The sequence below is a fragment of the Acidipila rosea genome (assembly GCF_004339725.1).
Classification (GTDB): Bacteria; Acidobacteriota; Terriglobia; order Terriglobales; family Acidobacteriaceae; genus Acidipila; species Acidipila rosea.
In genome coordinates this window covers 230,687-288,357 of record NZ_SMGK01000005.1, presented here as the reverse complement: position 1 = coordinate 288,357, position 57,671 = coordinate 230,687, and the positions used below count along the sequence as shown (strand labels likewise).

At 60.8% G+C, this 57,671-nt stretch carries 41 protein-coding genes (2 of these 41 running past the window's edge); 23 read left to right on the top strand and 18 right to left on the bottom strand.

Translation table 11 applies throughout. From position 1 onward, the window contains the following. Positions 1–1,622, top strand: partial view of an aconitate hydratase gene (gene acnA, locus C7378_RS14915; RefSeq protein WP_165876829.1) — the 3' portion only. Its footprint begins 1,201 nt before the window's first position; the window shows 1,622 of its 2,823 coding nt (coding positions 1,202–2,823); its start codon lies beyond the left edge, outside the window; its stop codon occupies positions 1,620–1,622. A gap of 82 nt (positions 1,623–1,704) precedes the next feature. Next, positions 1,705–1,935 carry a glutaredoxin family protein gene (locus C7378_RS14910; RefSeq protein ID WP_131998531.1) on the top strand — a complete coding sequence of 77 codons (231 nt, stop codon included), beginning with the start codon at positions 1,705–1,707 and terminating at the stop codon, positions 1,933–1,935. Positions 1,936–2,047: 112 nt separating this feature from the next. Here the strand turns inward: C7378_RS14910 and C7378_RS14905 are convergent, their stop codons facing one another. After that, positions 2,048–2,455, bottom strand: coding sequence for a hypothetical protein (locus tag C7378_RS14905; RefSeq protein WP_131998529.1), 408 nt, complete (start codon positions 2,453–2,455; stop codon positions 2,048–2,050). A gap of 161 nt (positions 2,456–2,616) precedes the next feature. Between C7378_RS14905 and treZ the strand changes: the two genes are divergently transcribed. From treZ to C7378_RS14890, 3 genes are read left to right on the top strand one after another with little or no spacing between them, the layout of a single operon-like run. Further along, positions 2,617–4,368: a malto-oligosyltrehalose trehalohydrolase gene (gene treZ, locus C7378_RS14900; protein ID WP_131998527.1), complete on the top strand. Its 1,752-nt coding sequence runs from the start codon at positions 2,617–2,619 to the stop codon at positions 4,366–4,368. Between the two features lie 12 nt (positions 4,369–4,380). Next, positions 4,381–5,214: a sulfite exporter TauE/SafE family protein gene (locus tag C7378_RS14895; protein WP_131998524.1), complete on the top strand. Its 834-nt coding sequence runs from the start codon at positions 4,381–4,383 to the stop codon at positions 5,212–5,214. Between the two features lie 3 nt (positions 5,215–5,217). Next, positions 5,218–5,592: a DUF1634 domain-containing protein gene (locus C7378_RS14890; RefSeq protein WP_131998521.1), complete on the top strand. Its 375-nt coding sequence runs from the start codon at positions 5,218–5,220 to the stop codon at positions 5,590–5,592. A gap of 58 nt (positions 5,593–5,650) precedes the next feature. Here the strand turns inward: C7378_RS14890 and C7378_RS14885 are convergent, their stop codons facing one another. Beyond that, entirely contained in the window at positions 5,651–5,920 is a 270-nt protein-coding gene (locus tag C7378_RS14885; RefSeq protein ID WP_131998518.1) for a hypothetical protein, read from the bottom strand. A gap of 316 nt (positions 5,921–6,236) precedes the next feature. Between C7378_RS14885 and C7378_RS14880 the strand changes: the two genes are divergently transcribed. Further along, on the top strand, positions 6,237–7,163 hold the full coding sequence (locus C7378_RS14880; protein ID WP_131998515.1) for a proline dehydrogenase family protein: 927 nt from the start codon (positions 6,237–6,239) through the stop codon (positions 7,161–7,163). Between the two features lie 25 nt (positions 7,164–7,188). On the opposite strand, the gene C7378_RS14875 is transcribed toward C7378_RS14880, so the two are convergent. After that, the gene (locus C7378_RS14875; RefSeq protein ID WP_131998512.1) at positions 7,189–8,370 is read right to left on the bottom strand and encodes an acyltransferase family protein; all 1,182 of its coding nucleotides are present in this window, start codon (positions 8,368–8,370) and stop codon (positions 7,189–7,191) included. 286 nt (positions 8,371–8,656) lie between these two features. Between C7378_RS14875 and C7378_RS14870 the strand changes: the two genes are divergently transcribed. Together C7378_RS14870 and C7378_RS14865 are read left to right on the top strand one after the other, a co-directional pair. Next, on the top strand, positions 8,657–10,417 hold the full coding sequence (locus C7378_RS14870; protein ID WP_131998509.1) for a proline--tRNA ligase: 1,761 nt from the start codon (positions 8,657–8,659) through the stop codon (positions 10,415–10,417). 193 nt (positions 10,418–10,610) lie between these two features. Continuing rightward, the gene (locus C7378_RS14865; protein ID WP_243648279.1) at positions 10,611–13,259 is read left to right on the top strand and encodes a transglycosylase domain-containing protein; all 2,649 of its coding nucleotides are present in this window, start codon (positions 10,611–10,613) and stop codon (positions 13,257–13,259) included. Between the two features lie 62 nt (positions 13,260–13,321). Here C7378_RS14865 and C7378_RS14860 read toward each other — a convergent pair whose 3' ends face one another. Further along, the gene (locus C7378_RS14860) at positions 13,322–14,476 is read right to left on the bottom strand and encodes a glycosyltransferase (RefSeq protein WP_165876828.1); all 1,155 of its coding nucleotides are present in this window, start codon (positions 14,474–14,476) and stop codon (positions 13,322–13,324) included. Positions 14,477–14,481: 5 nt separating this feature from the next. Beyond that, positions 14,482–15,771 (bottom strand): ATP-binding protein, encoded by a 1,290-nt coding sequence (locus C7378_RS14855; protein WP_131998503.1) that lies wholly within the window; start codon positions 15,769–15,771, stop codon positions 14,482–14,484. Between the two features lie 172 nt (positions 15,772–15,943). On the opposite strand from C7378_RS14855, the gene C7378_RS14850 reads away from it, so the two are divergent. Further along, a complete protein-coding gene (locus tag C7378_RS14850) occupies positions 15,944–17,212 on the top strand; it encodes an NAD(P)-binding domain-containing protein (RefSeq protein ID WP_131998500.1) in 1,269 nt (422 codons plus the stop codon). Positions 17,213–17,313: 101 nt separating this feature from the next. On the opposite strand, the gene C7378_RS14845 is transcribed toward C7378_RS14850, so the two are convergent. Further along, entirely contained in the window at positions 17,314–20,721 is a 3,408-nt protein-coding gene (locus C7378_RS14845; protein WP_131998497.1) for a TonB-dependent receptor, read from the bottom strand. 278 nt (positions 20,722–20,999) lie between these two features. Here C7378_RS14845 and C7378_RS14840 point away from each other — a divergent pair, with 278 nt between their 5' ends. After that, positions 21,000–21,752, top strand: coding sequence for an SDR family NAD(P)-dependent oxidoreductase (locus C7378_RS14840; protein ID WP_131998494.1), 753 nt, complete (start codon positions 21,000–21,002; stop codon positions 21,750–21,752). 7 nt (positions 21,753–21,759) lie between these two features. On the opposite strand, the gene C7378_RS14835 is transcribed toward C7378_RS14840, so the two are convergent. Together C7378_RS14835 and C7378_RS14830 are read right to left on the bottom strand one after the other, a co-directional pair. Then, complete coding sequence (locus C7378_RS14835; protein WP_165876827.1) at positions 21,760–22,956, bottom strand: enolase C-terminal domain-like protein; 1,197 nt, start codon at positions 22,954–22,956, stop codon at positions 21,760–21,762. 74 nt (positions 22,957–23,030) lie between these two features. Further along, positions 23,031–23,996 carry an amidohydrolase family protein gene (locus C7378_RS14830; protein ID WP_131998488.1) on the bottom strand — a complete coding sequence of 322 codons (966 nt, stop codon included), beginning with the start codon at positions 23,994–23,996 and terminating at the stop codon, positions 23,031–23,033. Between the two features lie 435 nt (positions 23,997–24,431). On the opposite strand from C7378_RS14830, the gene C7378_RS14825 reads away from it, so the two are divergent. Together C7378_RS14825 and C7378_RS14820 are read left to right on the top strand one after the other, a co-directional pair. Then, on the top strand, positions 24,432–27,833 hold the full coding sequence (locus C7378_RS14825; RefSeq protein WP_131998485.1) for a glycosyl hydrolase: 3,402 nt from the start codon (positions 24,432–24,434) through the stop codon (positions 27,831–27,833). A 1-nt stretch (position 27,834) separates the two neighbouring features. Next, a complete protein-coding gene (locus C7378_RS14820) occupies positions 27,835–29,136 on the top strand; it encodes an MFS transporter (protein WP_207901449.1) in 1,302 nt (433 codons plus the stop codon). A 23-nt stretch (positions 29,137–29,159) separates the two neighbouring features. On the opposite strand, the gene C7378_RS14815 is transcribed toward C7378_RS14820, so the two are convergent. From C7378_RS14815 to C7378_RS14805, 3 genes are read right to left on the bottom strand one after another with little or no spacing between them, the layout of a single operon-like run. Continuing rightward, positions 29,160–32,978: a glycosyl hydrolase gene (locus C7378_RS14815; protein WP_131998479.1), complete on the bottom strand. Its 3,819-nt coding sequence runs from the start codon at positions 32,976–32,978 to the stop codon at positions 29,160–29,162. Positions 32,979–33,034: 56 nt separating this feature from the next. Next, entirely contained in the window at positions 33,035–33,898 is an 864-nt protein-coding gene (locus C7378_RS14810; protein WP_131998476.1) for a sugar phosphate isomerase/epimerase family protein, read from the bottom strand. A 2-nt stretch (positions 33,899–33,900) separates the two neighbouring features. Further along, a complete protein-coding gene (locus tag C7378_RS14805; protein ID WP_131998473.1) occupies positions 33,901–34,821 on the bottom strand; it encodes a phytanoyl-CoA dioxygenase family protein in 921 nt (306 codons plus the stop codon). Between the two features lie 118 nt (positions 34,822–34,939). Here C7378_RS14805 and C7378_RS14800 point away from each other — a divergent pair, with 118 nt between their 5' ends. Next, entirely contained in the window at positions 34,940–35,860 is a 921-nt protein-coding gene (locus tag C7378_RS14800) for an AraC family transcriptional regulator (protein ID WP_131998470.1), read from the top strand. A 9-nt stretch (positions 35,861–35,869) separates the two neighbouring features. Here the strand turns inward: C7378_RS14800 and C7378_RS14795 are convergent, their stop codons facing one another. Next, positions 35,870–36,889, bottom strand: a complete 1,020-nt coding sequence (locus tag C7378_RS14795; protein ID WP_131998467.1) for a hypothetical protein — start codon at positions 36,887–36,889, stop codon at positions 35,870–35,872. 82 nt (positions 36,890–36,971) lie between these two features. Here C7378_RS14795 and C7378_RS14790 point away from each other — a divergent pair, with 82 nt between their 5' ends. From C7378_RS14790 to C7378_RS14775, 4 genes are all read left to right on the top strand, one after another. Next, the gene (locus tag C7378_RS14790; protein WP_131998464.1) at positions 36,972–37,277 is read left to right on the top strand and encodes a hypothetical protein; all 306 of its coding nucleotides are present in this window, start codon (positions 36,972–36,974) and stop codon (positions 37,275–37,277) included. A 50-nt stretch (positions 37,278–37,327) separates the two neighbouring features. Continuing rightward, the gene (locus C7378_RS14785) at positions 37,328–39,949 is read left to right on the top strand and encodes a TonB-dependent receptor (RefSeq protein WP_131998461.1); all 2,622 of its coding nucleotides are present in this window, start codon (positions 37,328–37,330) and stop codon (positions 39,947–39,949) included. A gap of 24 nt (positions 39,950–39,973) precedes the next feature. After that, on the top strand, positions 39,974–40,294 hold the full coding sequence (locus tag C7378_RS14780; RefSeq protein ID WP_131998458.1) for a hypothetical protein: 321 nt from the start codon (positions 39,974–39,976) through the stop codon (positions 40,292–40,294). Between the two features lie 95 nt (positions 40,295–40,389). After that, positions 40,390–43,188: a TonB-dependent receptor gene (locus tag C7378_RS14775; RefSeq protein ID WP_131998455.1), complete on the top strand. Its 2,799-nt coding sequence runs from the start codon at positions 40,390–40,392 to the stop codon at positions 43,186–43,188. 4 nt (positions 43,189–43,192) lie between these two features. On the opposite strand, the gene C7378_RS14770 is transcribed toward C7378_RS14775, so the two are convergent. Then, complete coding sequence (locus tag C7378_RS14770) at positions 43,193–43,579, bottom strand: YybH family protein (RefSeq protein ID WP_243648278.1); 387 nt, start codon at positions 43,577–43,579, stop codon at positions 43,193–43,195. Between C7378_RS14770 and C7378_RS14765 the strand changes: the two genes are divergently transcribed. Next, on the top strand, positions 43,487–45,850 hold the full coding sequence (locus tag C7378_RS14765; protein WP_341539156.1) for a molybdopterin-containing oxidoreductase family protein: 2,364 nt from the start codon (positions 43,487–43,489) through the stop codon (positions 45,848–45,850). The genes C7378_RS14770 and C7378_RS14765 overlap by 93 nt on opposite strands. Positions 45,851–45,855: 5 nt before the next feature. Here the strand turns inward: C7378_RS14765 and fucP are convergent, their stop codons facing one another. Then, on the bottom strand, positions 45,856–47,160 hold the full coding sequence (gene fucP / locus C7378_RS14760; RefSeq protein WP_131998449.1) for an L-fucose:H+ symporter permease: 1,305 nt from the start codon (positions 47,158–47,160) through the stop codon (positions 45,856–45,858). Between the two features lie 144 nt (positions 47,161–47,304). On the opposite strand from fucP, the gene C7378_RS14755 reads away from it, so the two are divergent. Further along, positions 47,305–48,330: a hypothetical protein gene (locus C7378_RS14755; RefSeq protein ID WP_131998446.1), complete on the top strand. Its 1,026-nt coding sequence runs from the start codon at positions 47,305–47,307 to the stop codon at positions 48,328–48,330. Between the two features lie 9 nt (positions 48,331–48,339). On the opposite strand, the gene C7378_RS14750 is transcribed toward C7378_RS14755, so the two are convergent. Beyond that, complete coding sequence (locus C7378_RS14750) at positions 48,340–49,347, bottom strand: zinc-binding alcohol dehydrogenase family protein (protein ID WP_131998443.1); 1,008 nt, start codon at positions 49,345–49,347, stop codon at positions 48,340–48,342. After that, positions 49,344–50,174: an amidohydrolase family protein gene (locus tag C7378_RS14745; protein WP_131998440.1), complete on the bottom strand. Its 831-nt coding sequence runs from the start codon at positions 50,172–50,174 to the stop codon at positions 49,344–49,346. Before C7378_RS14745 ends, C7378_RS14750 begins: the two co-directional genes overlap by 4 nt. A gap of 141 nt (positions 50,175–50,315) precedes the next feature. On the opposite strand from C7378_RS14745, the gene accC reads away from it, so the two are divergent. The 4 genes from accC to C7378_RS17865 all read left to right on the top strand — a co-directional run bounded on the left by accC (position 50,316) and on the right by C7378_RS17865 (position 54,872). Continuing rightward, positions 50,316–51,824, top strand: a complete 1,509-nt coding sequence (gene accC, locus C7378_RS14740; RefSeq protein ID WP_131998437.1) for an acetyl-CoA carboxylase biotin carboxylase subunit — start codon at positions 50,316–50,318, stop codon at positions 51,822–51,824. Then, positions 51,821–52,321 carry an acyl-CoA carboxylase biotin carboxyl carrier protein subunit gene (locus tag C7378_RS14735; RefSeq protein ID WP_131998434.1) on the top strand — a complete coding sequence of 167 codons (501 nt, stop codon included), beginning with the start codon at positions 51,821–51,823 and terminating at the stop codon, positions 52,319–52,321. The genes accC and C7378_RS14735 overlap by 4 nt, the downstream gene beginning before the upstream one ends. 5 nt (positions 52,322–52,326) lie before the next feature. Beyond that, entirely contained in the window at positions 52,327–53,142 is an 816-nt protein-coding gene (locus tag C7378_RS14730) for a DNA-formamidopyrimidine glycosylase (RefSeq protein WP_131998431.1), read from the top strand. 839 nt (positions 53,143–53,981) lie between these two features. Next, positions 53,982–54,872 (top strand): response regulator, encoded by an 891-nt coding sequence (locus tag C7378_RS17865; RefSeq protein ID WP_207901448.1) that lies wholly within the window; start codon positions 53,982–53,984, stop codon positions 54,870–54,872. Between the two features lie 67 nt (positions 54,873–54,939). Here C7378_RS17865 and C7378_RS14720 read toward each other — a convergent pair whose 3' ends face one another. Both C7378_RS14720 and bamA read right to left on the bottom strand, forming a co-directional pair. Then, the gene (locus tag C7378_RS14720) at positions 54,940–55,554 is read right to left on the bottom strand and encodes a hypothetical protein (protein WP_131998428.1); all 615 of its coding nucleotides are present in this window, start codon (positions 55,552–55,554) and stop codon (positions 54,940–54,942) included. A 168-nt stretch (positions 55,555–55,722) separates the two neighbouring features. Further along, on the bottom strand, positions 55,723–57,671 hold the 3' portion of the coding sequence (gene bamA, locus C7378_RS14715) for an outer membrane protein assembly factor BamA (protein WP_341539155.1). It continues 958 nt past the right edge of the window; 1,949 of the gene's 2,907 nt are visible here — the last part of the coding sequence; the start codon falls outside the window, past its right edge; its stop codon occupies positions 55,723–55,725.

The following is a 57,671-nucleotide window of genomic DNA, read 5'->3' as shown; positions in this document are numbered from 1 at the left end:
CCAACGCCGGCAAGCTTGGCGAGCGCCAGGCAGTTCGCTGGGAGGGCGAGGGCGGCCATGCCTCCGTCAATGGAAACGTCCAGTCCACTCACGGCACGCCGGAACCCGGCTCCGCGCACGGGCTGCAACCTATCCCCGAGCACGCCACCGTCAAGGAGCGCTTCGGCGTTGAAGTTGATCCCTACCTCGATCACGGCTCGATCGTCATTGCCGCCATCACCAGCTGTACCAATACGTCAAACCCGTCCGTAATGATGGCCGCAGGACTCCTCGCAAAGAAGGCTGTCGAAAAGGGACTCAGCGTGCCGCCGTGGGTCAAGACCTCCCTCGCGCCCGGCTCGCGCGTCGTCAGCGACTACTACAACAAGGCTGGCCTCATGTCCTACCTTGACCAGCTGCGCTTTAACGTAGTCGGCTACGGCTGCACCACCTGCATCGGCAACTCCGGCCCGCTGCCCGGCGATGTCTCCAAGGCCATTGAGGATCACGGCCTCGTCGCCGTCTCCGTCCTCAGCGGCAATCGCAACTTTGAGGGCCGCATCAACTCCGATGTCCGCGCCAACTACCTCATGTCGCCGCCGCTGGTGGTCGCCTACGCGCTCGCCGGCCGAATCGATCACGACTTCGACAACGAGCCGCTCGGCAAGGACAAGGCAGGCCAGCCCGTCTACCTCAAGGACATCTGGCCCACCCAGCAGGAGGTGGCCGACACCGTCGCCTCAGCGCTCACCTCGGAGAGCTTCCGCAAGGAATACTCCACCGTCACCCTTGGCGATACCAACTGGCAGGGACTCCGCTTCCCCACCGGCGACGTCTATCAGTGGGAGCCGGATTCCACCTACATCCGCAAGGCGCCCTACTTCGACGGCATGGCCGCCACGCCTGCGCCGGTCACTGACATTACCAGCGCCCGCGTGCTGGCTGTCCTCGGCGACTCCGTAACCACTGACCACATCTCCCCGGCTGGGTCCATCAAGCAGAACGGCCCGGCAGGCAAGTACCTCACCGACCACGGCGTCAAGCCCGCGGATTTCAACTCCTACGGCTCGCGGCGCGGCAACCATGAAGTCATGGTCCGCGGCACTTTCGCCAACGTTCGCCTGCGCAACAAGCTTGCGCCGGGAACCGAAGGCGGCGTCACGCGCCTGCTGCCTGAGGGCGAACAGATGAGCATCTTCGACGCTTCGGTCAAGTACGCCGAGCGCGGAGTTCCGCTGGTCATTCTCGCCGGCAAGGAATACGGCTCCGGCTCCTCGCGCGACTGGGCGGCAAAGGGGCCGAAGCTTCTCGGCGTCCGCGCCGTCATTGCTGAGAGCTACGAGCGCATCCACCGGTCAAACCTCGTCGGCATGGGCATTCTGCCCCTGCAGTTTGCTGAGGGACAGGACGTTGCAAGCCTCGGCCTCACCGGCGAAGAGGTCTTCGACTTCCCCGGCCTCAAGGCGCTGCTTGACACCAAGCTGGCCAACGGCAGAACGCTGAAAGTCAAGGCAACAGCCCCTGATGGCAAGACGAAGGAGTTCGAGGCCAAGGTGCGAATCGACACTCCGCAGGAGATTCTCTACTACGAGAATGGTGGCATTCTCCAGTACGTCCTCCGGCAGCTCGCAGCCAGGGCCTGACCCTCAAACCGAAGCCCCGCGCTCTCCCATGGGCGCGGGGCTTCACTGTCTCTGGCGATTGCCTTTCCAGTAAACTGGTTCCATGAAGCGAATCATCCTCTACAGCCAGCCCGGCTGCCCGCCCTGTTTTGCGGCGAAGCACTTCCTCAAGGAGCACGGCGCCGGCTTCGAATACAAAGACGTCTCGACCGACCCCGTCGCGATGCGCGAACTTATGGATCTGGGCAGCCGCTCAACTCCGACCATCGTCGTCGACAGTGAAGTCATGATTGGCTTCGATCCCGAGCGCCTCGAACAACTCCTCAACGCCTGACGCGACGCCCAGGGCATATATTTTCGTATCTGCAACGCTTCGCCCCATCCCCGCCGAAGCGCATTCTCGCCCCGCAGATGCAGCAGCTCGCCGCGAGAGACGAGCACCGTCTTCACCAGCGAATCCCCATCTGGTAGAGCCGCAGCAGACCACCGCAAAGCACCGCCACCGGAGGCAGGGCGGTCAGCGCCAGCAGGTAGGAGAGCGGCTGCCTGCCCCGCAGCTGCAGCGCAGAGAAGGCGCCCAGCAGCAGGATCGCCAGGGCCAGCATCAGCGCATGGATGATTGGATTGGCCAGCCCTGCGGCCAGCGCCGTCACATATCCGCCCGCCACGCCGCACACCAGCGCAATGCCGATATTCACGCTCATCGCAAAGAGATCCGCCGGCACATCCTCCCGGCTCAGCTGCGGGGCATATCGCCGCAGCAGCAGCGTAGCCAGGGCGATCAGCACCACCACGGTGACGAAACCCGCCAGGATGGCCAGAAATGAATGAAGCGTGCCGCCTGCGCTCTGCATATCGTGTGTCTACCTCGCCGCCCGCCCTTGCTCTGTCCGGGACCAAGCCCATGCGGATGAAGAACAAAAGAAAATAAGCATGCTGAAACGTCTGTCTCTTGCTGGCAGTCTAAATCCCTGCATCCAAACGTATAGAAATTCAGAGAACGAGAGAATAAGCAATGCACAAATTCCAAGTTTGGGCGCCGGGGAAGAACACTGTCAGCGTGGTCATCGCCGACCGGCAATACCCGCTGCAGGCCGGTCCCAATGGCTGGTGGAGCGCCTCTGTCCCCGAAGCAGGCCCCGGCACGGACTATGCCTTCACCATCGACGGGGGCGACCTCGCCGTTCCGGATCCCCGCTCGCAGTGGCAGCCCCAGGGCGTCCACGGCCCATCGCGCCTCGTCGATCACAAATCCTTCACCTGGCACGACCAGGACTGGCAGCCGCCCGCATTCCCCAGCGCCATCGTCTATGAGCTTCACCCCGGCACATTCACGTCGGAGGGCACCCTCGACGCCGCCCGGGCCAGGCTGCCTTTCCTCAAAGACCTCGGCACCACTCACGTCGAGCTGCTGCCGGTTGCGGCCTTTCCCGGCAGGCACGGCTGGGGCTACGACGGCGTCTCGCTCTTCGCCGTCCATGAACCCTACGGCGGCCCGGAGGCACTCAAGCGCTTCGTCGACGCCTGCCACTCCCACGGCCTCGCCGTCATTCTCGATGTTGTCTACAACCACCTCGGGCCTTCGGGAAATTACCTGGCCATGTTCGCGCCCTACTTCACCCATCTCCACAACACGCCATGGGGCGATGCGGTCAATCTTGAAGACGCAGGCAGCCACGAGGTCCGCCGCTTCTTCTGCGACAACGCGCTCATGTGGCTGCGCGAGTATCACTTCGACGGCCTCCGTCTCGACGCCGTGCATGCCTATATGGACCGCTCCGCCATCAACTTCATGGAGCAGCTCTCGCACGAGGTACGCTCCCTGGAGGCCCAGACCGGCCGCCACTACACCGTCATCGCCGAGAGCGACCTCAATGACCCGCGCCTCGTCACCTCGCCCGAGTCCGGCGGCTACGGCATGGACGCGCAGTGGAGCGACGACTTCCACCATGCGCTGGTCACCGTCCTCACCGGCAATCGTGAAGGTTACTACTCCGACTTCGGCAGCCTAGCCGATCTTGCCAAGTCGCTCCGCTCCGTCTTCGTCTACGATGGCATCTTCTCGCCCTATCGCGACCGTGTGCATGGCCGGCCGGTGAAGGGCCTTCCCGGCTGGCGCTTCCTCGGCTACTCGCAGAACCACGATCAGGTCGGCAACCGCGCCCGGGGCGAGCGGCTGGTGCACCTCGCCGGCGCCGCACGGGCAAAGATTGCCGCCGCCCTCGAACTCACCTCGCCCTTCATCCCCATGCTCTTCCAGGGCGAGGAATGGGGCGCATCCTCACCCTTCCAGTACTTCACCGATCATGAAGACAAGGAACTGGGCCGCCTCGTCTCCGAAGGCCGCAAAAAGGAATTCGCCGCCTTCGGCTGGGATCCCGACATCATCCCGGACCCCCAGGCCCCTGAGACTTTTCAGAGCTCCATCCTGCACTGGGACGAAATCAGCAAAGCTCCCCACGCCGAGATGCTCGCCTGGTACAAACAGCTCATCCAGCTGCGCCGCAGCCGGCCCGAGCTCACCAGCGGCGCGCTTGAGGAGGTCCACGTCCGCTTCAACGAAGAGCAGCAATGGATCGCCATGCAGCGCGGCAGGCTGCTGGTCATCGCCAATCTCGGCAAAGGCAGCTACACCCCGGCTATCGACCCAGGAGCCGCTCTTCTGCTCGCCTCCAGCCCTGAGGTGCAGTTTCAAAATGGAGAACTGACCCTGCCGAAAGATACAATTGCCATGCTGGAACTGGCACAGGAGCCGCACGCGTCTTAAGCTGATAAGCACATGAATGCAACGGAGTTTTCAGGAATCCTCTTTAGCAGTTCGCTGCTCGCAGGGCTGCTGGGCGCCATGACCGGGCTCGGTGGCGGCGTGGTGATCGTTCCGCTGTTGACTCTGGCCTTCCATGTCGATATCCGTTACGCCATCGGAGCATCGCTGGTCTCCGTCATCGCCACCTCCTCGGGCGCGGCAGCAGCCTACGTGCGCGAGGGTTTTTCCAATGTACGCATCGGCATGTTCCTGGAGATAGCTACCACCCTCGGCGCCCTGCTGGGCGCCTATCTCACCGCCAAGGTCTCCACCCAGGCCATCGGCATCATCTTTGGCGTCGTCCTGCTCTACTCCGCTTACGCATCGATCAAGAAAAAGGCCGAGGAGCACACCTCCGCACCCGATCCCCTGGCCCTCAAGCTTAATCTGCAGGGCACCTTCCCTACCGCCAGTGGCCCTGAGGAGTATGTAGCGCAGCGAGTGCCCGCGGGCTTCGGGCTCATGTTCACTGCCGGCACGCTCTCCGGGCTGCTGGGCATCGGTTCCGGCGCAGTCAAGGTGCTTGCCATGGATCAGGCCATGCGCCTGCCCTTCAAGGTCTCGACCACCACCAGCAACTTCATGATCGGCGTAACCGCTGCCGCCAGCGCCGGCGTCTACCTCAGCCGGGGCTATATCGCCCCAGCCCTGGCCATGCCGGTCATGCTGGGCGTTCTGGGCGGCTCCCTCATCGGGTCCCGGCTGCTGGTGAAGGTTCACGTGAAGACCCTCCGCTGGGTCTTCGCAGCCGTCATTGTCGCCCTTGGCGTGGAGATGATCTACAACAGCATCGCGGGGAAGCTGTAAATCATGAGCAAAATGACCGATTTAAAGATGGAGATTGCCATCGGCTACATGCTGCGCATCGGCGTGCTGACCGCGGCTGCCGTCGTCTTCACCGGTGGCGTTCTCTACCTCGCTCACGCGCACGGCCCCATGCCTGACTACAAGGTGTTTCACGGCGTCGCCGCCCAGCTCAAATCCCCCAAGGGGATCATCGAGGGGCTGGCCTCCGGTGACAGTCACAGCATCATCCAGTTCGGGCTGCTCCTGCTCATCGCCACCCCCATTGGCCGTGTCCTGTTTGCCGCTGTCGCCTTCGCTATGGAAAAGGACAAGATGTACACCATCGTCAGCCTCATCGTCTTTGCCGTGCTGATGTACAGCCTTTTCCACGGTCAATGAAGCAAGAAAAAAGCCCCACCCTCAGGGTGGAGCTTTTCAGCCTTAGCCATGTTGAATCTCAGGCAAGCGCTGACGTCGTAATCGTCACGCCCTGCCGTATCTGGATCACAGGCTTAGCAATAATCTGAATGCCAGTCTCACCGGCTTGCACCAATGACATGGTCTGGCTACACGTTCCACACAACCAGTAGTGTTCAAGCCGCCGTTTCATCTTGCCGTCGGGCCCGGCAGCCACCCGTCCATCCATTACATCGAACACGAATATCCGCCCCTCGCGCAGATAGTGCAGAGGCTTGGAGCATTTCGGATTTGCGCAGTTATTCACCATAGGGGTCTCTCCGTGGCAGACCTGCTTCCGATCTCTCAGGCATTGCCACTTCGTTGTCTTTTGCTATGCCTTGCGCCGGTCATAAGGGGAACCCGATCAGAGTTCTCTATTTCCCGGTATCTGACGTTTACCGTGATGAGATGCACTGGGAGAATCCAAAAGTTTTCTCCGTTATTACTTAAAGACGCCTGAATTTGGTGTCCGCTGAAGTATTTTTTCGTTGATCGCACATAAGCAGTCCGCCTTCCATTCCGCGTCTGATCGGGACCGTGCGACAATAGGGAGTTTCCCTCAATTCGAGATCGCTCATCCACTTATGCCCGTACTCCGCTCCGCCTTCATCGCCCTGTCCCGCAACGCCGGCCTGAGACGCTTTTCCGAGCGCTCGTCCCTCGGCCGCCGCATGTCTTCTCGCTTTGTTGCCGGCATGGAGCCAGCCGAGGTCATCGCCGCCTGCGAGGCGCTCAACCGGCAGGGCATCGCCGCCACCCTCGACAGCCTGGGCGAAAACGTCACCACCCCCGCCGAGGCGCAGACCTCCGCGGCAATCTATCACCGCCTTCTTGATGAGATCGAGCGCCGGAAACTCAACGCCAATGTCAGCGTCAAGCTGACCCAGATGGGCATGGACCTCGGCTCCGGCCTGGCCGAAGAAATCGTCGCCGGCCTGGTCGATCACGCCATCGCCGCAAACAGCTTTGTCCGGGTCGATATGGAGGGCACGGAATACACCGACGCCACCATCGAGCTCGTCCGCCGCATTCACGCCCGGCCCGGCAGCCGGGGCCACGTCGGCATCGTCATCCAGGCCTATCTCTACCGCAGCGAGCAGGACATTCAGACCCTGCTCGGCGACGGCATCCGCATCCGGCTCTGCAAGGGCGCCTACAAGGAACCGCCCGACAAGGCCTTTCCCGCGAAGGCCGACGTCGATGCCAATTTCGTCAAGCTGGCCGGCCTGCTACTCAGGAGCGGCATTTATCACGGCATCGCCACCCATGACGAAAAGATGATCTCCGCCACCAGGCAATTCGTTCGCGAGCATGGCATTGACCCGGCCAGTTTCGAATTCCAGATGCTCTACGGAGTGCGCCGTGATCTGCAGACGGCGCTGGTGAAGGAGGGTTTCGGGATGCGGGTCTATGTCCCCTTCGGCCATGAATGGTACCCCTATTTCATGCGTCGCCTCGCCGAGCGCCCCGCCAACGTACTCTTCATCGCGAGAAACATGCTGCGGAAGTAGGGGCCAGCGCCTCGATCCGCAGCCTTCACACCGCGCGCGACCGGATAAACATGAAGCGCTCCTTCACTTTCAGAAATGGCGTCTCCAGGTAGCGGTAGGAGAAGCTGGCGAACACAATCGTGAAGAGCAGGGCAAGCACCGCCCGGACCCCAATGGCCGTGTAGTGCATTGTCTGCAACGGAGTAATGCGCTCCACCAGCGCGGCGGCAAGGCCATTTCCCAGCAGCTGCAACACGTAGAGCCCAAACGAGATTTTCCCCAGGTAAACCAGCGGGGTCGCCCATCCCGGCAGCTCCGCGCCCAGAAATGCCAGGAAGATCCCGACGCATCCGAGATTGGCACACAGGTAGCCGGGAATCAGCATCGTGGCCAGCGCAGGCGCATTGAGGGTGTGGATATGAAAGATGAGGTCCGCCGACCAGCAGAGAAGTCCCCCGCTCAGGAGCAAGGACAGGCGAATATACCGCTTCATCTTCGGCACTGAGCCTCGCAGGGCGAGAGCCAGCAGCCCACCCATCGCAAACGACTGAAACTGAACGAAGGTGTTCGTCCAGATGACAGTAGTGATGTCCACACCCGGCCGGCAAAGAACAGCAATAGCAACCGCCGATCCAGCCATGACGAGAAGACTCGTCCCTAGAACCGCTCTGCGGCCTCCCAGCAGTACGAGCAGCGGCCAGAGCAGGTAGAACTGCTCCTCGACTGAAATGCTCCACAGCGGCGTCGTAAAGTTATGCGGGTAGCCGTGCCATCCGGCATACCAGTTCCCCCACATGGTCAGGTAAGCGATTACGTTTCCCTTGCTGATGGCGAACAGCGGGCCTGCCCAGCTAAAGCTGACCGCCAGCAGAATCGCTGCCAGGTAGAGCGGCCATATCCGCAGGATTCGGCGCACATAAAAAGCGCGCAGGTGAATATTGCCGGTCTTTTCCCTCTCTCGAAACAGCAGCTCGGTGATCAGGTAGGAACTCAACATGAAGAACAGGCACACACCCAGCGCACCGGCATCGTGCATCGTGTCCATCATGGTAGTGAGGGTTGAGCGGCAAGCCATTCCCGGCACAACATGCAGGCAGAAGACTCCCAGGAACGCCATGAACCGCAGCGCATCCAGCTCCGGCCGATAAAAGCCCCGAGCCTTGGGAGCAGCAGCGGCGGCGATCCTTTCCCGATTGATCGCTGCGGGAGTGCTTTGGGCAACTGACACGTCGTTTTCCCTTGGGTGAGGATTGGTTACGCCGAAGCGGGCCCAGTTCTTCCTCGAAAACGATCCGGAGAAAGTAATTCAGTCAGGCAGATGCCGGAGGGTATGAGTATCTGTTCTTCCATCAAAGTACCATGGGCTTCTTGGTATGACAGGCGCAGGTGACGTGAGCCGCAGCGGCCTGCGCCTGGTTCGGCAGCCGGGGATTTAGAATGGGTATCTAACTTCAGCTTCAAGGCAGCGAGCCCCTGAAAAATGCGGGACGCTCCGGAAAAGAATCCAGATAGACATGCACCGCTGGTCAAAACTCTTCGTACCCACGCTTCGCGAAGTTCCCTCCGACGCCGAAGTCGCAAGCCACAAGTTCCTGCTCCGCGCCGGCTATGTCCGCCAGCTCGGCGCAGGCATCTACTCCTACCTCTTTCTCGGCCAGCGTTCGGTCAATAAGATCATCGCCATCGTCCGTGAAGAGATGGACCTCATCGGTCAGGAGTTTCTGCTGCCCGCCCTCAATCCCGCGGAGATATGGCAGGAGAGCGGCCGCTGGACCGGCATGGGTCAGAATATGTTCCGCCTGCAGGACCGCAAAGGCGCATGGCTGGCCCTCGGTATGACCCACGAAGAGGTCATGACCGACATCGCCCGCAAGGAGCTGCGCAGCTATAAGCAGCTGCCCCAGATCTGGTACCAGATTCAGACCAAGTTCCGCGACGAACCGCGCCCCAAATCCGGCCTCCTGCGCGTGCGCCAGTTCCTCATGAAGGACAGCTACAGCTTCGACATCGACGCTGCCGGCCTCGACCGGAGCTTCGACCTGCACGACCAGGTGTACCGGAAGATCTTCACCCGCTGCGGTCTCAGTTTTGTCGCCGTCGAGGCAGACTCAGGCGCCATGGGCGGCTCGCAGTCCCAGGAGTTCATGGTCTACACCGAAGCAGGCGAGGACCTCATCGCCAGCTGCGCCTGCTGCGGCTACGCGGCCAACATGGAGAAGGCTGTCTCGCGCCTAGCGCCTCTTCAAGACCTTGCACCCACCGGCGACGGCCAGCCCGAGCTGGTTTTCACCCCCGGCAAAGGCGCCATCGCCGACGTTGCCGAGTTCTTCCATATCTCCCCGGCGCAGGACGTCAAGACCGTCGCCTACATGGTCGAGACCAAGTCCGCCAAGGGCGAATCCGTATGGCATCCCGTCGCGGCCTTCCTGCGCGGCGACCACTTCGTAAACGAGACGAAGCTGCTCGGCCTGCTCGGCGGCAGCGATCTGCGCACCATGCAGGCCGAGGAACTGGAAACCTGGTTCCGCGGACCCGCTGGTTATCTCGGACCCATCGGACTTGCCCCTGCAGCCTCCCTGCTCGACGGCAAGCTTAACGTCATCGTCGATGCCGCCCTTGAGGGCCGCACGAACATGGTCTGCGGCGCCAACAAGCTTGACTACCACTTCCGCAACGTAACCCCGGGCCGCGACTTCAGCTGGACCATCGCCGCCGACATCCGCAACGTCGCGGAGGGCGAGGGCTGCCCCACCTGCGGCGCTCCGCTCAAGGTCGCCAAAGCGGTTGAGGTCGGCCACATCTTCAAGCTCGGCTACAAATACACCGAGAGCATGGGCGCGCGCGTTCTTGACCCCAACGGCAAGGAAGTTACGCCCATCATGGGCAGCTACGGCATCGGCATCGAGCGCATCCTCACCGCAGCCATTGAGCAGGGCAACGATCCCAACGGCTTCTGGCTGCCGCCCTCGATTGCCCCCTTCGACGTCGTCGTCACCATCACCAACGTCTCTGACGCGGCGCTGCTCGCCGCCGGGGAAAAGGTGGCTGCCGATCTCGAAGCAGCCGGCTTTGACGTTCTGCTCGACGACCGCAACGAGCGCGCCGGCGTTAAGTTCAAGGACGCCGACCTCATCGGCATCCCCTACCGCGTCAACATCGGCAAGAAGGTCGCCGAGGGCAAGGTGGAGCTCGTGCGCCGCGCCTCTGCCGCCAGCGAAGATGTCGAAATGGCAGGGATAGCCCTCGCCCTCAGCAACGCCGCGCTCCCGGCCTGAGCACATGCGGATTGTGGTTCCTGAGCAGGGGCAGCGGTGCCGGACAAGCCCGCTGCCTCCGCCCTCAAAGGGCTAAAATATAGGAGATGCAGCCCAATGAAACCATTTCCGCATCAGAGCGTCAGCAACGATAAGAGCCGCGCCCCTGGCTGGGCCAAGGCCCAAGAACAATGAAAAAGGTGGTGTTCCCCGCGTGGCTCTAAAAATCAAGCTACCCCGTCCCCGTTCTGCATCCGGCAAAAGGCAGCCTGTCAGTCGTAAAGTCTGGCAGATCGCGGGGATCGCAGCCGCCTTCGTCCTGCTGTTCTTTTTCGCAATCTTCGGCTTCTATTACCACCGCTACAAGAACATCGTCGATGAGCGCATGAACAAGCCGCTCTTCGAGAACACGGCCAAGATTTATGCCGCCCCCCGCGAGGTGCGCCCCGGCCAGAAGCTGACCGTCGCCTTCCTCGCCGAGGAGCTGCACGAGGCTGGATACAGCGTAGAGGGCCGCAGCCCCGCCAGCCCCATGGGCACCTATTCGCTTACCGATAACAGCATCACCGTCCACCCCGGCCCCCAGTCTTACCATGAGGAGAACGGCGACAGCGCCACCATCCTCGTGAGCCGCGGCTCCGTCAAGGAGATTGACGGCGACAACAAGCAGCAGCTCGACGCCTATGAGATGGAGCCGCTGCTCATCACCGCGCTCTCCGATCAGAACCGCGCCAAACGCCGTCTCGTCACCTACGGCGAGCTCCCTAAATATCTCGTCCCCGCGGTCACTTCCATTGAGGATCGCCGCTTCTTCCAGCACGGCGGCGTCGATTATGTGCGCCTCGCCGGGGCCATGCTTGCCGACCTGCGTTCACGCCGCTATCGTGAAGGCGGCTCCACGCTCACCATGCAGCTCGCGCGCGGCTTTTTCCTCACGCCGCAGAAGCACGTCAAGCGGAAGCTGATCGAAGTTCTCATCACCTTTCAGCTCGAACACCGCTTCACCAAGCAGCAGATCTTCCAGATGTACGCCAACGAGATCCCGCTCGGCCAGCGCGGCAGCTTTGCCATCAACGGCTTCGGCGAGGCAGCCCGCGCCTACTTCGACAAGGACATCAGCCAGCTCAATCTCCCCGAGTGCGCGCTGCTCGCAGGCATGATCCAGAGCCCGAGCCGCCTGAATCCCTACCGTCATCCCACCCGCGCCATCGAGCGCCGCAACCTCGTCCTCGACACCATGGTCGAGACCGGCGACATCACTCGCGCCCAGGCGGATATAGCCAAGGGCGCGCCCCTCAATCTTGCCTCCCAGAGCATCGACGCCAATCAGGCCCCCTACTTTGTCGATCTGGTCCGCGATCAGCTCAACCAGCGCCTCGGCGAAAATGACTGGAACCGCGAAGGTCTCCGCATCTACACCTCGCTTGATCCTCAACTGGAGAGCGCCGCCACTGAGGCCATTGACGAGAGCATCAAGAAGGTCGACGAGCTCATCCTCAAACGGCATACCCGCAAGCTCAAGAACGGAACCGTGGAGCAGATAGGCGGCCCCGTCACCTATCCGCAGGTCGCGCTCATTGCCCTCAACCCCCACACCGGCCAGGTGTTGGCGCTGGTGGGCGGCCGCAACTACGGCATGAGCCAGTACAACCACGCCGTCGCTCACCGGCCCACAGGCTCCATCTTCAAGCCCTTCGTCTTCGCCGCCGCCTTCAACTCCAGCATCGCGGGCGCACAACTCACTGGCGATGGCGGCCAGAGCGCCATCTTCACCCCGGTCACCATGCTCAACGACGAGCAGACCACCTTCAACTTCGGCAACGATCAGGAATACACGCCGAAGAACTTCAAGAATGAATATTCCGATCAGCTGACCGCGCGTGATGCGCTCATCCTGTCCAGAAACAATGCGACCATCTCCCTGGCCCAGATGGTCGGCTTCGACAATGTCGCCTCGCTCGCCCGCGACGCAGGCATCAAGTCGGCCCGCGCTACGCCCTCGGTTGCCATCGGCTCCTATGACGCCACCCCGCTCGAAATGGCCGGAGCCTACACCGTCTTTGCCAATGGCGGCGTCAGGATGGATCCGCAGATGCTCGCCTCGATCCGCACCTCGAAGGGTGATCCCCTTTACGACTATGCGCCCAACGCAAAACCGGTTCTCGATCCCCGCGCCGCCTTCCTGACCCTGAGCCTGATGGAAGACGTGATGAATACCAGGCATGGCACCGCCGCCGGCGTCCGTTCTCAGTATGATTTCCGTGCGCCCGCCGCCGGCAAGACCGGCACCTCGCACGATGCATGGTTCGCGGGCTTCACTTCCAACCTGCTCTGCATCGTATGGGTCGGCAACGATGACTACTCCGACATCAAGCTTCAAGGCGCACAGGCCGCGCTCCCCATCTGGGCTGAGTTCATGAAGCGCGCCGTCAAGCTCCCCCAGTACTCCGACACCAAGGACTTCGATCCTCCGGGCGGCGTCACCCTCGTCAATCTCGACCAGCAGACCAACCTGCTTGCCGACGCCAGTTGCCCCGACGATTACACCGCAGCCTTCCTCGACGGCACGCAGCCGACTGATACCTGCGACCACGCCAACGGCGATCAGCGGAATATCTTCCAGAAGATCTTCGGCATCGGCCAGAAGCCCGCAACCCCACCGGCTCAGACCACGCAGGCGGCTCCGCAGCAGTCCGCGCAGCCCGTCCAGACGGCTCCCGCACAGCAGCCCGCCAATGCGGCGAATAACAATGCGCAGGATCAGAACCAGCCTAAGAAGAAAAAGCGCGGCTTCTTCTCGAAGCTCTTTGGAGTCGGAAAAAACGACGACAAGAAGCAGCCCGATAACACGCAGCCACAGTAGCAATTGCCCCCGGATTCACCGCTGAAGCCGGGGGCAAACCCTCTGCCAGGGCATCCGGAGCCTTAGGCTTCGCGGAAAGCTCCATCGCGCGCCACCACGCCCTCCGCGCGCAGCACCCGCTCGTACACCTCCAGCAGCTTCCTGCGCTGCGTAAGTGGCGAATACTCCTCTGCCGTCATAGCGCCCCCTGACCGCAGCTTCTCCCGCAGCGATGGTGAGGCGGCCACCGTCTGCATGGCCTCGCCCAGCTGCTTCGCATCCGCCGGGGGCACCAGCAGACCGTTGCGGTTGTGGACAATCAGGTCCGGCACTCCACCCACCGCGGTCGCCACCACTGGCAGCTGCAGGCACAGCGCCTCCAGCACAGAGTTGGGCGTACCCTCGGTCAGGGAGGGCTGCACCATGCAGTCCATCAGCTTCATCCAGTCACTGCAATTGCCCTGGTATCCGGCAAAGTGAATCCGTTCGCGAAGCCCCAGCGAAGCAGCCTGCGCCTCCAGCGGCGCCTGCTCTCGCCCGTCTCCAACCACAATCAGAAACGGCTTGTCGCCCTCCGCGGTGCGCTCGCATACCCGGTAGAAGGCCTCCAGCATATAGCGGTGCCCTTTTTCCGCGCTCAGCCGTCCCACTGATCCATAAACGAAGGCGCCAGCCGGGATGCCGAGCTTCTCCCGAGAGACCGCGACTCCGCCCGCCCGCGAAAACGGAGGCAGCATCGCATTGCACACCACCATCGGAGCCCGGCTGCCCTTGCGCCGCCGCCCGACTTCAACGGCCTGCTTGTGCGAAACACATACCACCCACTGCGCACGCGCCAGCGCCTGCCGCTCCAGCATCTCGTAGAGGCGCACCCGCCACGTCTCCGCCGTCCACCCGCGCACAAACGCCACGTGCGGCGTCTTCGTCCTGCGGGTTGCGAGATAGCCAAGCACGTTCGCCTTGAAGCCATGCGTGCAGAGGATGACTCCCGGCCGCGCCCGCAGAATGCCCGCCAGTTCTGTAATGAGTCCAGCCTTCAGTCCTCCGCTCAGGCAGACCGTGCTGTGGCCGCGGCGCTCCGCCTCGACCAGAATCTCCGGCTTCTCGGCAAGGTCGTGAAACGAGCCCACCTCCACCTCAAACGGCGAATCCTGCAGATCGACCGCGTGATGGAGAATCTGTTTCTCCGGGCCGCCCACACTGTTGCTCCCAATCAAGTGCAGAATCTTCTGTGGCATCGTCGTCATTTCCTGCCTGCCGCCAGTCTTGGATCGCTCCGGTGCGGCTGGCCAGTCAAAAAGCGTAATCGTCGCCCGACAGAGAAGCGGTCCTCCGCCAGTCCTGCGCGTATCAATCCGGGCTCGCCTGCCGGCAGGTCAAAGTAAGCATCTCGCAGCGCTTCGCTGCCTGCATCGATCTGCCATGCCGGAGGAAAGAGCGCGATCGTCCGCCCTTTGCTGTCCCCGCGCTGGCGAAGGCTTCGCTGCTCAGCCTCCGTTCGTTCTGCTTGGATGCCGTCAGCCTGCTTCCGCATCCCGCCTCCAGTGATTTTCTCCACCAATTCACCGACCAGATCGCTTCCGGCCTCTGACACCAGATGGCAGGTCTGCGTCGCCCGCGCGTTGATCTCGATCAGCCACGGACGACCGGTCGCCCTTTCGATCATGAAGTCCATGCCGCAAAGCCCTGAGAGTCCCAGCCGCTTCACCACGCGCCGCGCTGCATCGAGCATTGCCTTACCTGCCTCCTCCTCGCCGATCAGCTGGATCACCGCCGCAGGCCCCTTGGGCCTTACCGCCTGTATCACCTTCGCGCTGATGCTCGCCAGCACCTCGCCCTGCCAGCAGGCCACCGCAATATTCGCATCGCGGCCGTCAATGAAGGATTGCGCGCTGACTCTCCGCTGCTTCCTCAGCAGCCAGGGCAAGACATGGTTCAAGTCCTTGTCGATGCCCGTGCGCTTGGCCACCACCGCCATCGACAGCGGAGCCCGCAGCTGTCGGTACGCTCGAAGCGCCTCGGCCTCGTTAGCGACAACCTTCACCCCTTCGCCACCCGACGTCCCATCCGCCTTAAGCACGGCAGGCAAGCCATGCGCGGCTACCCAGGCTGCCACATCGCCGTCGCTCTCGAGCGTCGCACTCTCCGGCGTCAAGACTCCCTCCTCTGCCGCCGCCTGCAGAAAGAGCTCCCGCGACTCCAGGATCGAATAGCTCTCCACCCGTCCCAGCGAAGCCTCAAGTAACGCCTTCACCTCCGCCGGTCCTTCCCCGGCCAGCCGATGCAGACAGATCGCCGCCAGATCATCGATCGGCACCACCAGGTCCGGGCTCGACTGGCGAAGCGCCCCCTGCACGGATCGCACCGGCTTAAGCCCCTGGAAGGGATATATCCGGGAGATTGCGCTCAGTCCGTGCAACGGGCTTGCCCCCGGGCCCATGGCCTCGACAGTACAACCCGCCTGCCGGAACGCAATGGCCAGGCGCGCCGCCGAGATCCATCGGCAGGTGGTTGCGATCAATATCTTCGCCATCTTCAAGCTTCCATGGCGCCGGACTATTTTGACTGGATTGCTGAGGTGCGGCGCGCTCAGATGATTGCATTTAAGAGGCCAGAACCGCCCGGCAGGAGCTCCCAAACCGACCCGCCCTATCCCTTGAAGTGGCCCTAGAAGTGCTCCCTCGTGTCGTCGAGAAAGAAAACGTATGGCTTCCCCTGAGATTGTTATTGTTGGCGCGGGCCCCTATGGATTATCGATTGCCGCGCACCTGACCGCGCACGGCATCCCTCATCGCATCTTCGGACAGCCCATGCAGAGCTGGCGGGAACACATGCCCACAGACATGATGCTCAAGTCCGACGGCTTTGCCTCCAGCCTCTTCAGTCCGGGGCCTGCATCCACCCTCCGGGACTTCTGTGCACAACAATGCATTCCCTACCACGACACCCGGATCCCCGTTTCCCTGCAGACCTTCGTCCACTATGGCCTGGACTTTCAGCAGCGCTTCGTCCCCCATCTTGAAACCGAGCAGGTCACTGCCATTGACCGCATCGGCAGCCAGTTTTCGCTCCGGCTCGACAACGGCGAGCAGCTGACCGCAACCAAGGTAATCCTGGCCGTCGGCATCAGCCATTTCGCCTATTTCCCGCCGGAGATTGCCACCCTTCCGCCGGAGCTGCTCTCGCACAGCTACGCCCACCGCGAGCCCGCCAACTTCAGCGGCAGGCACGTAACCATCCTCGGCGGTGGCGCCTCGGCAGCCAATCTTGCTGCCATGCTGCGGGAAGCAGGTGCACATGTTTGCATACTTGCCCGTCGTCGCACCATGGAATTTCATGACGCCCCCGGCCCCCGAACTCTCTGGCAGCGGCTGCGCTCACCCTCTTCCAGCCTCGGCCCAGGTATTAAGTCGTTTATCTTCAGTAAATTTCCCCAGATTTTCCGCCTGCTGCCCGAAGAAGCCCGGCTTCAGATCGTCCAGAACCACCTCGGGCCGGCCGCGGGCTGGACAGTGCGAGATCGGGTCGAGGGCAAGGTCCCCTTTCACGGCGGCATCAGCAATCTGCAGGCGCAGGAGCGCGACGGCTACGTGCGTCTCACCTATATGCAGGATGGCGCGCACCAGGAGCTCTATACGAGCCACCTCATCGCGGCCACCGGATACCGGGTAAGCCTTCACCGGCTCCCGTTTCTCAACCAGACCCTGCGCAACACCGTCCGCACCACCGGCGGCTCGCCGCTGCTCTCCTCACGCTTCGAATCCTCGGTGCGCGGTCTCTACTTCACCGGTCTCGCGGCGGCAAACTCTTTCGGGCCGCTGATGCGCTTCGCTTGCGGAGCCGAATACACCGCCAGCACCCTCTCCAAACATCTCCGGAAGCTCTGCCACGCCACCGGAGGCGAACGGCTCCCGCATTTCTCGCCTGCCGCGCAGCCCTGCCGCATAGGCCAGTCTCTGCCGGACAAGGGTTAGCTCTCTTAAAAAAAAATACTCACCTGCCACATGGCGTGACAGGTGAGGTTTTATAAGGAGGTATGGCTAAAGTTGTTGCCCGCAGCTGATCATGCGGTTGATCAAAAGAGCAGCTTCAGAGCAAATTCCAGAATGCGAGGGTCTCCCGCACTCGTCACTTGACTGAAGTTTCCCGAACCAAGCGAAGTGGATACGCCCTTGAAGTTAGGATGATTTGCCACGTTGAATGCCTCCGCCCGGAACTCCGTGTTCAGCCGCCCCTTAATCGGAAATGTCTTGTAGAGCGAGAGATTCACCGAGGTATAGCCCGGTCCACGAATCATGCCATTGCGTGCATCTCCGTAAAAGCCATACGCAGGCGCCTGAAAGGCTGCAGGATCAAACCACTGATCCAGCTTGCCCACCTGGTGGTAGGGTGCGACCACGTCGGGACGAGTCGCCAGACCTGCCGTGCTGGTCGCCATGCCGGGGCTTAGCGCAAATCCACTTTGATGAAGCGCCAGTCCTGCGAAGCTCCAGTTGCCCAGGGCCATCGTAACCGGCTTGCTGCTGTCCTTGAAGTAGGGAATGCTATAGACCCAGGTCGCCGTAATATCATTGGTGAAATCGTAATCCGGCGGCCCGTATTCCGCGTGGAAGTCCCTCATGTTCTGCGCGGCAGCGCCCTGTGAAGTTGTACCGCCGGTGCCATGACCGCCAATCGTTGCCAATGCCTTGCTGTACGTGTAAGCCAGGCTGAACTGCGAGGCGCCTGCACGATAGCTGAGCGATGACTGCAGCGAGTTATAGTTCGAGCTTCCGTGGTAGTACTCATCGTTCATCGCGCTATATCCCTTGTACGGGCGGGTATAGTCCCGTGATGCTACGCCTGAGTTAATGCACGGATCGAAGTTATACGAAGTGGACGGAGCCTGGCCGTTCGGGAGGCACCCCGCTGTGCTGGGAGCAGAAACAGGTAGCGGCGAGTTAGCGTCATACCCACCTTGGAACGTCTCGAGATTCCTTCCCAGGCTTCCCACGTAGGCCACAGACGCGATCAGATTGTTCTTGATCTGCTGTTCCACCGTTAGGCTGTAGGACTGAATACTTGCCGGCTTGAACTTCAAAGGCACGTCGGAAAGCGTCTGTGTAGTCGGAGCAGCCACCGCGCCCGCCGATGCGTTGGTCAGTGTGCTGTTCAGGATATTGGCGCTGTTGTTGAAGGGTGGATTCTGACCGAACGCGGCATAGATTACCTCGAGCGGTATTCTCGAAAAGCCGATTCCATAACCGCCCCGAATCGATGTTCTTCCATCTCCAAACACATCGTAGGCAAAGCCCACGCGCGGTCCGAAGTTTGTCTTCACTGGCGTAAAGAACCCGCTTGGAACGCCGTTTTTCCCCGCAAACAGAAGTCCGTTCAGCAGGTTGGCTGGTTGACCGGCACTGTTCACCGGCTGGTTCGCCCCATTGATCTGCAGGCTGCCGTCAATATTTACAACCGGAGCCGTGGCCGGGTCATAGGCTGCAGGGGAGAAGCTCGTCACCTGGTCGCCGCTAGCTGTGTCGTTCGAGAAGTAGACCCACCGCAGGCCAAGGTTCAGACTCAGCCGGCGAGTCGCCTTCCAGTCGTCCTGCAGATAGGCCTCACCCTCCCGGTAGTGGAAATTACCCAGCTTTTGCGAGCTGGCCTGCGAGTACGTTGCATCCAGTCCCAGCAGATAGTCGGCAGCAGGATCTCCCGTGTGTACGCCGCTGAACGTAAAGCTGCCCTGCGGATTGGTAAATACATTTTGCCGCTTGATGCCGAAGATATAGAGCGCCCCGGCCTGTATGACGTGACTTCCCTTGACCCAGCTGACGTCATCGGAGATCGTGCCTTCACCATCGGAAGCAGTGATCGGTTCCGACTGCACGCCGTTGCCGCTCCATCCGCCGCTGATGCTGATATTCGGAATTCTGTTGTAAATATCGGCGCCCGGGAATGCCTGCTTCACCGTCGCGCCGCTCGGCATGGTGCCTCCGCTCGTCGTGTTGATGCGCGGCTTGTCATACGTCTCAGCAATTCCGACCGTGTTGAGCACATTCGGAGTAATGCTGGACGTGACGCGAACCAGTCCGTTGAAGCTGGTCGTGTAGAAGCTGTCCGTAATCGTCGAATAAGGCAGACCGCCCCAGTTGTCAAAGGGGAATCCGTTCTTTACAGGCTCGTACATAATGCGGGCCATGACCTGGTTATTCGCGTTGATGTAGTGATCTACACGAAACTGATAGTCGAGTTGGCTCGTTGTGAGCGCACCCTGGTTGATGTAGTTAAGAAATCCACCGCTCGGATTGTTGGGGAGCGGGACATACGCGTTCATCACAGACACTGCAACCGGGTCGAAGCAAGCAGGATTGAGGGTAGTAGCGCTCGTGACGCAGTTTGCCTTTCCCTCGGAGGCCAGCAGCGCCTGGCTATGTGCGTCAAGCTTCAAGCCACCGCTGCCCAGCGTTGGGCTGGCGCTGAAATCTCCATTGCGAAGTGCCTGCGAAAAGACCGCCCCGCGCGATACCTGGCCGGAATTGATCACATACCACTGATTGGAGGCGAAGAAGAATGTCTTCTTCGATCGATCGGTGTTGTAGATCTTAGGAATGATGAGCGGCCCGCCCAGCGTATAGCCAAAGATGTTCTGGTGAAGCGCCTGCGTCGTGGTCGAATAATAGTTATTCGCGTCGAAAGCATTGTTGCGAAGATAGTCCCACGCGCTTCCGTGGAATGTATCCGTGCCGCTCTTGGTCTCGACAACGATCTGGCCCGAGCCTGCAAATCCATATCGTGCGCTGTAGTTGTCCTTCAAAACCCGAAATTCTGAGATGCCATCCACAATCGGCAGAATATTGACGTTGGCTAGATTCCCGGAATTCATGTTGTAAACGCCGTCGATGGTGTACGTGGTGTACTCAACCGATTGCCCGTTGACAATCAGCGTCGTTCCACCTTCAAGCCCACCGCCATTCAACGCATCCGCTCCGGATGTGCTGCTGACGCCGGGAACCGAAATCGCCAGGGTCTGAAAGTTTCTGCCATTCAGCATCAGGTTGCTTATCTGCTTGCTGGTGATCGTTCCGCCGCTTTCGGAGGTCTGCGTATTCACCTGCTGCGCATCGGCGGTGACAGTCACCTGCGATGTCGTATTCCCCACTTGCAACATTACTTTGTTTGAACGCCTCTGCCCAGGATCGATCTGAATCCCTTTCGTAACACTTTCTTTAAATCCTGGCCTCGAGACATCAATCGTGTACTGTCCGACAGAGAGACCCTCTGCGGAGTAGAAGCCACTGGCATCGGTGGCCAGCTTACGGGAGACCCCGGTGTCCTGGCTCGTGATCGTCACCGTCGCACCCTCTACAGCAGCACCTGTGGGATCAGTGACCGTCCCAGAGATGGCTCCCGTGCTGACCTGCGCCCACAGCGGACCCGCGGCTATGAGCAGGCAAATAATGGCTGCGGCCTGTAGCAGCCTCTGTCGTAAAACCCATTGCATTGCGTCGTCCTCCAAAAGTTTCGCGTGATTCCCATTTGAAATACTTTCAACGAGTGGACAACCTAAACTATGGCCATTACCTCTGTCAAGAATGAAATGTCAGGATTATCTGCCCCCGCGCGAGACCAACATTTTCACTGGCAAACAGCTCGCCCCCTGTTCAGCATTTCCGGCACAGCCCTGCTCCTCAGCCGCAAAGAACCAGTAGGAGCCCTCCACCAGCGAGGGAAAGATGCGCTACATTGAATCGTGCTCGAAGAGCGCCATCCGGGGGGAATGTGAATCAGATAGATCTGCAGCAACGCCATGCCGTCGTTACAGGCGGCGCACAAGGGATTGGCCTGTCCATAGCCGCTCGCCTGCTTGCCTCCGGAGCTTCCGTGTCCCTCTGGGATCGCGACGCAGCGATGCTGCAGGTAGCCCTGCAACAGCTTGGCGAACATGGCGTCGTCTCGACCGAAATTGTTGACGTGTCGGATGCGGCGTCCGTCAGCAATGCCACCGAATCCACCATCAGCAAACACGGCAGAATTGATATTCTCGTCGCCAGCGCTGGTATCGCCGGACCGAACCTCAAGTCGTGGAATTATCCGCTCGACAGCTGGCAGCAGGTGCTCGACATCAATCTGACCGGCGTCTTCCTCTGCTGCCGCGCCATCGTCCCGCACATGCTCCGCGCCAACTATGGACGCATCGTCAACATCGCATCCATCGCAGGCAAAGAGGGCAATCCAAACGCCGCGGCTTACAGTGCATCCAAGGCTGGCGTCATCGCCTTCACGAAGTCCCTCGGCAAGGAGACCGCCGGCAGCAACATCGCCGTAAACTGCATAACACCCGCAGCCGCCAAAACCCGCATCTTCGACCAGATGACGCAGGAACATATCGACTTCATGCTGTCCAGAATTCCACGCGGACGCTTCCTCGAAGTAGAGGAGGTAAGCAGCATGGTGGCATGGCTCGTCTCCGAGGAAAACTCATTTACCACCGCCGCAGTCTTCGATTTGAGCGGCGGCCGGGCCACCTACTAGACACGCTTCAACTGCATGTCGTCGTGTCGCCTCTCTGCAGCTTCGACACGTTTTCTTCCCGCAGCGTAATTCCCAGCCCCGGGGCGCTTCCCAGTGTTAGCGCTCCGTCCCTGGCCGAGGGCAATCCGGCAAACATCTTCCAAAAAAGTTCATTGCCTGTATCGGGCTCGACATCAGGAAAGTATTCGACCACCGGACAGACATTCGCCGCGCGGCTGAAGATGACATGCAGATTATGCGCCTCATTGGAGTGGGGAACCACGGGCAGCCCCGCCGCCTCGGCCATCGCGCATATCTTGATCGCCTCGGTGATGCCGCCTACGCGGTTTACATCCGGCTGCAGAATGTCTACTACCCGGCGTCGCATCAGTTCATAGAACTCCCACTTGCCGTACGAGTGCTCACCGCAGCTCCAGCGCTGCCAGGGACACCTGCGCTTCAGTTCCACATAGCCTTCCACGTCATGGGGCATCAGCGGCTCTTCCATCCAGGCAAGGTTGTACTCCCGCAGACGTTTCGCCATTTCGATGGCATACCCGAGATCCCAGCCCATGTAGGCATCGGCTGCCAGCTCCACCTGGTCCCCCACCGCTTCACGAACGGCTCGGATGAGGGCCACATTCCTGTCCATTCCTGACGGGCCATCTTTCGGCCCGAAGCCAAACCGCTGCTTCATCCTCACAAAGCCGCTGCCGAGCCAGGATCGCGCCTCGCTCTTCAACTCCTCCAGGTCGTCTAACGCATACAGCCTGCTCACGTAGCAGGGAACCTGCGACTGGGTTCGTCCTCCCAGCAGGTCATAGACAGGCTTATTCTCATATTTGCCGTGAAGATCCCACAGCGCGATATCCAGCGCGGAGATGGCGCACATCGCCGATCCTGAGCGACCAAAGCGTACCGTTGTCCGATACATCCGCTGCCACAGGTACTCATGCCTCCGCGCGTCCTGTCCAAGCAGCAGCGGCGCGTAGTACTCCTCGATAAGCCCCTTCGCGCCTCCGTGAAACGCGCCCGCGGTACCTACGCCCACCGCCCCATCCGCCGTCTCCACTTCAACCAGCGTGGACATTGAAGGGCCAAACCACCCATCGGCATTGCTCTCAAAATCGTCAAAGATCGAGGTATTCGTAACCAGGTGCTTTTTGAGTGTCACAGGAGAACGTGAAAAGCCAATATTGCGAGTTTTGATCCTTGTAATAATCACCGCTGGTCCTTCTGGTCTTCGGTCCGTTGCTTTTCCGCCCATTGCAGGTTTCGTGTAGAGTTCCGTCAGCCTGCCTACAGCACAGGCTGGTCAGTCTTCCTGCGATGCCACTTATACGCGGCGATTGAATTCTTCCAGAAAAACTTCTCCGAAGCCGCCTCTCCCTTCCCTGAGACATACTGCCGCACCAGCGAAAAGGTCTCGCCATAGGTAGCCAGGTGGTCGCTGTTGGGCCAGTCGCTGCCATACAGGATGTGATCCTCTCCAAAAACATCCCAGATAGCATCCAGATGCTCCTTGTAATAGGCCACATCCAGCGGAACCCGCTGCCCCACTCGAACAGGAATCTCGGAGAGCTTGATAAAGACGTGAGGGTTTTGACTCAGGTGGCGCAGGTGCGACCAGTAGCCGTCGCGCTCTGGGCCGGCAGCCGGAATCGGCGCCGACGGCAGGTGATCGATCACGATTCTCAACTCCGGCAGCCTGTCTGAGACGTCTGCGATGGCCCGCACCAGCGACGCATCCGGGTTGGCGCTGTCCAGTTCCAGCCCATAGTCTGCCAGCGCCTTCAGCCCCTCCATAAAGCCGGGCTTCTTCGCATCGACCGCCAGGTTTCGGTTCCAGAGATTGCCATAGCGAATTCCCACAAAGAGCGGATTCGCGTGCAGCCGCGCAAGCTCCTTCAGGTAGGTGGGGCTTCCGGGAACAAGATCGCCGACAACCCCAACGATCACGGGATTCTTCGCCGCCACCCCTAAAACCCAATCATTGTCGGCCGGCAGCGGGCTGGCTTCGATGGCAATGGCGCCCACCACTCCGAACTTCGAAGCGATCTTTTCATAGCGGCCGGGAAGCGAAGGTTTGTAGATGACCGTGTCGCTCTTCTCCGGCCACGGCACCCCGCCCGGCCGCTCAGGATCAAACAAGTGGATATGCGCGTCAATGATGGGCATAGTCTTGGGCAGCGCAGCAGCAAAGGGGCCTGCCGCCCAGGTCAACCCTGCTGCAGCCGCAAATTTGAGGACTTCCCGACGTCGCATTTCCTGATCTCCGTTTGTGTGTTCAACCCTTCAGCAAAGTCTGCGGCAGCCACGGCGTGGCCAGGCCCGTCGTCGCATCGCGACCCGCCAAAAGCGAGGTGGCGCAAGTACGGTTTTCCAACTGGAAAACAATTTCCGCCAAGTGGTAAACCTAATGACGCGCCGATTCTGCTGTCAAGCGACGATGCCGCCGGAAGCCCTCAAACCCGCAGGACAAACGGCGAGTGCGCTACCTGCAGGGCGGAGTGACGGCCTGCCCAGGGCGCCCAGGAGAGCGGATATTATCTAATGGTACATTTGCCCTATTGGTGTTGGCTGTGATATCAGAGTGTGAGTTTCCAGAGGGGTTTGCAGCCGCTTTGAGCAGTCGCTGCTGATTCCTGGTACCGGGAAAACCGACAGGCCACGGCCGGGAAGTTGAAAGGATTCGCTCCAATGATGAGACGCCAATCGACCGCAATCATGACCATGCTTCTCTGCTTCTGTTGTACCGGCGGAGTCAAAGCGCACTCGCAAAGTTCGCCGGACACGCTGAAGCAGGGCTTTGAGAACCCGCCCAGCGGCGCCCGGCCCCGTGTCTGGTGGCACTGGATGAATGGCAACATCACCAAAGAGGGCATCAACCTCGATCTCCACTGGATGAACAGCGTAGGAATCGCCGGCTTCCAGACCTTCGATGCCGCGCTCGCGACCCCTCAGGTCGTGCCCAACCGGCTGGTCTATATGACGCCGGAATGGAAGGACGCCTTCCGCTATGCCACCACCCTCGCCGGCCAGTTGAAGATGGAAGAGGCCATCGCAGGTTCGCCCGGTTGGAGCGAGACCGGCGGTCCCTGGGTCCCGGCCTCGCAGGGCATGAAGAAGTATGTCTGGAGCGAAACCTTCGTCGAGGGGGGCAAGCCCTTCAGCGGAACGCTGCCCCATCCGCCCTCCAACACCGGAGCCTTTCAGGATCTTGGCATCCATGATGCTCTTTCTGCACCCGAGGGTTCCAAGCCTATCCCACAGTTCTATGCCGATGCAGCAGTCATCGCCTACCGCAGGCCGTCTGACGACGTCTCCATTGCATCGCTTCACCCCACCATCACGTCAAGTGCAGGCGCGCCTGACATGAACGTGCTGACCGACGGAGATCTGCAGAAGACCACCAGCCTGCCCATTCCGCCGGCGGGCAGCGACGCATGGATTCAATACCAGTTCTCCACCCCGCAGACCATTCGCGCCGTCACCGTTGCCATGAAGAGTCTCGACAGGATGACCGCAATCGTCTCTGGCATCGGCAATCCGGAGAAGACGGTTGAGGCCAGCGACGACGGACAGAACTTCCGCACAATTGCGACAATTCCCGACGGAGCATCCCCGGAATACACCGTCTCCTTTCCTGAGGTAACGGCGAAGTATTTCCGCGTTTCCTTCAAACGGAATCCCCCGCCTCCAATCCCGGAGTGGGCCAAACATATGGATCTCAAGGCCCTCGGAATCAAGATCGGCGCGCCTCCGGCGGCATACGAGATCTCCGAGTTGCAGCTCTACACGGGAGCCCGCGTCAACAGATTTGAGGAGAAAGCCGCATTCATTCCCGTTCCTGATCTATATGGATACGCGACGCCTTCCGCACCCTCTGCGGCCGTTATCCAGAAGAGTGACGTTATCGACCTCACCAGCAAAATGCGCCCCGACGGCACACTCGACTGGACACCTCCGGCTGGAAACTGGGTCGTACTCCGGTTTGGTTACTCACTGCTGGGAATCACCAACCACCCAGCCACTGCCGAAGCCACTGGTCTTGAAGTCGACAAGCTCAACCGCAACTATGTCAAAAGCTACATGGATAACTATCTCGACAGTTACAAGCAGACAGTCGGCGCGGACTCCATGGGCAAGCGCGGCATCGAGTACGTCATCACTGACAGCTGGGAAGCAGGCGCGCAGAACTGGACCGACAACATGATCGCCGAGTTCACCAAGCGCCGCGGATACGATCCGATCCCGTGGATGCCTGTTCTCGCAGGCAACGTGGTGGAGAGCACAGCAGCGAGCGACCGCTTCCTCTGGGACTTCCGCAAGACCATCGCCGATCTCACGGCCGACGAACACTATGGCCAGGTGCAGGCCTCGCTGAAAGAGCGCGGCATGGGCCACTATGGCGAATCGCACGAGGCCGGACGCGCGTTCATCGCCGACGGCATGGAAGTGAAGAAACTGGATGACATCCCGATGGGCGCCATGTGGACGCAGACACCGGGCGTCAACAACATACAGTATGACTACAACGCCGATGATCGTGAGTCCGCTTCCGTAGCGCACATCTATGGCCAGAACATTGCCGCCGCAGAGTCGATGACCGCCGCAGCAGCGCCCTGGGCATGGTCGCCGGCGACACTCAAGCCAACAGCCGATCAGGAACTGCTCAACGGCATCAATCGCTTCGTCATTCATGAATCTGCGCATCAGCCGCTTGTAGGCAAGGCGCCCGGCTTGACGCTTGGGCCCTTCGGCCAGTGGTTCAACCGCAACGAAACCTGGGCCAATGAGGCCGGCCCCTGGATCAATTACCTCGCGCGCAGCAGCTACATGCTGCAGCAGGGGCACTTCGATGCCGACCTTGTTTACTTCTATGGTGAGGATTCCAACCTGACCGCGATCTTCAACAAATCAGCCCCGAATATACCCGCAGGCTATGGCTTCGACTACATCAACGCGGATGGATTGATCCATGAGTTGAGCGTCACCGACGGCCGCATCACCACCCGGAGCGGAATGAGCTATCGCGTGCTGGGTCTTGATCCCTTCTCGGAACACATGTCCCTGCCGGTGCTGCGCGCTCTCCACAAGCTGGTCGAGGACGGCGCAGTTGTGGCGGGCCCCAAACCCATCGACGATCCCAGCCTCGCCGATAACCAGTCTGAATTTCACACGCTCAACAATGAGCTCTTCGGTGACGGCACCGGCGTGCATCATGTTGGCAAAGGCACGGTCTACGCGGGTCAGAGCCTTCAGGACGTCTTCCAGGCGCTCAAGATAAGCCCCGACTTCGACTACAACAAACCAGAGCAGGACACCCAGATTCTCTTCGCCCATCGCAAGCTCGCCGACGGCGACATCTACTTTGTGGATAACCGCAACGACCGCGATGAAACCGTAAATGCCAGCTTCCGCGTAACCGACAAGACCCCGGAGCTTTGGCGCGCAGAGACCGGCAAGTCAGAGCCCGTGTCATACAGCATCGCAGATGGACGCACCACCGTCCCGCTGCACCTCGAGCCCTGGGGAACCGTATTCGTCGTCTTCCGCCAGCCTGCCACCACTAACTCACGCACGCTGCCCGCAAAGACGGAACAGGTCATAGCTACTCTGGACGGCCCCTGGCAACTGGCCTTCCAGCCAAACCGCGGCGCCCCATCCTCGATCACGATGGACCAGCTATCCTCGTGGAGCGACAACAGCAACACCGGAGTCAAATACTTCTCCGGAACGGGCACCTATACCAGGACCATCAATGCGCCTGCGGAGTGGTTCCACAAGAACAGCCGCCTGTACATCGACCTTGGAGATGTTAAGAACCTGGCAGATGTGACGGTCAACGGAAAGGACCTCGGCATCGTGTGGCACACGCCCTATCGTGTGGACGCCACGGGTGCGTTGAAGCCCGGAAGCAACCAAGTGACCATCAAGGTCACCAACGCATGGGTCAACCGCCTCATCGGGGACCAGCAGCCGAACGCAACCGTGAAATATACCTTCACGGATGTTAAGCCTTACAATGCGGACTCGCCGCTGCTGCCGTCAGGCTTGCTCGGTCCAGTTCGCATCTCATCCGTCACGCAGCAGCAATAGCGTGGCTAAGCAGGCTAACCCGGCAGACCAGGCGATCGCTTTAGCAAAGCGTCGCCTGGTCCCATTTCTGCTCCTGATGTATGTGGTCTCGTTCCTCGATCGAGCGAATATCGGCTTTGCAAAAGAGGCCCTCCACGCATCGGCCGGCATCTCCGATGCCAGTTTCGCTCTCGGCGCCGGACTCTTCTTTTTGACCTACGCCCTCTTTGAAATTCCCAGCAACCTCATCATGCACAGAGTAGGTGCTCGTGTATGGATGTGCCGCATCATGGTGAGCTGGGGACTTATCTCCATGGCCACGATGTTCGTCACCGGCCAGACGTCCTTCTACGTACTCCGCCTTCTGCTCGGAGCCGCCGAGGCCGGATTCTTCCCCGGCATCATTCTCTACCTTAGCTACTGGTTTCCAAATCGCACGAAAGGTCAGATCCTCGGCCTATTCTATTTCGGTGCGCCTCTCGCCTTTATCTTCGGCGGCCCCTTGTCCGGCTTGCTTCTCGAACTTCCCTCCGCGACCGGCCTCTTCGGCTGGCAGTGGATGTTCCTCGTAGAGGGTTTTCTCGCTGTTCTTGTCGGCGTGTGGGCCTATCGCTACCTGGGCAATCGCCCCGCTGAAGTTCTCTGGCTGACTGACGAACAGAAAATGGCTCTCCAGTCTGAACTCTCGGGCGAAGAGCAGCAGAGGCGCAGCCACGGAGCTGCAGCCTTTCCAGCCGCGCTGGCAGACACCCGCCTGCTTTACTTCATGCTCCTCTACTTCCTCATCCAGATGAGCGTCTACGGCGTAGTCTTCTATCTGCCAACAGAGGTCGGAGCAATCCTGGGCAGGAAGGTGGGCATTGAGGTAGGCTTCGTCTCCGCTATCCCCTGGCTCTGCGCGATGGCCGCAACCTACTGGATACCGCGCGCAGCAGACAGACATAAGAACCACCGGCTCCTTGCCATTCTCACGCTCTTCATCTCCGGGCTCGCCAGCCTTGCCTTTCCGGCAAGCACCCCAACGCTTGCGATGATCGCCCTATGTCTGGCAGCGTCAGGCTTCATCGCCGTTCAGCCGCTCTTCTGGACCTTCCCCATGACCTATCTTGCAGACAGCGCAGCCGCAGGCGGCCTGGCTTCTATCAATGCAATGGGTGCGGTTGGTGGCTTTGTCGCACCCAACGCCAAGGTCTGGGCCGATCGGCATTTCGGGTCGCCTCACGCTGGCGCTTACCTGCTGGCAGCCTTCACTCTTTTAACCGCAGTACTTCTAGTTGGCGTGCGTCAGCAAAAGCCTCCAGCGCAGCGGCAATCGCAAGGATAGCCGCTGCGCGTAACATCCCCTGGCTACTTACTGGCTACTTCATGGAGCGTTATCACTTTATCCATGTAAGGAATAAGTCGCACCGGCCCCTCCAGCCCGCATTTGTCAATTGCCTGCAGCAAGTGGTGGGATGTTCCTACGGCGCGCTGGTTCGCCTCGGTATTCGTAACTACAATCTTCAACTGGTTCTGCCCTTGCCGTAGCAGGTTCGTAATGTCCAGCCGATAAGGACTCCACACCAGGGTTCCGGCGCTCTTCCCATTCACATAGACATCCGCAACTGAACTGATCTGCCCAAGGTCGAGCACTACCCGCTGACCATGGAACGACGCCGGCAGCGTAAAGCTCTTACTGTAGATCGCGCTTCCGGAATAGTTAGCAAGACCCGTCTTTGTCCACGACGTTAGAGGAAACGGCGTATCGCCGGTTACGAACTGAACAGGCGAATCCAACCGATCCTTCTGGCTCGCAATAATTACCAGTGAATTGCGGTCGCCGTTCAGGAATTTGCGAATATCCACCGGCTCGTTGCCGCTCGGCGTGGCCGGGTGTCCATTCACCAGCATCCGGTAGTGACCCTGCAAAGCCGGAGGCACAACAGCTACACATCCCGGCGGGATCGCGATTCGATACCAGCGCATCGAGCTGCTTTCGACCGGTGATTCATTCCCCAGCTTCTGCTGAAAACTGGCAGTTACATCCCGCAGAGTATTTCCATTGTCATCGGCCACGCGAAATGAGAATCCATAGAAGCCGCTCGAGACTCCCCGTCCTTTTCCAACCTTGACCAGAACATCATTCCAGCCTGCCTTCAACTCTACCGGCACCTTATCTGCCCAGTGGTCATTGAGTTCGTACCAGAAGGGCGTTCGCAGCTGCCCATACACCGGCTTATTGTTCAGCCATATTCTGGCCCAGTTATCGGCGGCAACAATAAACTGCGCGTGCTGCTCCTTCGAAGAGTAGAGATAGGTATGGGCATAACTCACCACCCACTTATCCCCATTCGTCAGCAGTTCTGGATTGAACTGCGTAACGTATGCAGCATCCGAGTCTCTCCCTCCACTGGTGCTCATCCATATATCCCAGTTTTCCAGCGCAAGGTGAGGCTCATTGCCGTCATACTGCTTCCATCCCACGATTTGCGCATTCAGCCCCTCATACTTCTTGTGAGGGTCAAACTCCTTCTCCGGCGGAAAGACCTGATTGAAGCCATTGTTATCCGTATTCGGAAACGGCCCGATCATCTCCCACTTCCGAACAGTGCCTTGCTCCTCACTTAGCCACAGGGATGGCCAGTCCGTGTCATCCGCCCCTTCGCGCTCCCAGCCCCTGCGTTCGCCCTCCGCTTCGGGTGCATCCTTCACCTTTGCGTATGGCACAGAGATACGCTCTGGCTGAGGCCTGAACTGCCAGTCACCCACCAGCACAAGTGGCTTGATGCTTCCCGTGGATACTTCGCCCTCATAGTTATGCGTTTCTCCATGCAGGGTGACAAAGGTTGTGGCTTGATCAGCCGGACCGGAAAGATGGACCCGCATCAAGCTACCCTGTCGCGACACTGAATCAACGGTTTCCGCGTTGGTGCTCACGAGTTCAGCATCCTGACCAGATCCCGTCAGCGGCTTGAACACAATGTAGAAGGCATCCCAGGGAGCCAGGTTCAGGCGAACCTCTGTCCCATCGGGCCCATTCCTGTAGAAAAGTGGCTCCCGCGCTCCAGTAAGTGCATTCCATTTCTCCGGAATACCTTTTGCGGCAAAATGCACCTGGTTAATACGCGCACGATCCGTGTCATTCACCACCCAGTAGTAATCCTTCTGCAGCTTGCGACGATGCTCAAAGTAGAGATGCTGCTGCGAGGGTCCTTCGATGATCCGCACATCTTTTGGAACCTTCGCATCCAACGTCGCGATGAGTGAGTTAACGGAATCAGCGATATAGTAAGCACCCGCATTTCCGCTGGAGGAATCTTCTCCGCCGAAAAGAGAATCCATTCCCGTCTTGATAACTGCATCGTTCCCGCCGGCCTCGGGCGACGAACTGGGCAGCATGCGAATTGCGAGAACCACCCCGCCTGCCTTATCAAATTCTTCAATCTTGCGAAGCGTGTTCCTGCTGAGAGTCGTAAGCGGAGGAAGGATAATAGCCCGGAAGCGTTGCGGACCTATCACTAGTTCATTTCCTTCCACCCGCGCACTGTCCAGGTACTGATCATCGGCTATGTTGTAATCCCAATGATGGTCTGCCAGCTGCAGAATCATCCTGGTGTAGTAGTCGTTGATAAGAATGGTTTCGTTTTTCCACGCTGCAGGTCTTCCTATCTCCTGATAACTCGTACTTCCGGAGAAGAGCGGTGCAGTGTGAGCCCAGATAGATGTGATTGGATAGTAGAGAAGAACATTGGTTACATGGCTGCTATCCGCATTCATGTAGCTGATGCGCCGGGTGTAGTCCGCGTAGTAGTGAAAGTAAGGCCAGAATGGCTGATGCAACCAGTCCGGAGGATAGTTCGCGCGGCTGGCATCATAGTCAAACGCATGCGGCACAAAGAGATTCACACCCCATGCGCCGATCGCATTCGTTCCCTTGCGCATACCTTCCATGTCCAGGTACGAATTAGTTCCCTGGACACCCTGGTTTTCGCACATAAAGCGGCGCCCTTCAAAGTCAGCTACCGATTGAGCAACTTTAAAGTTCAACGGCTGGCGGCCAAAGTCCTCCAGTGAATCAACACCTACTGGATTCAATCCCCGCTCTACAGAGAACAGGCTTCCCTGGAGTGCAGCCGACCACTGCAGGCTTTCTTCCCACGCATGTCCCGTGCGCTCTATCCCAAGCTTCCGCGCGGATGTAGTTATGCCATCCCAGAAGGAAGCCGCGTACAACTGCGTCACCGTGGAGAGATAGTCCGTGCGCACCTTGGTGGTAGTATCGCCGCCGTCATAGATCAACAGCGGAAGCACCTTGCGCAGGTCATACCCGGTCCGCTTCTGGAATGCTTGAAAGAGTTCAGGAGTCCACGCAATACGATATCCATAGTCGCCTTCATGGTCTGCGAAGGAGTAGTGAATCGTATTCCCGAAGTAGGAAGCAAACCTGCGATAGTACTCACCATAGGAGAGCTTGAAGTAGAGCTTCATGGCATCCGGATTCATCAGGTCCACAAACCCGCCATCAAATCCCATTGCCGGCTGCAGATGAAACTGCAGGACAACCCAGTCGCCATCGGGAACAGACCATTGGACATGGCCGTTCTCTACGTTGAGAAGACGGAGACTCTCGCTATCGATACGATCTCTCCCCAGCCAGCGCGCCGCGACCACTGCCTCCGTGTCTCGATCTGCAGGCAGATTGATAGCCTGCGGGCCATGCACGACTTTCGAGTCATACGCTAAGGTCTGCATCCTGTATTCGGGATGCCTGGCCAGGACTTCGCTCTGATGATTGCCGGACATCTGCACATTCCGCACCTCACCACTGGGCCAGTCATACTCATCTACAAAATTGAACTCGAAGCCGTCTTTCTTTGACTCTTCCAGCCCGGAGCCTATTGCCTTCCACCACCCGTCGGATAGGTACGGCGTCTCCAGCCCGTCTCGCGCATGCAGAAAAGCGCCATAGACATGCTGATCGACCATGGCGTGAATCTCCTTCTGAATCTCCGGCCCCTCCATCCTTCCATTCCAGAACCAGAAGGGCATAGGCGAAAAGTCTCTTGGCGGATCGACAAAGCCTTCATGCAGTTGGTCACCAGAACCACTGCTGGCCTGCGCATGCACGACAGACAAGAACGAGACTGCCAAAATAGTTACAGCAAATAACCTGACAAGTAGCTTCATCCGTATTCCTCTTAGCCTGCAAATATTGCGGCAGCCAACTACATACCCCGCCGGCTTCAAATCTTGTTCACTCCTGCAACTGCTTCCGCAAAGTAGCTCTTTGCCAGTCGCACCAGCACCGTGGACTGCCTCCACCGATCGCTCTGCTCGACAACATCTCCGTACTCATTCGATGCCAGGTGGGCATACTGATACTCGCTCCCCAGCAGCTCCGGGCAAAACCATAAGTCTCTGCCGGAGTCATACGCCTTCAGGAAGCCGGTCATAGCTCTCACCCAGAAACTGCGAAAGTAGGGGATTGATGGATGTTCCAGTCCCTCCCCGATATCCACCTGCATGCAGCAGCGATTGCCGATGCGGCCATGCAGAAAGCGCACCCGCTCGAAGACAGGCTTCAGTCGATTCAGCCGCTCGTCGAAATCTCCATAGGGCATCTCCTGCCCGGTAAACCAGTGGGAGAAATCACCATTGAACCGTATCGATGGAACACGCTTGGTCAACTCGACCGTACGCCATGCATCCTGGGTGATGGAGCCTCGATGGGTCTCGATGTAAACCGGAAGGTTATAAGTGGCTGCAAGATGCGTTATCAATCCAGCCAGCGCATCTATCTCCCCGTCGGACTCATAGCCGTAGCCCGCGATGCACGTAGCCGCAATCGCTCCCTGCCTCTTCCAGTGCTCTACAAATGCCTCAGCATCGGCAGGTGCAGGCACCACGCCGCTCCCGATAATCTGCAGCCCATAGGCTTTGCACAATCGGGCTGAGCCACCCTGCATCGCCTCATAGCCCACCTTCGCAGCCGCAGAATAGATAGCTTCGCTATCTTTCTGATGACCCTCCGAATGAGCAGGAAGATCTGCCACGCTGTTATAGGTCAGGCCTATTCGCAGCCGCTTCTCTCGTAAGGAAGACTGCATGGCTAGCAGATGCGTCCACGCTTTCCTGCAGAGCTGTGCCCCGGCGGATTTTCCCCGATCCATCTCTCATCGGCCGGCTCGCTCGCAAGTTGATATCGCGAGTCAGAAGAGATCCTGAGCCGGGGAGAGCGGTTATCCATTCCGCCATGAACGATATCCATGCAGAAGATCACCACATCTCCCGCCGCATATTCCGCAGTCAGCCAGCGTCCTCCCAGACTTCTGCGTATCTTATTCGGGTCTTCAGAGAGCCACCCGTTCAGGCCTCTGGCCTCTTTCGCCGGGTCGTCCGGCCTGTTCGTGCAATACGCGTCGACATCTCGCTGGCCGTAGGTGTTCTGCAGCTGCTCGTTCCTGTGGCTTCCCTCCAGGATCATCAGCCCGCCCATCTGAAAGTCGATATCGCCCAGTGGCGTCCACGCGGTATAGAGCTTACGAGTGCCGCGACCCATGTAGACGATGTCGCAATGGCTGGGCGTACCCAGCCCCGGCGAGATACACCGCAACCAGGTGAAATCGAAGTGGAGCACATCGCCACCCAGAAACGACGAGAAGAACCTCATCAGTCTGCCTTCCGGGTGGTAGAGCAGATGCTGCAGCGGAGGATTATTCTTCTGCGCAAGCTCGGGATGAAAGAAGAGCTTCGTCCCGGGTTTTGGCACTCCCTCCATCAGCGGGGCGGCGGGATCGAGTTGCCCCTCCTTCGACAGCTGCTCCAGCACGTGCCGCCGTGCCGCAAGAACTTCGTCCCTGTCTAAGCACCCGCGAAGAAACAGGTAGCCATCCTCCGCCATGCGCGCCTGAAGCTGTTCGCGAGGAGCGCCCGCGTCATCCGTGGGCGCCAGCTGCCCCAGCTGCTCCTCCCCGTCATCCAATTTATGACCACACGAATACATCTCCGGTACCGCGCTGAGTGTTGCCATGGCGATTTTCCTCGCTTCACAGAATGCAAAAAATCTAGCGAGGAACACCTTACGCTTGCCGCGGCTCGTTAAGCCATCGACAATTTGACCGGCAATATATAACTTTTGATCAAAGCTTATGGCAAGCCAGGTCAGTCACTACATCACGCCGAGCAGCAGGGAAAAAGCCTGGGGGCTCTACGTCACCGGAGTCGGCCATGCCACCGTTCGAGCAAACGGACCGTATCCTCCGGTCGCACATCCTGCAGGTTATGACTTCCAGTGGGAGCGAGGAAGGATTCTCGAGGAGTTCGCCATCCTCTACATATTGAACGGCTCTGGAATCTTTGAGTCCGCACATCAGTCCGCGCGCGACATTCACGCCGGCGACTGCCTCATGCTCTTCCCCGGCGAGTGGCACCGCTACCGGCCAGAGAAGACGTCCGGATGGGAAGAATACTGGGTGACCTTCCAGGGGAGCCTCGCGGAGTCATGGAGAAAAGCCAACTTCATCCGCCCGCAAAAACCGCTCCTGCTCTCGGAGAATGAGCGCCTGGTTCTGCCGCTCTTTGAGGAAATGCTTCGCCTGGCTCGCCCGCAGACGCTCAGAAATCCGCTGGAGACCGCCGCGCTATGCCATTTGCTTCTTTCGCGGCTGCTCTCTGCTCCTGAAAATTCCGCCCACGCGAGCCTGAGCTCCAGCCGCGACAAGCGACTTCACGAAGCCGGCGACTATCTCCGCATGAATCCCGAGATAGACGTTGAACTGGCCCGGCTAGCCCGCCGCTTCGGAATGAGCTACAGCACCTTCCGCCGCGAATTTACAAAATATTTCGGCAACTCGCCCGACAGGTTTCACCAGAATGCCCGCACCGCACGGCTCAAGCGATTGCTGATCGAGACCGACCTGCCGCTCAAGGAGATTGCGGAGAGGCTGCATTTCTCGAGCGAGTTTTACATGATGCAGGTCTTCAAGCGCCACACCGGTCTCACGCCTACCCAGTGGCGCCGCCGCCGTGAGACTGATCCGGACCGCGCCAAAGCAGCCGCAGGCATGTGAGGGGCAGCACTACTGCCCAGGGTCAGAGCGTGAGCTCTTGATCGGCATCACCGAATTCTTGTTTTCCGGAGCCGTCGGATCGACGCCGAAGTCCCACACATCCATGTTTACCTCGCCCGGCGCCAGCAGCTCCATGAGTGCATACTCCCCGAAGCTGAGTGGCTGGCGCGGCGTCACCTTCATCCAGTGCTTGCCGGGCAGCACCTGGTCGCTCGTTTCCACCACATCCTCTGAGTTGCTGACCTTGCCCAGCATGCTGATCTTCACCGCGCCGATCACCCGCACGCCCTTCCGTGGCTGCACCCTCACAATCGCGTAGCGGCTGGCCGGCGAGCTGTAGGCGTTCTTCTCCTGCTTTGAGCTCGCGCCGTGGGTATCCACCGGCATCGCATTGTCCGGCGCCGCATTGCTGCCCCCGTCCAGGCTCACATAGATCTCCGGCAGGTTCACATGCAGCTGCACCTTTGACCGCGCTCCGTCGATCTGGATCGGCTCCTTCGCCCCGCCCAACGGGTTGATCGCCGACCGCAGCACATTGTGGCCCGTGTCGCGATTCACATCGCCGTTGCTCTGCTCCAGCCGAACCAGCTCCGGCGTGTTCTTGTAGGTATCCATCACCCACACGCCGCTCTCGTCCGGCAGCCGCAGGTTCGGCGCCACAAACGGCTGCCGTGCCAGCTCGTCTGCCCTTTCCTGCTGCTCTTGCTTGTCGATATCCGCAGCGCTCTCTGAGGCTGGGGCCTGCGGCTGCGCGTCTGAGGCCTGGTCGGCCCCGGGCTTGTGGGCCTTGTTCCATTTATCCGTCGCCATCCAGTCCACCAGATCGGTTGGAACTTCTTCCCAGTCCCCGCCCCTCTCGGCGCTGATATAGCGCACCCGCTCACCGACCACCTGGTAGCGCGTGACCACCTGGTAGGAGCCGTCCTTGAGGATCAGTCTCTGATTCGCGCTCTGCGCCCGACCGCTTACAGCCGCCGCCACCAGGGCGATAACAGCCAGAATCAGAACCAAACGTGTCCGTAGCATCATTGCGCTTCCTGTTCGACGATTCACCCTCAGCCGGGATTTGCCTAAGAGCACTGTTATATCCTATCTGTGGAGAGCCTCAGCATTGTCAAGCATCCTTAACTGGCCTGGCATGCCGCGACGCAGAATCATTCGCGTCCTTGCGTTCGGCTGTGTGCTGCTGCTGCTCTTCGCCTCCACGCTGCAGGTTGTCCACTCCCACGAGACGCCCACCCAGCAGGATCACTGCCAGCTCTGCATGGCCATCCACTCGGCCATGCCGGCGCGGTCATCGGCTGCCGTCGTCGCGATCGCTTATTCCACGCGCTTTGTCATCCCGCGCATCGCAACTGCTCCGGTTCGTTTCTGGGAGTGGTCACTCTCGAACCGCCCCCCACCCTCCCTGGCCTGAACGCAAGCCTTTTCCGCTTTCCGTTTCCATCCAGCCAGGAGTCTATTTTCATGAATCTTCAGCGCCACGTGAGCGCCATCGTCCTTTTTCTCACCTGCAGCCTGCTGCCGGCCTTCGCTATCAGCGGTGAGCCAGCCAGCACGGCAGGCACCTTCACCGGCACCATCACTGATTCCACGGGCGCAGTCGTTCCAGGAGCAGTCGTCGAGGTGCACAACCTCATGAGCGGCTTCGAGAAGACCTCCGTCAGCGACTCCAACGGAGCCTTCAGCTTTCTCAATCTTGGCTTCGGCCACTACCACCTCACCGTCAAGGCCACCGGCTTTGACCCGTTCTCTGACGACATCGACATCTCCTCGCCCGTCGCCATCAACCGCACCTATGCGCTCAAAATCGCGCAGGCGACCACCACCGTCACCGTCGAGGCAGACTCGAACGACATCGTCAACAAAAGCGCCATCAATGAGACGGACCTCGGCACCGCCATGAGCGACAAGCTGCCTATGATCTCCGGCAGCACCGGCGTCAGCTCGGCCATCACCCTGGGCAGCCCCGGCATCACCGCCGACTCGAACGGCATGTTCCATCCCCTCGGCGAACACTCCGACACCACCTACTCCATTGATGGCCAGCCCGTCAGCGACCAGCAGAGCAAGACCTTTTCCAACCAGATTTCGCTGAACTCCATCCAGTCCATGCAGGTCATCGTGGGCGTAATCCCCCCCGAGTACGGCGACAAGGCCAGCCTCGTCGCACGCACCACCACCAAATCCGGCCTCGGCAACACCCACCCCACCGGCGATGTCTCCGCCAGCTACGGCTCCTTCGGTTCCAGCACTCTGGATGCCTCCATGGGTATCGGCTCTTCGCGCATGGGCAACTTCACCGCCATCGACGGCGCCAACAGCGGCCGCTATCTTGACACGCCCGAGTTCGCCATCCTCCACTCCTACGGCAACAGTGAAGCCCTTTTCAACCGCTTCGACGTGGCCCCGACTGCCGCCGACAGCATTCACCTCAACCTGTCCCTCTCGCGCTCCTGGTTCGATGTTCCCAACCAGTACGACCAGCAGGCCGCCGGACAGGATCAGCGCTCCCAGATCTTCAGCTACAACGTCGCGCCCTTCTGGACGCACATCGTCGGCACCACAGGCGTACTCAGCGTCAACCCATACATGCGCCAGGACAACGCCCACTACTACCCTAGCCACGACATCTTCAGCGATACGCCTGCCACCCTCGCCCAGGACCGCATGCTGCGCAACGTCGGCATCAAGGTGGATTACTCCTACTCGAAGGGCATCAACAACGCCAAGTTCGGCGCGGACTTCAACCACACCTTCCTCAATGAGAACTTCTCCGTCGGCGTAACCAGCCCCACCTACAACGCCGTCTGCGTCGACTCGACCGGCACCCCCGTGGTCGCGCCCGGCGTCAGCTCGCCTGCCAACTGCGCCGCCAGCGGCTATGACCCCAATCCCAACTTTCAACCCGGCCTCCTCGCCTATGATCTGACCCGCGGCGGTCAGCTCTTCAGCTTCCAGGGCCACACCGACATCAAGGAAGAAGCCCTCTACGGTGAGGACACCATCACCGTCAAACAGTGGCAGTTCCTCCTCGGAGTACGCGGCGACAACTACAACGGCCTCAGCCGCAAATACATGCTCGAACCCCGCGTCGGCATCACTTATCAGGTCAAGAAAACCGGCACCGTCCTGCGCCTCGGCTACTCGCGCCTCATGCCCACGCCGTATAACGAGAACCTCGTCCTCTCCAGCTCCACCGGCAGCGGCGGCCTCGCGCAGAACGTAGGAGCCTTCGGCCAGCACGCCCTCAAGCCCGCAACCCGCAACCAGTACAACACCGGCTTTGAACAGGGCTTCGGCAAGTTCCTCATCCTCGATGCCGAATACTTCTGGAAGGAAACCAAGGGCGACTACGACTTCGACGTCCTGCTCAACACGCCTCTGACCTTCCCCATTCAGTGGCGCAAATCCAAGATCGACGGCTTCGACCTTCGTCTCACCATGCCCCAGACCCACGGCGTCTCCGCCTACTCGGTCATGGGCCATGCCCGCTCGCGCTTTTTCGGTCCTGAGGTCGGCGGCATCCTCTTCAACAACCCCAGCGGCATCACCTCCTACGAGCCTTTCCGCATCGACCACGACCAGAACTTCCAGCAGACCACCAACGTCCAGTACCAGCCCAAACCCGATTTGCCCTGGTACAGCTTCACCTGGAACTACGAGAGCGGCATGGTGGCCGGCAATGCGCCCTTTGCCACCGACACCACGACGCCGGTCAGTCTCGCTTACCTCACCCCCGACCAGCAGAATCAGATCAAGCTCACCTGCGGCGCCCAGCGCGCCACCCTTGATGCGCCACTCACCTCCTGCGCTCCCAATCTGCTCTCCTCGCCCCTGCTCAGCATCCCTGCACCGGGCACGGAGAACCCCGATCGCAATCCGCCGCGCATCGCTCCCCGCAACCTCTTTGACATGGCCGCCGGTTACGACAACCTCCTGCGCCACGATCGCTACAAGCTCAACGCGACCTTCACTGTGACCAACCTCACCAACAAGCTCGCGCTCTACAATTTCCTCTCAACCTTCAGCGGCACGCACTTCGTCGCTCCCCGCGGCTATGTCGCGCAACTCAAGCTGGAGTTTTAACCATCTAAGCAATAGCGGGAAACCTTGAAGAGACTGCTCCAGCTCGTAGCCTTCACCATCGCAGCTGCAGCAGTCTTGACTCCCCTCGTCGAAGCCTTCGATCGCTGGGACCCCTTCGTCATCCCTGTAAACGACACCGAGATGCGCGGCTTCTGCATCGTGCTCGGTGTTTGCTTCACGCTCGCCGTCGTCCAGTTCTTCGCGCGCACTCTTGTCTCGTCTTTGAACAGTCTGTGTTTCCTCGGCCTTGTCTCTGTGCTGCCCTGTGCAGCCGTCTTCTCTGCCGGCTTTGCATCGCCACCTGCCGCAGCAGCCAACTCTTCGCCGCCACCCCTCCGCATCTGATCTCAGCCCGATAGAACCCCATGCGCCACGCGTGCGCAGACCCGTCTTCACGTCTGCGCTCCCCTGCATCGCTCTTCCGGATCTGAGGTCGCTCCATGCTTCGTTGCTTCAAGGCTGCTCTCTGCCTGATACTCTGCCCTCCTGTCTTTGCCCAACTCTCCCGCGTCAACGGCGCGCTCAACATCACCGTCACTGATTCGACAGGCAGCGTGGTTCCCGGCGCCGAAGTTGCCGTCTCCATCGCCGCGCGCGCCTTCACCCACAGCACCAGAACCGACTCCGCCGGCGCGGCCTTCTTCAACAACCTGCCCGACGGCCTCTACACGATCAGTGTTTCCTCGCCCGGCTTTGCCGCCTACCGGGGCTCCGGCGTCAACGTCTCCGTCGGCAGCACCAGCCAGCTCGCGGTTCGGCTGCAGCCCGCAGGCGCCTCACAGCAGGTGGAGGTCAAAGCGCAGGCAGCCGCGCTTGACCCTTCCGATACCAGTCACTCCATCACCATCGATCGCGAGCGCATTGAGGAGCTACCCGTCGAGAGCCGCAACTACTTATCCTTCACCCTGCTCTCGCCCGCGGCTTCCGCCGCTAACCCGGCACTCGCCCAGCAGCAGCCCGGCGTCGAAGCCAGCGGCTTCAGCTTCGGCGGTCTTCGCCCTTCGAGCAATGCAGTCTTTATTGACGGCGTAGGCGACAACGACGAATTCACCGGCGAATCCCGCACCGAATTGTCCCCCGAAGCCATCAGCGAATTTCAGATCGTCAACCACGGCTACGCAGCAGAGTCAGGCGGCGCTGCAGGCGGCTCCATCGACGTGGAAACCCGCAGCGGAACCAATCTGCTCCACGGCGACGCCTTCATTTTTGAACAGAACGGCGCGCTCGACGCCACCCCGCCGCTCGAAGCCGCACCCTACAAGCCGGACCTCAATGCCATCCGCGCCGGTCTCTCCGCGGGCCGCGCACTCCGGCGCGACAAAACCTTCGGCTACTTCGCCGCTGAGCAGGAGTACGCTCGCGGCGAAGACGCCAGCGACCTCTCGCCGCAGGTCGTCTCCGCCGTCAACTCCGCCACAGCCGCCGCAGGCCCGTTGCACGGCCTCAGCCTCGCCACCGGCTTCTTCCCCACCATCAACCAGCAGACGGAGTTCACCGTGCGCGGAGACCACAACCTCACCCCGCGCAACCAGCTCATGCTCCGCTACGCCATGACCAACACCCGCGCGGTCAACGACGCCTTCGGCCTGCCTGAGTGGAACGACCTCAGCGCCCGCGGCACATCCTTCCTCAGCGACAACGCGCTCATCGGCGGCTGGACCAGCACTCTCAACGACATCACCGTCAACGAACTTCGTATCCAGGCCGCCACCCGCCGCGCCGATCTCCGCACCGGCAGCCGCTCCGGCCCGGGAGCATCCGTCGCTGGCCTGGTCCACTTCGGCACTCCCTTCGCCGGCAACAGCCTCCGGCATGAGAACCATTTCGAACTCTACGAATCCATCTCTCATCAGCATCATGCCCATCTGCTCAAGGCAGGCATCGGAATAGAAGATGTGCGCCTCCGCGCAGCCGTTCGCGACGGCTTCAACGGCTTCTATGCCTTCGCCGACCTGCCTGCCCTCGCCGCTGCTCAGCCGTCTTTCTTTGTGCAGTCCTACGGCAACCCCGACACCAGCTTCGCTGAGCTGCGCACCTCCGCCTATGCCCAGGACCATTGGACCGCTGCCCGCACTCTCGTGATCGATTACGGCGTACGCTACGATCGCAATGCCCTGCCGCAAACCTTCAACACCACCAGCGCAAATTTCAGCCCACGCATCGGCCTCGCCTGGACTCCCGCCACTCGCTGGGTCATCCGCTCCGGCTTTGGAACCTTCTTCGATCGCTATGAGTTGAGCGCCATCAACCGCGCCCTGGAATTCAGCGGTGCGCACGCCTATCAGCAGGTCGCCGATGGCGTGCTCGCAGCCGCCATCTATCGCGCCGGGGGAGCAGCCCGGCCTGTCGCCGCCCTCGCTCCCAGCGTCACCCGCCCGCATCCCGGCCTCGCCAATTCCTATAGCGAAGTAGCCTCAGCCGAGGTCCAGCACCAGATCTCCACCAACTGGACCGCCACCGCAAGTTATCACTTCGTCCGCGGCCTCAAACTGGCGCGCACCCTCAACGTGAACCTTGCGCCGCCACTGGTTGCGAACCTCTTCGGCAGCGCCCGTCTCGACCCCGCTTATGACGCCATCAACCAGTTCCAGAACCAGGCCAACTCCCTCTACAACGGCGCCAGCTTCACCGTCGATCGCCGCCTCGCCGACGAGTTTGAGCTCACCGCCGGATACACCTACTCGAAGACCATCGACGACGCGTCCTACGCCACGGAGCAGCCGCAGAACCCCTACAATTTGCCCGCTGAACGTGCCCCTTCGCTGCTCGATCAGCGTCACCGCTTCGCCCTCAGCGGGCTCTTCGATCTCCCCTTCGGCTACGACCCCGACGACGGCGACAACAACCCCACCAACAACTTCGTCGAGAGAGCACTGGCCAACGTCGAGGTTGCAGGCATCGCGCTCGCAGGCAGCGGTTACGCGGATAACCCGCTCACCGGCATTGATTCCAACGCCGAACACATCTACCCGTTTGCAGCGCGCCCTGCTGGGTATGGGCGCAACAGCCTGCGCACGCCTGCCAGCGTTTCGCTCGATCTGCGCATTCTCAAGACCATCCCCTTCTGGCGCGGCCATCTCGACATCGTTGCCGAATCCTTCAACCTCATCAACCACCAGAACATCGACCTCGTGAATCCGGTCTACGGCACAGCCTCCGCGCCTCTCCCCGGCTTCACCCAGCCGCTGCAGGCTGCCGATCCGCGTCGCGTGCAGTTCTCACTCGACTTTGAATACTGACTCCTCAACTGCTGGTCGTGTGGTCGAGAATAATCTTCCACCCTGCATCTTCCCGCTCGAACACCAGCGAGAAGACGCCTTTCGCCTCACCCCCTGCCGCTGCGTCCCGGTCCAGGTGAAAGCGTCCCGTCACCACCGCATGATCGCCACCCAGCATGCGCACCGAGAGATCTGAGAACTCCAGCGTCCCCATCGCCGCCTTGCCCGCATACACCCGCTTGTAGCGCGCGAGGATCTGCGCATACCCATGCTCTACGCTCTTGCCGATGAAGGTCGTCTCCGGCGAGTCCTCATACCCATGCATGAACTCCTCGACGTCGCCGCGATTCCACGCCGCCTCCTGCGCCGCGAGCACCTGCCTTATCGCCGTCTCCGCCGTCCGCGCCGCCATCAGCCGCACCGGCATCATCGCCAGGCAGACAATCACCAACCCTGTTTTCAAATTCCTCATGCCGCCTGTTCTACCAGAGGCGCGCACGCGAAGCGAGAAAATCCGGGCTGCAGGAATCCAGCAAATCCGGCCTACAATAGAAAGATGGCCAGCCGCACCGTCCATACCGTCTGCTCACATGACTGCCCGGACTCATGCGCCGTGCTCGTCACCATCGACGAAACCGGCCGCGCCACCCGCGTCGAGGGCGATCCCGCGCACCCCGTCACCCGCGGTTTCCTCTGTGGCAAGGTTGCGAAATATCTCGACCGCGTCTACTCGCCTGACCGCCTGCTCTACCCCATGCGCCGCCGCGCCGGAGTTCCCAAGGGTCCGCTCCCGCAAGGCGCAGAGGCCGCCGCCTTCGAGCGCATCTCCTGGGATGAAGCCCTCGACGCCGTAGCCGTGCGCCTCAAGCAGATCGCCGCCAAGCATGGCCCCGAATCCATCCTGCCCTACTCTTACGCCGGCACCATCGGCGCGCTCGGTTATGGCTCCATGGATCGCCGCTTCTTCCACCGCCTCGGTGCTTCGCAGCTCGACCGCACCATCTGCTCGACCGCCGGTGGCGATGCGCTCGTCTCCGTCTACGGACGCAAGCTCGGCACCGACACGGAACACTTCCGCCACGCCCGCACCATCCTCGCGTGGGGCGCCAACGTCCACGGCAACAACATCCACCTCTGGCCCTTCATCGAGGAGGCGCGTCGCAACGGCGCACGCCTCATCGTCATTGATCCCTACCAGACGCGCACCGCGCGGGTTGCCGACTGGCACCTCGCCATCAACCCCGGCACTGACGTCGCCCTCGCCCTCGGCATGATGCATGTCATCCTGCGTGACGGCCTTGAAGACAGCGACTACATCGCGCAGCACACCCACGGCATCGCACAGCTGCGCGAGCGCGCCGCCGAATACACTCCCGAGCGTGTCGCCGCCTGGACCGGCATCGCTGCCGCCGACATCGAGCGCCTCGCCCGCGAATACGCCACTGCCAGCCCCGCCGTCATCCGCATGAACTACGGCGTGCAACGCGCGGAGAACGGCGGCGCCGCCGCTCGCACCATTGCCATGCTGCCCTGCCTCACCGGCGCGTGGAAACACCTCGGCGGCGGTCTGCAGCTCTCGACCAGCGGCGGCTTCGCCTGGGACAGGGTAGCCCTCGAACGCCCCGACCTCATGCTGTCGAGCCCTCTCGGCCGCCATGCGCGCATCGTCAACATGTCCCAGCTCGGCCACGCGCTCAATGACCTCGACCAGCCCCGCGTGCACGCGCTCTTCGTCTACAACTCCAACCCCGCTGCCGTCGCGCCCAACCAGAATGCAGTTCTGCGCGGCATGCGGCGCGACGACCTCTTCACCATCGTTCACGAGCAGTTCTTCACCGACACCGCCGACTACGCCGACGTCCTGCTCCCCGCGACTACCTTCCTCGAACACAAGGACATCCAGGGCGCCTACGGCCACTACTACGCGCAGCTCTCCAGCCAGGCCATCGAGCCCCTCGGCGAATCGCGTTCCAATGTCTGGCTCTTCACCCGGCTCGCCGAGCGCATCGGCTTCACTGAGCCCTGCTTCCGCGACACCGTCGATGACCTCATTGCGCAGGCTCTCCGCGCAGGTGACGCGGCCCAGAGCGAGCTTCTCGCCGGCATCACGGCTGAGAGCCTCGAAGCCGCGGGTGGTCATCAGCGGCTGCGTTTCCCCGTAGAGGAGAACGGCAAGCCCTTCCTGATCTTCGCTGAAGGCGGCTTCACCACCCCCAGCGGCAAGGCCGAGTTCTACTCTGAAACTCTCGCCGCGCGCGGCCTGGATCCGCTGCCCGGCTTCGTGCCCCCCACCGAATCGCGCAACGCCGCCGCGCCTGCCTACCCGCTTGAGTTCCTGCCGCGCAAAGCCGATAACTACATGAACTCGACCTTCGCCAATCTCCCGGGACACCGCCGCATGGAGCGGGCGCACAACGGCCTGCTTGAAATGCACGCCACCGACGCCGCCCCCCGCGGCATCGCCGAGGGCGACCGGGTAGAGGTCTTCAACAGCCGCGGAGCCATCCGGCTCACCGCTCACCTCAACGGCAGCGTACGCCCCGGCGTCCTCGCCGCCTCACTCGACTGGAACAAGCTCTCGCCGGAGGGCCAGAACGTCAACGCCCTTACCTCCGAACGCATCACCGACATCGGCGGCGGCGCGACCTTCTACTCCACACTGGTGGACGTCCGCAAAGCCTGACCGTTTCAGCCGCGCTTCGGTCGAATCTGCGACCCTACGAAGCTGAAGTAGGCAATGAACGCGAACGCCGCAAATGGCACCGTGTACGCCAGCGCCATGCTCTTCGTCACCATGGAAACCCATCCCATGATCGGCGTCAGCACCGCGCCCCCGACGATCGACATCACCAGCACTGATCCGCCGATCTTCGAGTTCGCGCCCAGGTCCTTCAACCCCAGCGCAAAAATCGTCGGGAACATCAGCGACATGAAGAAGCTGGTGAGAAAGATCGCCCACAGCCCCAGCCATCCCGGCCTGAAGATTCCAATCGCCACCAGTCCAAGATTGATGACACTGTAGAGTCCCATCAGCCGGTTCGGCGCAAAGAAGCGCATCATCCACGCCGAGCTGAACCGGCCCGCGCCAAACGCCACCAGCGTCCCGGTCAGGAAGTATCCCGCCGTCCGCTCCGGCGCGCCGACATACTGCTGCACATACGAGATGAAGTAGCTCCACGTGCCCACCTGCGCGCCCACGTAGAGGAACTCCGAAATCACCGCCTGCACAAAGTGTGGCCTCCGCAGCAGCTCCCGCCAGTTGCCCTCGTCGCTCGCCGTGTGCGTGTCGCCCACCACCGGCGGAAACTCCGTCCGCGCGATCAGCACCACCCAGAAAAGCGCCAGCAGCCCCAGCACCACGTAGGGAACGATCACCCGCAGCGTCTCGCTGTGCAGATACGCTGCATAGGTCCCTGCTGCCTGCATCGCGCTCACCTGCGCAGGCGTCAGCTCCACGCCGGAAAAGATGAACCGCGTACCGATCAGCACGCCGGCAATCGCGCCCACCGGGTTAAAAGCCTGGGCAAAGTTCAACCGCTGCTCTGAACCCTCCGGTGGCCCGCATTGCGCAATGTAGGGGTTCGAAGCCGTCTCCAGAAAGGCCAGTCCGCTCGCAATCACAAACAGCGCCAGCAGAAAGAAGATGTAGCGCCCCGCCAGCGCCGCCGGCCAGAAGAGCAGCGCGCCTGTTCCGAAGAGCACCAGCCCGGTGATAAAACCGGCCTTGTACCCGCGCTTCCGCATCAGCAGCGCCGCCGGCATCGCCAGCAAAAAATAGCCCAGGTAGAACGCCGACTGCACCAGCCCCGCTTCCAGTCGTGAGATCGCAAATGACTTCATGAACTGCCGGATCAGCACGTCGTTGACGTTGTTCGGAATGCCCCAGAGAAAGAAGAGCGCCGTCACCAGGAAGAACGGAGTCTTGCTCCCTGCAGGAAAGATCGAGTGATCGGAGCGGCCGCGTGAAGCGGAGGGTAGCGAGCTGATGGCCATCGTTTTCTATCCGACCTCGATCATGATCTTTTGCCATCTGCTATTACCGTTGGCCGGTAGCTCCGACCGCGGCGATCGATGACTGTAATAAAGTATGTGCAGTCATCCGGAGCAAGCGAATAAATCCCGATCAGGATAAACCAAATGAGACATCGCCTCCTCATCTTTCTGCTATTGACCATCGCATCGCTGCATTGCGGAAGCTCTATCTTCTATTCCAATGTGGGCTTCATCAATATGCAGGCTTATGAAGGAGGACAGGAGCGCATGCCATTTCAGAGCCGCGCTCTTATGATGCCGGTGATGCGCTGGGCCAGGCAGAATGCCCTTCTAAAGAGGAGGGCAACTCATACGAATGATATTGATGTTGCGGGTGCTGCTCGTGAAAGGCAGACCCCGGAACGGCTACTTTCGAGCTTGATTGCCCGTATCTGTGTCCTGGGATTAGGAATACTGGCGACTCTCGAAGGAAAACGACTGGGAATCAAGCCATGGTGGCTGCCTTGGGCGGTCGTGCTCGAAATTCTGTTCGTCTGCTATGTGGCGCGATCAGCCGGACAAGACTATTGGTACCCTTACGACTTTCCTCAGTTTCTACTGTTCGGGGTGGGTTCTGTCCTTGTTCTCAGGCGAAAATGGGTTCCACTTTTACTGATGATGCCAGTCATGGCAGCAAATCGCGAAACTTCCATCTTCCTCGCACTGCTCTGGTTTGCCGCTGAATGGGGTGAGGCGAATCGGTGGCGGGTCATCACGCAGTCGGTCGCACTCGGGACCGCCTGGCTCCTGGTTCAGATCTATATTTATCACCTTTTCAAACATAATATGTCCGTTATTGGAAACAGGTTTCCTGCGAACCTAATGAGGCTGACTGTGCCTACAACATGGCCGCAGATTTTGAGCGCGTTTGGTTTCCTCTGGCCATTTCTCTGGCTTTACAGAAAGCTGCTCTCACCGCGCCATCTTCGAATCCTGTATGCGATGGTCCCGCGTTGTGCGGTTGTCCTCTGGTTTGGAATCTGGACTGAGACCCGGATTTTCGGCGAATTCACCCTGCTGTCCGCCATTTTTGCCGCCGAGATGTGGACCTGTTCTCAGGCCGTAATTACATCACCAGCGCACCTAAAATCATATGGCCGCCGAGAGCAGCAGGTGCAAGCGTTGCCATGAGCACCATCGCTATCCGACCTCGATCATGATCTTGGTAAAGCGCGCAGGCTCCGCGCTCCACGCGGCAAATATCTCCGGCGCGGCATCGAGCGGCGCCGTCACGCTAATCGCCTCTTCTACCGGAAAGCGCTTCTGCTCCAGCATGCGGATCACCTCGCGAAAATCTTCTGCCAGCGCGTTGCGCGAACCGAGCACGTCCAGCTCCTTCTGCACAAACAGTTTCGTCTCATACGCCACCGGCTCCTTTGCGTAGCCAATATAGACCACGCGGCCCGTGAACGCGACCTCTTCCACGGCCGCGCGAAACGTCGACGGCAGTCCGATCGCCTCGATCATCACATCCGGCCCGCGTCCGTCCGTCAGCTCCAGCAGCGTCTCGTGCAGCTGCTGCCGCCCCGTATGCAGTGTATGCGCCGCACCGGCTCTGCGTGCCGTTTCGAGCTTCTGGTCATCCAGATCGATGGCGATCGTCGTCGCCCCTCGAAATGCTGAAGCCGCAATCGCACCCAGGCCCACCCCTCCGCATCCGAACACCGCCACCGTGTCCGTCTTCTGCACGCGGCCCCGCGCCACTGCGTGGAAACCCACCGTCAGCGGCTCCACCAGGCAAAGCTCACGCAGCGTAAGTTTCGCCTTGAAAAGCTTCTCGACCGGCATCCGCAGCAGCTCCGCCAGTGCGCCGTCCCTCTGCACCCCCAGCGTCTCATTCCTCTGGCAGGCATTGGGCCTTCCCCGCAGGCATGCCGGGCATCGCCCGCAGTTCGAGTAGGGCGACATCGTTACCTCCGTCCCCGCCGGAAACTCAGCGCTGCCGCTCTCCACTACGGTGGCCGCGATCTCGTGCCCCAGAATCCGCGGATAGCTCACCAGCGGATTTCTTCCGCGATAGGAGTTCAGGTCGCTCCCGCACAGCCCCACCAGGCGCACCTTCAGCAGCGCGCTGCCCTCGGCCGCTCCCGGCTCCGGGCGCTCTTCCACCGCGAGCTGCTCCGGCCCGGGCATCACCAGTGCCTTCATAAGCGATAAACCTCCACGGCATTCCCACCCAGAATCTGCTCCTGCTCCTCCGCTGACAAGCCCCCCACCAGCGTCTCGACCGTCCCGAACCATCGCCCATAATCCGCTGCCAGCAGGCACACCGGCCAGTCCGACCCGTAGAGCAGCCGTCCCGGCCCAAAGGCCTCCAGCACCGTGTCGAAATAGGGCCGCAGCCCTTCCACCGACCACCTCTGCCAGTCCGCCTCCGTCACCATGCCTGAGAGCTTGCACCACACGTTCCCGCGCCGTGCCATCTCCCGGATCCCCGTCGCCCACGGCTCCATCAGCCCCTCGCCAATCCGCGGCTTGGCAAGATGGTCCAGCACAAACCGCTGCCCCGGATGCCGATCGACCAGCTCAATTGCCTGCGGCAGCTGCCGCTCATAAATAAGAATGTCGTAGACCAGCCGATCGCCGATCAACCCCACCCCGCGATTGAAATCCTCTCGCCGCATGAACCCGGCATCCGGCTCATCCTGGATCACGTGGCGCAACCCCTTGAGTTTCGGCCTCGCCAGCAGCCCTTCGAGCGTTTCCGTAAACCCGTCCCCGGCCAGCGGCGCCCACCCCACCACGCCGCGCATCACCGGCGAACTCTCCGCCAGCGCCAGCAGCCACTCGGTCTCTTCGAGCGTCTGCCTCGCCTGCACCGCGATAGCGCCGTCTATCCCGCACACTCGCAGCTCCGCCTCAAGGTCCCCAGGCAGAAAGTCGCGCCTGAGCGCGCCCATGCCTTCGCCGATCCACCCGTACTCCTCAGGGCTGTATTTCCAGAGATGATGATGCGCGTCAATGCGGAGGGCCATAACTGACAGTCAATCTACAGGACGCGATGTTTCATTGGCAAAAGCTGTTGCTCGTTTGCGAACACGCCTCCAGGCCGCCTCGCCCGCGACTTCCTCTTTCGGTTAGAATCCACTCTTGCCGTGGCTGAAAGTCGTTCTCCTATGAAGCGCATCTTCCGCAAGATTCTCATCGCCAACCGTGGCGAGATAGCGCTGCGCCTCATCCGCGGCTGCCGCGAGCTCGGCCTCACCACCGTGGCCGTTTACTCTGACGCCGACCGCGCCGCGCTCCACGTTCTTGAGGCAGATGAAGCCATCCGCCTCGGCCCTGCTCCTGCCGCAGAGTCCTATCTCCGCGGCGACCTGATTCTCGAGATCGCCCGCAGCACAGGCGCCGACGCCATTCATCCGGGCTACGGCTTTCTCTCCGAGAATGCCGACTTTGCCGAGGCCTGCGAGCGTTCCGGAATCAAGTTCATCGGCCCGCCGTCCGCTGCCATGCGCATGCTCGGCTCCAAGACCCGCGCCCGCCAGGCTGCAGACGCCGCCGGCATGCCCCGCACACCCGGCTCCGTTCAGGGGCTCGCCTCGCTGGCAGAGGCACACGAAGTTGCCGCTGGCATAGGCTACCCCGTCATGCTCAAGGCCGCCGCGGGCGGCGGAGGCAAAGGCATGCGCGCCGTCTCTTCTGAGAGCGAGCTCGCCTCCGCCTTTGCCTCCGCCCGCAGCGAGGCCGAGCGCGCCTTCGGTTCCGGCGAAGTCTACCTTGAGAAGCTCATCGAGCGCCCCCGCCACATCGAGATCCAGATCCTCGCCGACGAACACGGCAACTGCGTCTCCCTTGGCGAACGCGAGTGCTCCGTACAGCGCCGTCACCAGAAAGTCATCGAAGAGGCGCCCTCCGCCGCCGTCAGCGCAGACCTCCGCCGCCGCATGGGCGAGGCCGCCGTGCGCCTCGCGAAATCCGCAGGCTACACCAACGCCGGCACCGTCGAGTTTCTCCTCGACAGCGAAGAGAACTTCTACTTCCTTGAGGTCAATACCCGCCTGCAGGTCGAGCACCCCGTCACGGAACTCGTCACCGGCCTCGACCTCGTTCACCTGCAGCTCAGGATTGCCCAGGGTGAGCCCCTTCCCTTCGCGCAGGACGACATCACGCTCCGCGGCCACGCCATCGAGTGCCGCGTCTACGCAGAGGATCCCGACAACGGCTTCTTCCCCTCGCCCGGACGCATCACCCGCCTGCTCCAGCCCGGCGGTCCCGGCATCCGCGAAGACTGCGGCGTCTACGAGGGCTGGACCGTTCCCCTCGACTACGACCCCATGCTGTCTAAACTCATCGCCTACGCGCCCACTCGCGCCATGGCCATCGCCCGGCTCGAGCGCGCCCTCGGTGAATACGTCATCGGCGGCATCCGCACCAATCTCGGCCTCTTTCGCCGCATCCTCGCCGACGCCGATTTCCGCGCCGCCCGCATCGACACCGGCTACCTCGATCGCCTGCTCGCGCAGCAGCACCCCCCCCCGCCAGCCGCCCATGAAGATGCCCCGGCTATCGCCGCCGCCATCTTCGAGCACTCCACCAGCCGCGTCAGCGCCGCTTCCGCTGCGCCGTCTCCGCAGGTCTCCAATTGGAAAACAGCAGCAAGACGCGAAGGCCTGCGCTCATGAAAATTGAACTCGAAATCGACGGACGCCTCCGCAAGCTCGATCTCCATCCGCAGGACAACGGCAGCTACACCGTAGAGCTCGATGGCCGCTCCTTCGCCGTCGACGCCCATCTGCTGCGTCCCGGCATCCTGTCGCTGCTCATCGAGGGCCGCGCCTTCCGCTGCGTCCTGGAGCACGGTCCCGCCGAGCCCGCCATTCATCTCGAAACCACCCGCATCATCTATCGCATTGAAGATCCGCGCTCCCTCAAGTCGCGCCGCGCTCACCTCGGCGCCGCCGACGGGCCCCGCCCCATCAAGGCCCCCATGCCCGGCCGTGTCGTGCGCCTGCTGGCCGCCGCTGGCGATCAGGTCGAGGCCAACCAGGGCATCCTCGTCATTGAAGCGATGAAGATGCAGAACGAGCTCAAAGCGCCGAAAGCGGGCCGCGTCTCCGGGCTCCGCGTAGCCCCCGGCGACACCGTCTCCGCCGGCGATGTGCTCGCCGTCATCGAGTAACTCCTATGCCCGAGCTTCCTGAAGTCGAAACGGTCGCCAATGGCGTCCACGAGCGCATCCACGGCTCGCGCGTCGAACAGGCGTGGTTCGGCTCCAAGCCCGAGCCCTTCAAGACACCTCCCGCCGAGATGGCCGCCGCCATCACTGGCGCCACCATTGACCGGGTCCACCGCGTCGGCAAACACATCGTCTTCGACCTCACTCCGGCACCGCCCGCATCCGGCAGCCTCCAGTGGATCGTCCACCTCGGCATGACCGGCCGCCTTCTGGTCTCCACTCCTGACACGCCCGTCCCGGCGCACACCCACGCTCTGCTCACCCTCGACTCCGGGCGGGAGCTGCGTTTTGTTGACGCCCGGCGTTTCGGCAGGCTCGCCCTCCAGCGAACCGCCTTCACCGGCCCCGGCGCAGAGCCGCTGACCATCTCTGCTGATGACTTCGTCGCTCTCTTCCGCGGCCGCAAGCTCGCCATCAAGTCCGCGCTGCTCAACCAGCGGCTGCTCCACGGGGTCGGCAACATCTACGCCGACGAGAGCCTCTTCCGCGCGGGCATCCGCCCCACCCACATCGCAGGCCGGCTCTCCCGTCCACGACTGCAGCGTCTCCACACTGAGCTGCGCGCCGTCCTCCGCAATGCCATCGCTCTGGGCGGCTCCTCCGTCTCCGATTACGTTGACGCCGACGGAGTTCGCGGCTTCTTCCAGCTCGAGCACCGGGTTTACCAGCGCGGCGGCCAGCCCTGCCTCGTCTGCGGCACGGCCATCCGGCGAACCGTCCTCGGCGGCCGCAGCACCCACTGGTGCCCGCGCTGCCAGAGCTGATTTCTACGGAATTGCGAAGAATTGAGTCTCGTTTTCTTCCAGATTCTGAATTTGCGACTACTGTCAAGCCGCTAAGTGACTCATATCATTAAGTTGAATGCACGGCATAAGAATTGCTTATTAGTAGAGTGCCAGCGACGTGCAGTATCCGGTCTTTCGGATCTGCAACCAATAAGGGCCGGCCTGCAGAGAGCAGGAACTTTACGGAGTTCCGCCCGGGGCCGGACACCAAAGCCCACACATCCCACGAAGATTTGTCAGGGCTTTTTTCGGGAGGCCAGTGATTGGCCATTGTGAAGAGCCATCGACCCCCGGTCGATGGCTCTTCTCGTTTTGCGTTTTTATCGCTTTTCCTCTGTTGCGTGCTTGCCACGGTCGAGGTTTACGCGTAGTATCAGATTTGCCTATCGAGCGGCTGAAGCCTACCCAATAAAGCTGTGGGGGTGCTCGCTGCAACTCTCGAGAGTCAGAGTTGAACGGTTCCCAGGAATTGAACCGATAGCATGGAGACCCGCTGAATTAACAGGTCCCGGCAAGCGTCAAACTACTAGAGTGAGTAGAAAACAAAAATCACGCTCCATCGACTGCAGCCTCTTTAGGAAGGCCTCTCCCGCGCTCCTCGCAACCTTGGGGGATCAAGCGCACGGTGATTATTTATGCCTGAATCAACCAGGGTCGAGCCCCCGGCAAATGGCAGGGTTTTAGGTCGCGGCATCGCTAGAGGTTTCCATCGATTCGCAGCCCGCAAACTTCACTGATTTTGAATCGGATTACCACCCGTGGCGCAGCCCGCTCCTGGCGTTGCTCCACATACAGCTAAAGCACCAGGAAGTGCACGCATGACACAAGAGCAGAACGAGGGCTCACTGAACGCTCCCGAGAGCGCAGCGCCCCAGCAGCCAGGCCAGCCCCAGGGTCAACATCGCCGCCGCCGCCGTCGGCGAAAGGGCGGCAAGGGCCCTGCAACTCCCCAGGCCAACGCACAGCCAGCCGCACAGAACCAGCAGCCGCGGCCAAACAATCCCCCGCCACGCCAGAAGGCTCCTCAGCAAAACCGCTTCTATCAGAAAAATGGGAATGGCAATGGTCAGGGCCAGGGTCAGGGTCAGGGCGGCCCGCGCCGCAAAGGCAAGCAGCGCCGTCAGGCTCCTTCGTTTGTCGGTCCCATGGACCACAGTTATCGCGTGGCCAACGGCAACATCGCCGAGGGACATCCCTCCACCATCGAGTACCGCAATGGAAACGGGAACGGCAATATCAATCCGCAGAACGGCTTCCAGAATGAAGCGGCCTATGTTGAGCCACCCCCGGCGCCCATTCGCGAGGACGCGCCGATCCGCATCTTCTGCTTTATTGAGGATCTTTTTGTCCTGGCCAAGATTCAGGAAACTGCGCGCAAGCTCGGCATCAAGGTAGGTTTCGTCAAGGCTGACAAGGACATCGTCGCGAAGCTCGCCGGCACCTCGGAAGAGGACCGTCCCTCGCTGATCGTCTTCGATCTCAACAACGCCAACGCCAAGCCGCTCACGCTCATTCCCCGCATCAAGTCCAAGCTCAAGCGTGGAACCTCAGTCATCGGCTTTCTCTCGCACATCCAGGGCGATCTCAAGGCCAAGGCCATCGAGGCAGGCTGCGACATGGTCATGCCCCGCTCTGCCTTCTCGCAGAACCTGCCCAACCTGCTCCGCCGCCATGGACTTGAGGAAGAGCTGGAAGCAGTCGAGGCCTGATCTCTTCACCCGCGAGGCTCTGACCCTAACCCCACATCGTTCTATCGCGATGTGGGGTTTTCTTCGTCTAGCGGTTGCCGTACATGTTCAGCACAATACCCGCCTTGGCGTTGAAGTTGCTCTGCCAGTTCCCATTTGACAGATGTGTGGCTACATATTCGCCCGGCACCAGCTGGAACGCCAGCGCCCTCGTCAGCTTATAGTTCAGCCCTGCGCCGCCCACCACCGCCGGGCTCCAGTTCACGGTGCCCTGCATCGAATCGCGCACCGCGCCACCCTCGGCAAATACAAACGGCGTCATATGCTTCATCGGGAACATATACACCGGGCCGCCAGTGAATCCGTGGACGTTTTCTCCCGCGTGGGCATGCCAGTTGTAGAAGTTCGTGAAGTCCGCCAGCACCCCGATATGCTTCGTCAGGTTAAGCTGCGGAATTCCGTACCACCCCATCAGGTAGCCTGCCTTGCCCCCATTCACGTTCGTCAGGTCTGTTTGCAGATAGGTAAACCCAACCGTGGTTGAGACGATCGGCTCATCGTGCTTCGGATTGGGTAGAGTCACCTGCTGCCGTGGAGAAGGTGCACTCGGCATGGACTGGGTGGAGGACGAGGCAGATTGCATCTGCGCACTGACAGGCAAAGCCAGCAACAGTATCGCCAGTGCAGAAATTGGATGACGCATGAGAACTCCTCAAAGAATGAACTGCTCCACAGGAACTCTGGGAAGACTATTTATCTTTGAGTAACATCTCTACGCATAGGTTGGCCTCCCGGCGTGCATAGATTGGCCCCCCAAAAAGGATGCCCACATCCCCGGAAGGGATGTGGGCCGGTTGTGTATGCCGCTTGACTAGAAGGTGGTGCTGACCGTCAGGCGGAACGTCTTGGCTGGTTCGCGCAGCACATAGAGCGAGCCGTAGAGCTGCTGCGCCTGTGCGTAGCTGTAGTCGCCTGCCCCGCCCGCCGGGAACATGCTGCGGGTGATCAGGTTCTCGCCGAGGAAGCTGTGATTCAACCGCATCGGGTTATACGCGTAGTAAATACGGAACGGCGCATTGATGATCGGCATCATGACCGAGATCTGCGGGCCGATCGACATGCGGGGCACAACATTGGTTCCCGGAATCGTGCTCAGCGTGGTCGGGAACTTGATCTGCTGGCCGCCGACGCAAGCGCCGTTGACATAGTTGGGGCAGCCATAGAGCGGCGCGTTGAGTGAGTCGGCGCCTTCCGGGCTCTGCTGCAGCTGGCCATGGTTCAGCGACATCGACAAGCCGAAGTCGTCGAACAATTCCAGTGCCGCCGTGCGTCCGATCAGCGGAATGCGATATTCAACGTTGGCGTTGAACATCGTATCGCCGCCGGCTGAAACCGTTCCAAAGACCGGCAGCGGAACCTGCACGCACTGGTTGGTCTGCGGGTTGGTTGGATCGCGCTGCACGCAGCTTCCATCCGGATTGCTCAGGTTAAAGAGCACTCTCGTCGGAACAAAGGTATAAGGCGTGACCGACCGGATATCGAAACCGCGGACATCGCTGTCGCCGCCCATGTAGAAGCGCTGGAACGGCGGCGCCACATCGCCGCTGAAGCCCTGGATGTAGGCAGCCTGCACACGATAGCCGATGACGTTGCGGCCATTGTTGTCCAGGTGCAGTCCACGGACTGGATGGAACTGTTTGAATTCCACCAGCGGCTGCAGGTAGCGGACGCTGCCCCAGATACCGGCTACCTGCAGGTTCGAGGTGAACTCGGATCCAGAGGTCGGCTGGTAGCTGGCATTCAGCTTGTTCCATGAATAGGTCAGGCCGATCTGGCTGCTGACAATGCCTTCGAGCGCATTCTGCCCCTGGATGCCGCTGCGGAAAGCCAGCGTCTGGAACAGGGTCTGGGAAGCGCCGCTGAAAGTCGTTACCGTCGACCGGTTGAGCGAATAAGTTACGCCCACACGCTTGAACGAGTGCCGGATCGGATAGCTCGCCGAAACATTCACGCCCGTCTGCGACTGGTTGTAGTTCTGGATCAGCGAGTTCGTAGCGTTGTTCGCGTTCGTGTCGGAGGAGCCCGTCAGGTTATACGCCTTCGACGAGTTGTAATCCGTCTTGCTGGCGAAGACCTGGAAGCCGACCTGCAGCGGCTTGTTGTGCAGGTAGGGCTCGGTGAAGCCGAAGGTCAGGTTGCGCGCCAGATCGCCCGCCTGTGCCTGCAGCGTCAGCGTCTCGCCCAGTCCCAGGAAGTTGTTGGTCTGGTAGTTCAACCCGAGGAACGAGCCCGAGAGTCCGCTCACGCCGCCGTTCAAACCAATCGAGTTCTTGCCCTTCTCGTGCACCTTGAGCAACAGGTCGACAGTGCCGTTTTCGGCGTTCTGGTGGGTCTCCGAATCCTGGTCGACCTTGAGCGGATCGAAGTAGTCCAGCTGGTTCAGCCGCATGATGCTCAGCTCCCACAGGTGGGAGTTGTAGACCTGGCCTTCTTCGAGCGCCAGTTCGCGCCTGATGACGAAGTCGCGGGTGACAGTATTGCCCTGGAATTCGATGCGGGAAACATAGAACTGCTTGCCCTCATCGACGTTCACCACAAAGGAGATCGTGTGCTTCACATCATCGACCTTCGGCTCAGGCACCGGAGTGAAGTTGATGTAGCCCAGCTGCCCATAGGCCTTCTGCAGGTTCTGCAGCCCCTTGCCGAAGGCAGTCGCGTCGAACCACGAGCCGTCCTTCATGTTGAACTGCGCACGCAGCGCTCGCGGATTGCTGACCGCCTTGTTGCCAGTAAAGGTAATCGTGCCCAGGCGGTAACGCT

Coding starts and splice junctions, on each gene's coding strand:
- C7378_RS14830 (WP_131998488.1), bottom strand. CDS start 23,996: ATGCGACGTCGGGAAGTCCTCAAATTTGCGGCTGCAGCAGGGTTGACC.
- C7378_RS14785 (WP_131998461.1), top strand. CDS start 37,328: ATGAATCTTCAGCGCCACGTGAGCGCCATCGTCCTTTTTCTCACCTGC.
- C7378_RS14895 (WP_131998524.1), top strand. CDS start 4,381: ATGAATGCAACGGAGTTTTCAGGAATCCTCTTTAGCAGTTCGCTGCTC.
- C7378_RS14800 (WP_131998470.1), top strand. CDS start 34,940: ATGGCAAGCCAGGTCAGTCACTACATCACGCCGAGCAGCAGGGAAAAA.
- C7378_RS17865 (WP_207901448.1), top strand. CDS start 53,982: ATGACACAAGAGCAGAACGAGGGCTCACTGAACGCTCCCGAGAGCGCA.
- C7378_RS14770 (WP_243648278.1), bottom strand. CDS start 43,579: ATGGCGGCGCGGACGGCGGAGACGGCGATAAGGCAGGTGCTCGCGGCG.
- C7378_RS14850 (WP_131998500.1), top strand. CDS start 15,944: ATGGCTTCCCCTGAGATTGTTATTGTTGGCGCGGGCCCCTATGGATTA.
- C7378_RS14845 (WP_131998497.1), bottom strand. CDS start 20,721: ATGCAATGGGTTTTACGACAGAGGCTGCTACAGGCCGCAGCCATTATT.
- C7378_RS14905 (WP_131998529.1), bottom strand. CDS start 2,455: ATGCAGAGCGCAGGCGGCACGCTTCATTCATTTCTGGCCATCCTGGCG.
- C7378_RS14855 (WP_131998503.1), bottom strand. CDS start 15,771: ATGGCGAAGATATTGATCGCAACCACCTGCCGATGGATCTCGGCGGCG.
- C7378_RS14730 (WP_131998431.1), top strand. CDS start 52,327: ATGCCCGAGCTTCCTGAAGTCGAAACGGTCGCCAATGGCGTCCACGAG.
- C7378_RS14720 (WP_131998428.1), bottom strand. CDS start 55,554: ATGCGTCATCCAATTTCTGCACTGGCGATACTGTTGCTGGCTTTGCCT.
- C7378_RS14810 (WP_131998476.1), bottom strand. CDS start 33,898: ATGCAGTCTTCCTTACGAGAGAAGCGGCTGCGAATAGGCCTGACCTAT.
- C7378_RS14735 (WP_131998434.1), top strand. CDS start 51,821: ATGAAAATTGAACTCGAAATCGACGGACGCCTCCGCAAGCTCGATCTC.
- C7378_RS14805 (WP_131998473.1), bottom strand. CDS start 34,821: ATGGCAACACTCAGCGCGGTACCGGAGATGTATTCGTGTGGTCATAAA.
- C7378_RS14815 (WP_131998479.1), bottom strand. CDS start 32,978: ATGAAGCTACTTGTCAGGTTATTTGCTGTAACTATTTTGGCAGTCTCG.
- accC (WP_131998437.1), top strand. CDS start 50,316: ATGAAGCGCATCTTCCGCAAGATTCTCATCGCCAACCGTGGCGAGATA.
- C7378_RS14890 (WP_131998521.1), top strand. CDS start 5,218: ATGAGCAAAATGACCGATTTAAAGATGGAGATTGCCATCGGCTACATG.
- fucP (WP_131998449.1), bottom strand. CDS start 47,160: ATGGCCATCAGCTCGCTACCCTCCGCTTCACGCGGCCGCTCCGATCAC.
- C7378_RS14795 (WP_131998467.1), bottom strand. CDS start 36,889: ATGATGCTACGGACACGTTTGGTTCTGATTCTGGCTGTTATCGCCCTG.
- C7378_RS14750 (WP_131998443.1), bottom strand. CDS start 49,347: ATGAAGGCACTGGTGATGCCCGGGCCGGAGCAGCTCGCGGTGGAAGAG.
- C7378_RS14885 (WP_131998518.1), bottom strand. CDS start 5,920: ATGGTGAATAACTGCGCAAATCCGAAATGCTCCAAGCCTCTGCACTAT.
- C7378_RS14775 (WP_131998455.1), top strand. CDS start 40,390: ATGCTTCGTTGCTTCAAGGCTGCTCTCTGCCTGATACTCTGCCCTCCT.
- treZ (WP_131998527.1), top strand. CDS start 2,617: ATGCACAAATTCCAAGTTTGGGCGCCGGGGAAGAACACTGTCAGCGTG.
- C7378_RS14745 (WP_131998440.1), bottom strand. CDS start 50,174: ATGGCCCTCCGCATTGACGCGCATCATCATCTCTGGAAATACAGCCCT.
- C7378_RS14860 (WP_165876828.1), bottom strand. CDS start 14,476: ATGCCACAGAAGATTCTGCACTTGATTGGGAGCAACAGTGTGGGCGGC.
- C7378_RS14880 (WP_131998515.1), top strand. CDS start 6,237: ATGCCCGTACTCCGCTCCGCCTTCATCGCCCTGTCCCGCAACGCCGGC.
- C7378_RS14870 (WP_131998509.1), top strand. CDS start 8,657: ATGCACCGCTGGTCAAAACTCTTCGTACCCACGCTTCGCGAAGTTCCC.
- C7378_RS14825 (WP_131998485.1), top strand. CDS start 24,432: ATGATGAGACGCCAATCGACCGCAATCATGACCATGCTTCTCTGCTTC.
- C7378_RS14765 (WP_341539156.1), top strand. CDS start 43,487: ATGCATGAACTCCTCGACGTCGCCGCGATTCCACGCCGCCTCCTGCGC.
- C7378_RS14910 (WP_131998531.1), top strand. CDS start 1,705: ATGAAGCGAATCATCCTCTACAGCCAGCCCGGCTGCCCGCCCTGTTTT.
- C7378_RS14755 (WP_131998446.1), top strand. CDS start 47,305: ATGAGACATCGCCTCCTCATCTTTCTGCTATTGACCATCGCATCGCTG.